Consider the following 46,238-nt stretch of genomic DNA (forward strand, 5'->3'; position numbering starts at 1 on the left):
TCGATTGTAGGGGTTATGTCCAAAGCCATCGGTGAAACAACTAAGTCGATCGGTGAGCAGTCAACAGTGGTTGGGCAGACGAACGAGGTTGCAGGTGAAATGAATAAAATTGCGGGCCTGATTACCATGGTTTAACGCGGGAAATACATGAAGATATTTAAAGAAAAACAGCATTCCTTCTTTCCGCGTCCAATATGCATAAAAGATAAAAATTATCTTAGCGTCGGGGTCATGTCTTTTTTTGACCTGAATGATCCCGATAATTTACTTACTGAGCAGGAGCTGTGGAAGACCGTGCCCGGAGAGCTTGGGCCTAAACCAATCCTTGATCAGGGTGTTCCAAAGCCGCGTGGTGAATTTTTGGTGACGGGTTCCTGTCATGCTCCCAGAGGGACGAGTCGTCCGGCTTCTCAGGTGCGAGTTCGCGTTGGCGAAATTGAGAAGACTTTAAATGTTTTCGGTGATCGATACTGGAAAAACGGAGTTATCACCAAGGCAGAGCCTTTTGTGGAGATGCCAATTGTCTGGCCCACAGCATTTGGAGGTGAGGGGTTCGCAAAAAATCCACTCGGCAAAGGTATTCATAAGCTGCCTATGCCGGACGGGTCTATGGCGGTACCGCTTCCGAATATTGAACTGCCGGATCAACAGATAGGTTCGCCGGGTCAATCTCCAGATCCCGCAGGATTTGGTCCGCTTGATCTTATGTGGCCGCAGCGATTTGATAAAAACGGCACCTATGATGAAAAGTGGAAGAACGAGCGTTGGCCGTATTTCCCCGACGACATGAATTACGAATTTTTCAACATGGCGTGTGAAGATCAATTTTTGGAAGGCTATTTCAAAGGCGGCGAGTCAGTAACCATTGAAAACATGAACAGTGATGTTCAGGTAATTGAAAGCTCGCTTCCAAAGCTTAGGATGCGCTGTTTTGTCACCCTTAATACTAAATTTAAACCGCATACATTTCCTGTGGGAGCTTTGCCGTCACATCAAGTCAGCGAGACTGATGAATTTCGCGAGGTGTCGACAAGGCTTGAAACAGTATGGTTCTTCCCCTCTATCATGCGTGGTTTGCTGATCTATCGCGGTACAACTGAAGTTATGGACGAAGATGGAGCAGATGTGCTTCGCGTGTTGATCCGTCATGAAGATCAGGCCGTTGCGCCTAAGACCATCGAGCAATATAGGGATTTACAGATTAAGCTGCTTGATCGTGGTGTGGATATTGATATGTCCAGAGCTGAAGAAACCATGAAAAAAGCTCAGACATCCATGCTCAAAGTCAAAAATATTCCGAAATTCGCAGATGATATCCGCCAAAAGGCACTTGGAAATCGGCCTAGTATGCCTGCGCCATCTCCGGAAGAGATGCTTGCTAAATCGCAGACCATGATTGCGGAGCATACAACCACGCTTGATAAACTTGAAGCAATGGCAACTAAGATGCACGCTGAAAGAGGGCATTTGGTCCCTATTAATCTTGCTGTTTTCGATAAGTTTAGAGGCCAGCTTACTACTATCGGGCAGAAGATTGAAGCTACTGCAGGTAAACTCTCCGCAGCGAAAGCAAAGCTCGAAACAGCTCGGAAAGCCGCGATTAAAGATGTCTCAGGCGGTTTGAAAAAGATTAAGCCTGAGCATTTGAAAAAGGCTGGAATAGATCCTGATAATGTTATTTCTCCGAATTTTCCATTCGATAAGAAGGTTAACCCTTGGCATGATCGTGGTTTTCCGTTTGTGGTGCAGTGCCGCAAAGATTTAGATGACGATAGAGATACTCTAAAAAAACTAACTGATCTCGGGTTCAATCGCAAAACAATCAGACGTGCATGGCTTGGCGTGAATAATAGTGAAAGTCCGGAAGTTCCTAAAGATTGGGGGCTTGATGGCGAAGATCAATTCATTGTGCCAGCAGGGATTATTGTTCCTCGCTTTGACGGTCCGGTTTTAAGTCGTATCCAAAGTCATCTTTCGTCTTTTGAAAGTGATAAAAATTTTCTTGTTCCCGGTTCCGATGAAGCCGCATTGTTTTTACCCAGTTCAACTCTTATTGATTTACCGTCCATGCCGAAAGCAGAAGGCGCGCCCGTTATCGGTGTCGCCGATGAATTGCAGGCTTTGTTTATGGAGCAGGAAGTGGGGGATTGCTGTTCGGTTATAGCTCTTGGATCTTCTAAAGATAAGCCGGGCAAAGAAGGAGCAGAAGCTCTTAAAAGTGCGCAGGTATTTCTGATAGTACAGCCTGAGAAGTGGAGCGAGGTTAGTGAGTATAAGGAAAACTGGGAAGAGTGGGCCAAGGTCTACAAGACGGCCGAACCTTTAGAACTTGAACACGGTAAAACCGTTTTTGAGTCCCGCAAGAGCGGTAGTGATATCAGGCAGTGGGTTCTGGATCATTTGCCTGCATCATATGCGGGTGAACATACAGTTGATATGGGGATGCCTGCGAAGGGCAAGCCGCCGGGAGAAGGTTTTCTTAAAGGATTTAAGCCTGTTTTTCCTGATGTGAAAGCTTTGGCGAAAGGCATTAATGCTGAAGTCAAAAAAGCTATGGAAGCAAAGTTTGCACCTATTAAAGCACAGCAGGATGCCGCGCTCGCACAGATGAAAGAGGTTGCAGCTAAGTATACAAAGTACGGTGTTGATCCTGCTAAAATTACTATGGGCGGCCCTGCCGGGCCGAAGAGTTCTCTTACAGAAATAGGACAACAAGTCGCGGATAAAATCAGAGCCAAGGCTGCGGACCTTAAGTCTAAAGGAGCGTTGACTCCTGAGGCTGCCACAAAAATGGAGACTTCGGCCGCTAAAGCAAAGTCCATGGGTATAGAGGCTGATGCAAAAAAAGCGAGTATGCTTGGCAAGTTGAAAGCCAAGAAAATTGAACTGGAAGAAGGTTTGAAAAAGCTTGAGGCCAAAGAGTTGCCTGGCGTAGCTAAAGAAAAATTCGAGAAGCAAGGTCTTGATCCAGATGCGATCAAGCCGTTAACCCGTGAAGAAGTGCAGCGTATGCATGATCAGGGTAAGAGCATAGCAGGCGCGATTTTGTCTAATGTGGATTTGTCAGGACTTGATCTGACTGGCGCAGACCTTACAGGATGTCAGCTTAAACGGACAAATTTCAAAGGAACATGTCTGGATAATGCAAAACTTGTGCAGACGATGGGTAGCGAGGCTGATTTTACAAAAGCATCTCTTAAGGGAGCTGATTTTGATCGTGCTATGCTAAGTAAATCTATTTTTAAAGAGAGTGACTTGACCGGCGCGCTGGCTAAACAAGCTCTGTTCAAAGGCAGTAACTTCGCCGGAGCGACGCTTGATGGTGCTGATTTCCATATGGCAATTCTTGAAAAAACTGATTTTACTAAAGCCAGCCTGAACGGAACCAGTCTCAATATGTGTATGGTCAGCGGAAAGGCTGATAATGCTGATTTCCGTAATGCGGATATTAAAAAATGCATATTTAAAGAAAGCAGTCTCGACGGTGCTGATTTTGGAAAGGCATCTATACATGAAAGCTTGTTTAACGGAGCAAAAGGTAAAAAAGTAAAATTTATAGGAGCCAATCTGGATAAACTCAGAACCGGCCGTAATGCAGAATTTCCTGACGCTGATTTTACAGGCGCGACTTTGAGAAATGCGGGACTCCGTGAGACTGATTTTACAGGCTCGGATTTTCGCGGTGCCGACCTTGAAAGTGCAATGATCGATAGCAGCAGACTGGTCAGAGCCAATTTTAACGGAGCCACTGCAAGAGGGGCGCGTTTTACCAAAAGTAATCTTGAAGGGGCTACGATGAGAGCCTTTGATATGATGAAAGGTGGTATGCGCAAGGCCCGTCTGGTTGATACGGATTTGCGCGGTTCTAATCTCTATGCTGTTGATTTTTATAAATCTGTGGTTGGGAATACCCGTTTTGAGGGGGCTAATTTGAAGTGCAGTCAACTGCATGGCAAGCTTGACCTTCTGGATGATGAGTCATGAGCACTTTAACCCGTGAAGAAATATTGTCGGCCATATCCGGCAACCGGACTTTGGAAAATGTTGACCTGACAGGTGCTGATTTGTCCGGTGTGGACCTCACAGGTGGGCGGTTTTATGACGCCGTGATGAGGGATGTTAATTTTTCCGGAGCGAACCTGCTTAAAACAGGTTTTAAAAATTGTGACTTCGGAGGAGCAAATTTTAACGGGACAGATCTTACCAAAGTAAACTTTCAGGGTATGAGCTTTGTCGGCGGTTCATTTAAAGACGCCAAGTTGCACATGTCATTGCTCCAGAAAACCGATTTTTCCGGTGCGGATATGCAGGGCGCGGAACTTTCGTGGTCCATGGCTCAGCATTCAAATTTTGAAGGCGCGGATATGAGGTCCATGAAGATCTTCAAAACTGTAATGTCTCATTCCAATTTAAATAAGGTTAAGCTGGCCGGAGCCAATCTTGATAGAGTTGTTTTTAATGGGTCGACTTTTAAGGGCGCAGAACTTAAGGGCGGATCATATTTTAAAATAATGCTTCGCGAAGCTGATCTTGAAGGGCAGGATATTTCTGGTCAGCTGTTTGCGCAGGTCTTACTGGATGGCGCAAACCTTAAAGGTGCGAATCTTTCCGGTGCTGATATTTCTATGTCCAATTTTATGAAAGCGGATCTTTCCGGTGCTAATCTTTCCGGAGCCACGGCCCGCAGTTGTATGTTTAACGGTGCGGTCGCCAGAGAAACTGATTTTACTAATGCAGAGCTTACTAAGGCGTATTTCGGCGGCGCGGATGTTACCATGGCAAATTTTTCAGGGGCAACCATGGTGCATGCAATTTTTGCCAAGACCGTTTGCCATGTGACTCAATTTGTGGGTGCTAAATTACAACACTCGGATTTTTCTCACGCAGATTTGACTCATGCAAATTTCACCAGCGCATCTATGTACCGCGCTAAATTACATCGGATAATTGAAAAAGATACCCGCTGGGACGGGGCTTCACTGATTATGTTGCAAGGGACAGATAAAGATCTTGAAGAAGCTGAAAACTGGCTTCCACGTAAATAAATTTCCAACGTTGGAGGATAGTATGGATAATCTCGCTAGAAAGCATGAACAGGTCGCGCCGCAGTTAGAATATGGACAGATTCTGTCTGAAGGGGATCACTTGAAAGTATCAACTTCCTTTGGCGAAGTTGAGGCAAAGTGCGCGGTGAGTTGTCTGGTAAGACCGGAAAAAGGTGATTCGGTATTGCTTTCCTTGGACGGTCTGGGCGGAGCATGGGTCCTGTCTGTGCTTACCCGCGCCGGTGATACTCCTACATCGCTTGAGCTTGAGGGAGATTCTGTCCTTCGGATTAAAGGGGGCAGTCTAAGTGTCGTTTCTGATGAGGAACTTAACTGCATAAGCGGTAAAGCCGCTTTGCACGCCGCAAAGGTGGATATTTCCGCAGACAGTGTTTCACTCACCTCGCGCTTGTTTGTAAGCAACGTGGAGAAAGTTAAACGGGTGGCCGTGACAATTGATGAAATCAGTCAGGAATTTACCCGCAGGGTTAAAAATTATTTCCGGTTTACAAAAGAACATGAGGATTGTCAGGCTGAATCCCGCAGGCAGCTTGTGGACGAAACCATGACCATCCATAGTAAGAATACTATCATTGTTTCAGAAGAGCATGTTAAAATTGACGGCGAACTCATACACATGGGTTAAGGGGTAAATATGTTTGCATTAACTCAAGGCGCAGGGATGGATTTAGGTTTTCCTGACGTCTGTCTGACTCCGGCGGGGCCTGTGCCCGTGCCCATTCCTTATCCAAATATGGCAGAGTCCGCGACGACTGCTCCGGCTGCATATAATGTGCTTGTAGATTGTATGCCGACGTTAAATCAGGTTTCGCTAGGCCTTGTCAGTGAGGGGGATGAACCCGGAGTTGAAATGGGCGTAGTTTCTCATCTTGAATCCGGTCAAACCGAATATCTTGTAGGCTGCATTACTATTATGGCGGACGGGATGCCTGTTCAGCGGTTGACCAGCGTAACGGGGCAGAATTGTCTGGCTGTAATGCCTAATGCTCCGGGTGTGTGCATCTGCCCCAGTCAGTGCACTGTGTTGACTTTGGGATAACCGGGAGGACCACGTGGCTAAAAGTGTTTTTATATCCATTCTTGAAAAGGATGAAGCAAAGGGAAAGGGATTATTTCAGACCGTAACTCGCTACGGACTTGCTGTTAACGGGCATTTCTGGTCGGAAAATCTTGAGAAGATGGAGTGGGCCGGACCTATTCCTGAAATAGGCAAGCCTGAAGTAGGCGTCTGGCTTATCAAGGGCAGTAAATCCAGTTATGAAAATCCGAACATTCGTTTTGGATTGGGGCTCCTTGCGGCGGCTGTTCAGGCTCGTCGCGGACATGGCTTCCCCATTTTGTGCCTTTGTGATGAAGGCGATCTTGATGTCGACTCCCTGCCCACTATGCTAAGGAGTGCTGAGGTTGTGGATGAAGCTCATCTGGGAGCCAAGCTTGCAGCAAAAGCCAATATGCCGATCAAGAAAATTGAGCCTGAATATCGTTTTGATTTGTATCCTTTGCCGAGTCTCGGTCTATGGCTGGAAGTAGGTCCGGCTCCCGGGCATTCGTGGACAGGAGCTTTGCTTGGTGTTTCCGGCGGAGAAATAACCGCTCACGGCGCAGGTCCGGCCGGAATGCTGCCGGATAAATGTGTTCTGAACTACCCCATGCAAGGGCTTAAACTTGAACTTGGCGGGAAGGAATATACAGGCTGGGCAATAAAGAATGAGCTTAGTGAAAATGAATCCTATTTTGTAAAAGTAGCAGGAACGCCTGAGAGTCTGCTCTTCGGTGAGTTTTCCGAAGGTGATGATGCAGAGTTGTTTTCATTGTCTCTAAAATAGTTAGCGCATAAGAAAGCCCCGACTGTCTACTGAAAGACATGCGTCGGGGCTGTTTGTTACCAGTTGAAGCCGAAGGTTATTGGAGTATTTGTTGACAGAATCTCCCGATCAGGGGTGAACGTTATCTCAAGTGAGGTTGCTCCGTCATTTCCATTGTGCGTTGTTATCTGGAGGTCTTGCGGGGCAGGAAAACCTATGGATTGGATAAACAGAGATATAGCTTTGGTAAGATCAGGGACGATATTCTGAATTTCCTCACGCTGATTTACTGATAAACGAATGAGGAATCCAGTTAGCTGAGATAAAAACATTTTGAATTTGAGCGGACCGCCATCAATGGTTACTGCTCCGGCAACAAAGGCATGATCTCTGCCTGCGGTGCCTGCCAGTGCGATAATACCTGCTTGTTTAAAGTCGGAAAGTCGCTCTGTGTTAAGCATGATTTCAAGAGGTGATGGAGATGGTCCGTCTGTAAGCGGAAGTTGTTCAAGACGTATAGAGCCGCGATCACAGAAACGGGTAGGCTGGCCATACTCGGCAACACTGCGTGAGCATAGTGCTCCAATGGTCCAAGGCGCGCTGATCCATAACGGGTTTTCTTCAGTAAAATTTGTTTTGCTGAAACCTGATTCCGGTTTGTACATAGGGCGGGCCATGATGCTGCCTATACAGGCCATAACCCATCCTGCTCCGGACCGTTCCACAAGTGTTTTCCACCGTCCGTATTCTGCGCTCTCCAGAAGGGCGGGGATGTAGCGGACTTTTTTTAATTTATCCCAGCTTTGAATGCCAAAAAAGCTTGGGCTCATGGAAATAACTGCCGGAGCAAGCATCGTTTCAGCAAAATCCATGACTCTTTCCAGCTCAGTCATAGCACGCGGTGAACTTGAAATCTCCTTATCAATTAAGATTATGTCCGGAGGAGTCTCGGCCAGTTTTGATTCAAGTTGATCGAAAACAGGGATGAAATTATTTTTGGAAAATGGAACTAAAGTTAATTTAACACTGGTTTTACAGCCGGATGTAACCTGTCCGGCAAGAAGCTGCGCTCCGCGCCAAGCTGATTCCATGATACGGAAACTCTTGTCGGTAAAAACGGTCTGTTGAATTTTGCTTAAAATGGAGTTGATTTGTTCTTCAATTCCTTGTGGTGAGGGTTGTGAGCCGGTTTGCGCTGATGAAGTATCAACCATGGATAAAATGTCATCTATGGCACTGGATTTTTGCTCATGCTTCAGCGGTGCTGACTTAGCAGGAATTGTGATCAGACCTGCTGCCATCGGGAAAAGGCTGTCCATATTTTCAGGAGATCCACCTTTTTTTAAGTAGTCTTTTGCATCTTCAAGTTCTTTTGCAAAGGTAGATATTTGAGGTAAATTTTTCGGTTTGAAATCAGCCATTTTGTGTATGGATACCGTAATCACGCCGCTTGGGCAGATAGTCTTATCGGCAGGGATATCAAGAGTCGGAGAGAGCTGGGCAACAGCATCATCAAGGGAGAATGAATCGACTTGCAAAACAGGAGGCGTTTCTGCTTCCAGCGCAGGAGAAAATTGCCCGATGGCAAGTATTGAAAAAACTGGTGGTTCTATATGCATAATTTCTCCTTGAAAATATTAAGTCGGTTTAATTCTTATAACATTAACGTATAATCATAATTATTGAAACAGAACTGTGTTTATAACATAGAATATTATTTAAGGCATCGACAACAAATATATAACTGTGTAATGTTGATATTAATCAGTCTATTCCTTATCAATTTAGCTAGATAATGCAGTCGGAGGTTCTTTTAGTGCATAGCAAATATCTGATTCCGCCAATTCTCCTTCTTCTTTTGCTAACCGCCGGTGGCTGCGGCGGAGGTAATAAACCTGTCAATCCTACTGAAGTTACAACTCCTGCTTCAAGTCCGGATCAGATTAAGTGGACTTATCAGGTCAATGCTATCTCTTTTAAACTCGGAGTGGCTAAAGATCTTAACAAGTATGATGATGCTCCGCATACCTTGCTTTTATGCTTTTATCAGCTATCAGATCTCAATAAATTTAACGAAATGACAGGGAATCCTGCCGGAATCAGTAAGCTTTTTAACTGCACCAGTTTCGGTCCCTCAGTAACACAGGTAAGACGGGAATTTGTTCAGCCCGGGACCAATGCCACGATAACCATGGATCGTGCCGAAGGTACAAAATTTGTGGGGGTCGCTGCAGGATACTACAACCTGCAAGGAGACGGGGCAACCAGAACATGGCAAATCCCCATGGATGTTACAAGTACCGGAATGCTGTGGTGGTCTGATACTTGGTATGCTCCGGCAAAGCTGGATGCGATGATAATACTTGGACCAAATGAGATTCAAAAGGTCGGAGAGTAACCTGTGTACGCGAATAAACCTCTTTTTTGGCATCAGGGACTGTTTTTACAGCCCCAGCATTTTCAACTGGCAGACTTGCACCAGCTTCATCGCTTGCGTGCTCTGCGTGAATTCGGGCAACCATATTTCTGGGGGCTGACAAAGCTTGATATCCGTGAAGGTGCACTGGAACGGCGTAATCTGGAAGTGACAGGCGTGGAAGTCCTTTTCGATGACGGTAATTTCGTTTCATTTCCAGGAAATGCAATGCTCGAACCGCGTTCCTTTGACAAAGTCTGGCAGGACGGTGAGAAACCGTTTATGGTCTATCTAGGGTTAAAAAAATGGAGCAATGAGGGAGGTAATGTAACGCTTACTGATGATGATACTACCATCAGCAATACGATGTTTGCAGTATCTCCTGATCCTGAAGAACTGCCTGATTTACTCGGGAACGGTCCTGTAGGGCAGATCAAGCCTATGCGGTACGTTTTGCGCCTTTTCTGGGAGACAGAGCTTGATGATCTTGGAGCTTATACTATAATTCCGCTCGGCAGGTTGATGCTTGATCTTGAACAGGTCCGTCTGGACGAAAGCTTTATCCCTCCGGCTTTGACTTTAGACTCTTCTGAATATCTTACCAATGTTTTCAAAGATATAAGCGATCAGGTCGCCTCACGCAGTCGCAGGCTTGAACAATATAAAAGCCCCGGCGGGCTTGGGTCCGGTGATCTGGACTTTACTTCCACTGTCTTTTTGCTGGCTTTGCGTACGCTCAACCGCTACGCGCCCATGCTTAAACACTTTGTAGAAGCTCCACATATTCATCCATGGAAAGCTTTTGGTTTGCTGCGTCAGATTATAGGGGAGCTTTCATCTTTCTCGCGTGATATTTCGTCTCTCGGTGAAGGGGCGCACGGCGAAAAACTTCTGCCTGATTATGACCATGAAAACATCGGTCCCTGTTTCGAGGCTGCGCGTGATATAATATCCCATATTCTCGACAGCCTCACAGCCGGACCTGAATTCATGAGTCAGTTCACCTTTGAAGATCCATATTTTACAGCAGAATTGCCTGATAGAGCTTTCGGCGCCGGAAATACCTTCTGGCTCTTGGTGCGTACTGATGAACCGGAAAAGGCTATGCCTGAACTGCTAAAAATTGCCAAGCTTTCTGCCACAAAGGGTATGAGTACACTGCTGTCCAGAGCTGTTAACGGCATCGGTATGACTCCGGTAGATAATCCTCCTCCGGGATTGCCGAGAACTAAGGGGGCCCTGTGTTTCCGCATAGATACGGAATCCTCTTTATGGGATGAAGTACAAAGATCCGGCAGTATTTCTTTATACTGGGATTCTGCTCCAAGAGAAATGATGGCCTATATCGCAGCAATGAGAGGGTAGATGATTATGCATCTGTCTGATTGTTTTCTAGAACTGTTTACCTTTGTCCGCTTCCTGACTGATTCGTCATATAAAATTGAAGCAGACTATGAAGTCGTGCGCAAAGATTTTTCTCTACTGCTGGATCGCGTTGAGAGTAAGGGGCGAGAAGGTAAATTCAGTGATGAGCAATTTGATAATGCCCGTTTTGCCGTTTTCGCATGGGCTGACGAAGCTATTCTCTGTTCATCATGGCCAGGAGCAAAAGACTGGCTTAAACATACGCTTCAGCGTGAATATTATGGAACATCCAGTGCAGGAGAAGAGTTTTTTGAGCGGCTTAATTTGTTGCTTGGCGAAAGAAAAACTCCACTTGATGAAAGTCTTTTTGTCGATTGCGATTGCGATAAAGATTCGGAAAAGAGTTCTCCGGTTGAAGAAAATAAAAGCTATAATTTAGAAATTTTGGAAGTTTATGCTCTATGCCTTTCGCTTGGTTATTCCGGTATTTACTTTAGTGATCATGAATCAGATCGGCTGACGAGACTGAGGGAGGACTGTGTAAAACGCATTGTGGACGGGCAAGGCGACTTCCAACTTTCCGCTTTTCCGGACTCATACGGCACAAAGAAAATGTCTAAGCACAATGGTCTTTACGGGCGTGTTTTTGAACCTCTTTCAATCGTATTTTTAATTCTTCCCCTGCTGGTCCTGGCTGGAGTGTATTTTGCCTATCTGGGCTTGCTTGAAAACAGTCTGCAACTTTGGTTGGGCTGATTATTAAGAACTGACAATGCAGATGTGGAACGCATGAAGAAATTAATTCTCTCGATACTGAAAACTATATTCCTTATATTACTGTTCGCTGCGGCTGCGTTCGGTTCCTATGCTCTTGTCAATTACAAGGGGTGGCCGTGGTGGGCCGGAGCCTGTCTGTTCGGCGGTTTTGTAGGGGCAATCGTGGCGGTTCTTTTCATCCGCAAATGGTTTCTGCGCAGACGTGAGAGAAAATTTGTTAAGCGTATTGTAGATCAGGATAATTCCGCCATTGCCGCGGCTCCTTTACATGAGCGGTCACAGCTTCAGGAATTGCAGACCAGATGGATGGCGGCTGTAGATCTTCTTAGAAATTCTGAACTGCGTAAACGCGGTAATCCACTTTACGTTCTGCCGTGGTATATGGTCTTCGGTGAATCTGATTCCGGAAAAACTACAGCGGTGGCCAGCAGCCGGCTTACAACAATTCTTACTGACGTCGGCCCTGTTCCCGGTGTTTCCGCTACAAGAAATTGCGATTGGTGGTTTTTTGAAGAAGCCATAATTCTCGATACCGCAGGTCGTTACGCTATACCCCTTGATGAATCACGTGATAAGGAAGAGTGGGAAAAATTCCTTACACTTTTGGTTAAGTATCGTAAGAAAGAGCCTCTCAACGGATTAATAATAACTCTTCCGGCTGATCAACTGCTTTCCGGTGATGAAGATTCTCTTGGCAAATACGGGCGCAGTCTCAGGCGGCGTATTAATGAGATTATGAGGGTGCTTGGAGCTAAATTTCCGGTTTATGTTTTAGTTACTAAAATCGATCTGATTTTCGGCCTTAAGGGATTAGTTGAAGTCTTGCCGGAAGAAACTCTTTCTCAGGCTATGGGACTGATCAATGAATCCATGGGGACAGACCCTGAAGAATTTGTGGAAAAAGCTGTATCCAGTCTTACAGAGCGGCTTCGCGAACTTAGGCTTTTGCTAATTGACGGTAAAAGTCATTTTGATCCCGCTTTTCTCCTTTTTGCTGCCGAACTTGATAGACTCTCTCTAAGGTTAAAAGCTTTTGCCGCTGGAACATTTGAAGATAATCCTTATCAGGAACAGCCACTGTTCCGGGGAATGTTTTTCTCAAGCGGTGAACAGAGCGGTGAACAATCCTCAGAATTCCTCAGCGGACTTGATTCGTTAAAGGGGATTGAACCGAATCTTCCTGAAACAGCAAAGGGTATTTTCCTGCACGATTTTTTTTCTAAAGTACTGCCGCGAGATCGTAATCTGTTCACTCCTATTATGGAATTTTTGAAATGGAAACTTTTTACCCGTAACCTCGGTATGGCCGGATGGTTGTTGTTATTGTTTTTTGTATGCGGGCTTTTCAGCCTTTCATATATCAGTAACAAGCAGGCTATGGATGATCTTTTTTTTGCATTTCCCACGCAACCGGCATTTTCGAATAATACAGATACGCATATTGTTGAGTTTGATGTTTTCAGGGAAAAGATTGCCAAATTGCATGAACTGAACTCCAATTGGTGGGTCCCCCGCATGGGACTTGAGGTCAGTAGCGAGGCGGAACTTAAGGTTAAGGAAGTTTACTGCAAAGATTTTAAAGAAATAATTCTCGACCCAGCTGATAAAGCTTTGGAAAAGGCTGTCGGCAGACTGAGTATGCATTCATCAGAACTTCTTACCAGTGATTATGTAAAACTTTTAGTTTGGCGCATTGAACTTCTTGAGGATCGTCTTGCCGGCGGCGGGCAAGAATCTTTTTCTGCTTTTGATCTGCCCTCCGGTAGAGCTATGACTGATATTGTCACTGGTTTTAATACTGATTTGATGAAATTTTATGGGCAGACTTACAGATCATATCTGGACTGGACTGATAAAACGGAACCTCTTGAGGAACAGAAGTTGATGCTGCAAGCTCAATTGGGACGAGTTTTCAGTTTTAAGGGAGCTGATTTCAGATGGTTGGTAGACTGGGTAAACGATAACCCGAATATGCAATCTGTTACTCTGCGCGATTTTTGGGGCGGCCCTAATCTGCAATTTGAAAATGAAGTAATCGTAGAACCTGCCTATACTCAAAACGGGCGCAAAGAACTGCAAGATTTTCTTATGGAACTACGGCAAGCCATGCCGAAGGTCGGCGACTTTGATAAACGGGAAAAAGCGTTCTGGGCTTGGTACGCCGAGCAGTATTATAAAACATGGTATGACTTTGCGGAACATTTCGGTGAAGGAGAGAGACAGCTCCTGACCAAGGATGATTATCGCACGATGTCAGCTAAAATGGCTCTTCCTGATAATCCGTATTTCAGCTTGTTAACACGCATGAAGGACGAGTTTAAACCGGTCAAAGATATTATTCCTACTCCTAAATGGGTGAATCTGGTTTTTTCTTTCAATATTGTTTTGTCACAGTATGAAGCTGGAAAAAATGCAGGTGTAGAAGCTTCATCGCAGAAGGCTCAGGATTCTTTAAGTAAGCTCATGACTGATTTGGGTGGAAGGATGGCAACGCGCATAGAAGAGCGGCTTGAGATGGCTAAAAAACTTGATGCCTATATGGGTGTATTAAAGGATGTTTCCGCTTTCGCCGGTACTCAGGAAACTGCTTTTAAAAGTGCCGCAGCTCTTTATCCCGGCACTGGCGGAACAGCGGCTTCTCCGGCAAGCGGAGCAGGTGCTGTTCAAAAGAATCCAGTTGATGTGGCAACTCAGGCTATGGCGGATCTTAAGTCTCGCCTGAGTGATATAGGACCGGGGTCTGAAGAATTCTGGCAACTTGTGAGAGGACCGCTTGATTTTATTATTTACGTGGTCACTATGGAAGCTTCCTGCGAATTGCAGCAATTATGGGAAGGTAATGTTTTAGCTGAAACAGCACATATTCCTGATGACAAATTGGGAGAGAATCTTTTTGGAAAAACGGGAATAGTAAATAAATTTACCGATGGTTCCGCAAAACCTTTCTTGACCCGCGGAGTTCATGGTTGGCAGGGTCGAAGCTGGCTTGGAATAACATTCCCGTTCAGGGATGAGTTCTTCACTTTCCTTAATTCCGGAGCATGGTCCAGTCAGGCCGTTCAACCGCAATACAAAGTGGATCTTTCCACTCTGCCGACAACAGTTAATGCCAACGCAACTCAGGAACCGTTTGCTACTATATTGACTGTGGAATGCGGCTCTGGTCAGCAGGTTTTGTCTAATTACAATTACGCCTCGGAAATGTCGTTTGTGTGGAAGCCTGACAGCTGCGGAACAACGACTTTGACTATTCAGTTCCGGGGTATCAATCTTACCCGTACTTATGAAGGTAAGCTTGGTTTTGCTAAATTCCTTAAGGAATTCCGTAGCGGCGTTAAGGTGTTTACTTCCGAAGATTTTCCGGATCAGGAAAAGGGACTTACCGGACTCGGCATAAAAGATATTACCGTAGGCTATACTTTCAGCGGAGCTGCTCCTGTTATTGAATTACTGAAGATTAAGCCTCTGAATGTCCCGGATATCATTACTGAGTGCTGGGAATGATAGACAGCAATTATATGGAGTTACGACGTGCTTAAAATATTCTACCGGAAATTTTACATCCTGCTTTTCCTGATTTGGCTGTTAGCCATTGCGGGGATATTTATTTTTTCCGTGTGGGGTGATTTTGGTACATTTGTGAATGATTTCGGCAAAATAATACGGACCGAAAAAGCTGAGATCCGTGCCGAGTTTATGGTTAAGAATGGGACCGACACAGCAGGAAATCAGACTGGAATGGTGCGCAGCACTAATGGGTCCGGTGATCATGGAATTGGAAATTATGTTCGCCGTAATGTTGTTCATGACGTCCGTGTTGTAGAAAAAGACGTTCGTGTTGTAGAAAAAGATGTGGAAGCATTTTTAGGTGATAAAAAAACTGCACCTGCTCCTTTAGCTCCTAAGAAAGTTATTAAGCCACCTGTTAAGAAAGAGATTCCGCTTAAACCGTCCGGCGAAGTGAATGTTGTTAATAAAATAACATTTATTCCTCGCGATGACAGTTTTCTTGCTAGGTTGGAAACAGCTGAAAAAGCAGGCAGGATAACCCATTTCTGGATGGCAAAGCCGACACGTTTGGTTGTGGACCTGCGCGGTGAATGGAAAAAAGATATCCGAAATGTTTATCGCTTTAAGGGTAATTTTATTAATAAAATTATTGTAGGTATACATCCTGATCGCTTGCGGCTTGTATTTTTATTTACCGAAATAGATATAGCAAAGGGAGACAGCCCCGCTATAGCCATCACTCCGGAAGGACTCGATATTATAGTTGATAATCCGGCAAAATAAAAAATAGCTTTTCTATGTATAGTGAAATCGGTTAATTGCGTTGCAGTTAGCCGATTTTTTATTATGGTTATATCAGGCTAAGAGACCGCGCCGACTTACTTTCCAAATAATTGGAGATGGAGAGCGAAACAATTATGTGCTATAGAAAAGTTGCGCAGTTAATTGAACATAGCTGATTCATAGGAGAAATAATGGCTGAATTTCTGGTTGCCGGACTCGGCGAAATACTTTGGGATGTTCTTGAGGATTCTGAAGAAATCGGCGGAGCTCCCATTAATTTTGCATACCATGCAGGCGCGCTCGGTGCAGATTCAATTGCAGTTTCAACTATCGGCAGTGATGAACGCGGCAGACGCTCTCTGGAAGAGTTGCATATGCGTGGATTAAATCTTGAAGCGGTAAGTCTTGATCCTGACCATGCCACAGGTTTTGTCGAAGCCAAAGTCGATGAGCATGGTGTCGCTCATTATATGTTTCCTGATAATATCGCTTGGGATCACCTAGCTCTTAATGATAAAGCCCTGAGTCTCGGGCCAAGGGTTCACGCTGTCTGCTACGGGACACTTGCTCAGCGTAGTGAAAAGTCTCGTAATTCCATTCACGCTTTTCTGGACGCAGCCCCCCAAGCAATGAAAGTTTATGACATGAACCTGCGTCAGCACTTTTACAGCAAAGAGATTATCAGTAAGTCGCTTGAAAAAGCTGATGTTTTAAAACTCAATGATGATGAAATTCAGATAGTGGCACCAATGTTTGATTTAAAGGGAACTGAGAATCAAATGCTAAATAGTTTGCATAAAAAGTTTAATCTTAAATGCTCCATACTCACCAGAGGGAGTAAAGGCAGTCTCATCATCGGATATGGGCAGGAAATAGAAGATTCCGGCATTGCCGTTGAAAAAATTGAAAATACCATTGGAGCAGGGGATTCATTTACAGCCTCTACGGTTCTAGGTCTACTGCTTGATCATTCACTTGAAGATATCAGTAAACATGCCAACAAACTGGCGGCGTATGTCTGCTCTTGCAAGGGAGCCATGCCTCCTATTCCCGAAGAATTTAAGCTGATTAAATAATTTCTTATATATGGAGAAGTCATGAAAAGAAGCGAAGTAAATGCACTTATTTCTAAAGCCAAAGATTTTTATCAGCATCACCATTTTAGTTTGCCTAAATGGGGTTTCTGGGGGCCGGAAAATTGGAAGGGAAAAGGTGACAGCGAAGTCGTCCGCAATCTGCTCGGATGGGATTTGACAGATTACGGTAAAGGCGATTTTGATTCCCTCGGCCTTATTTTGTTCACCATACGAAACGGCAATCTGGCTACCGGAGATGCTAAGCCGTATGCTGAAAAAATTATGATTCTTCGCGAAGGACAAGTTTGTCCTATGCATTTTCACTGGTCCAAGCGTGAAGATATTATCAACCGCGCCGGTGGTAATCTCGTAATCAAGCTTTACGGTTCAGATGAGAATGAAGCTCTCTCTGACACGCCTCTTGATGTAAGTGTTGACGGATTTGTGCGTACCATTGAAGCCGGTTCGGAAGTCATACTCACCCCGGGGGAAAGTATTTGTCTTGAGCCGGGAATGTACCACGCTTTTTACTGCGAAACGGGAACAGGGGATGTTATGGTCGGCGAAGTCAGTGCCGTGAATGATGACAATCTGGATAATCGTTTTCACGAACCTTTGCCGCGTTTTCCTCAAATTGAAGAAGATGAAGAGCCCGTCCACCTGCTTGTCACTGATTACGAAAAATACGTTTAAAACCGTAACATCTTTTTACCTGTAAAAGTAAAGTCTTACATTTTTATCTGATGTAAGACTTTACTTTTTTGTCACACTATATTGACAAAAAATATTATTTTAACAATACTGTCGGAAACGTTTGCGGTTTCGTTTGCAGGATATTTGAACTTCTAAATATCGAGGCAGTATTTAAGATATGAATGATGCTTTTCAGGATTATCCACATAGACGATTCAATCCGCTCACCGGAGAGTGGGTTCTTGTTTCCCCGCACAGGACAAAACGTCCTTGGCAGGGGCGGCAGGAGAATGCAAATGTCAGCTCTTTGCCTGCTTATGATCAAAATTGCTACTTATGCCCCGGCAATACCCGTAATCAAGGCGTAGTTAATCCTGATTACAAAGATATTTTTGTTTTCGACAACGATTTCCCCTCACTTTTAGAAGAATCAATAACTTCGTCTTGTGACTCTGATGATCTTTTTCGGGTTGAACCTGAGACTGGGGTATGCCGCGTAATTTGTTTTTCACCGCGCCATGATCTCACTTTGTCGCGGATGGATCCTGTGGATGTGCGCAAGGTTGTTGATGTTTGGTGTGATCAGTTCACAGAACTATCGACCCGTGAAGATATCGGATACGTCCAGATTTTTGAAAATCGCGGTGATATTATGGGTTGTTCCAACCCTCATCCTCACGGTCAGATTTGGGCCACACGTTCCGTTCCGATGATTCCTGCCAAAGAAGATAATAGTCAGAAAGAATATTTACGTGAAAAAGAACAGTGCATGCTTTGCCACTATGTTGAACGTGAACTTGAATCCGGCGAAAGGATTGTTTTTGAAAACGATTCCTTTGTGGCTCTAGTTCCGTTTTGGGCGGTCTGGCCGTTTGAAACTATGCTGCTGCCGAAGCACCATATGGGAGCGATTACAGATATGTCAGACTCTCAGAAAGATGATCTGGCTAAAGCTCTGGTGCAGATGGGCATCCGGTTCGATAATCTTTTTGAAACATCATTTCCATATTCTATGGGACTTCACCAGCGTCCTGTTCATGAAAATGGCGCAGATCATTGGCACTGGCATATTCATTATTACCCGCCGCTTTTAAGGTCTGCCACCGTGCGCAAATTTATGGTCGGTTATGAAATGATGGCTATGCCGCAGCGGGATATGACTGCGGAACAAAGTGCTAAACGTTTGCGTGATCTGCCGGATGTTCATTTTATGAATCCGGTAGCGGACTTAAGTGGTCCGGAAACTAATTTAAAGAGTAAGGACAAATAAGATGTTTACGCGTGAAGCTTATCAAATTTATCTGGATTCTGGAGGATTTGATCAAGATTTCTGCGCCATGCATTCCAGTTCCAGACTTGATGAATCCCGCCGCCGTTTAACTAAGCTTTTAAATTGGATGGAAGAATCTTTTCCCTCTGAGTTGTTAGGAATTGCCAGTGCTCCGGGAAGAACAGAGCTTGGCGGCAATCACACAGATCATAACCATGGAAGAGTTCTTGCCGCAGCGATTAATCTGGATTGTCTGGCTGCATTTTCTAAAGCTCACGGAGCAAATTCGCAAGTCGTCACAATCCTATCTGAAAATTTTGAAAAACCTATTATCGTTGATTTATCCGATACATCCCCTAGACCGGAAGAAGAGGGCACCAGCGAAGCCATCGTTCGCGGAGTTGCTGACGGTTTCAGGCGGGCAGGATTTAAGGCTTCCGGGTTTAACGGGTGCGTTACCAGCACTATACCTGCCGGATCAGGACTGAGTTCTTCTGCTGCATTCGAGGTTTTAATCGGAAGGATTTTTAATTATCTTTTTAACGACAAAAAAGTCAGCGCGCTCGATATTGCGAGGATAGCCAGACGCTCGGAAAATTTACATTTCGCCAAGCCCTGCGGTTTTATGGACCAGACCGCTTCTTCTTTTGAAGGCATTTTGAAAATAGATTTCAATGACCCTGAAAATCCTGTTGTTGAACAGATTACTCCAGGATTTTCTTGCGGTGAAACGCCAAGCACAGGTTTTTATGGGACAGGATATCGTCTCTGCGTTGTTAATACCGGAGGAAGTCATGCTGATCTGACCTCTGAATATGCATCCATACCTTATGAAATGCTGCAGGCGGCGAAATGTTTCGGGCGAAGCGAAGCTCGTGGCATCAGTATGTCCGAAGTTCTTGAAAGCATGGGAATGCTGCGGGAAAAAGCCGGTGACAGAGCTGCTCTAAGGCTGATGCATTTTATAGGTGAAGATGAGCGTGCAGTGCAGCAGGCTGAAGCTTTAAGCGGTGGAGATATGGTGGAATTCCTCCGGCTTGTTGCTGATTCAGGAAAATCATCGTGCCGTCTTTTGCAAAACTGCTACAACACCCACAATCCTGCCGAGCAACCGATTCCGACAGCCTTGATTCTGACCGAGTACCTTCTTGGTTCAAAGGGAGTCGGTAGAGTTCACGGCGGCGGATTTGCCGGAACCATCCAAGTTTATGCCCAAGATTCCTGTTTTGATGAGTATAAGACTGCAATGGAGAAGGTTTTCGGGGCTGGTTCGGTAATTGAACTTGTTGTCCGTCAGCCCGGACTGGACTTTTTAAATATTTCGAAAAATGGGCGGGAAGTGAGATAAAATGGGACATTTAACCCTCAAAGATCTCGCACGCAAGTTAGGACTTTCTGCTTCCACTGTGTCCAGAGCATTGCATGATCATCCAGATATCAGTGATGCCACGAAGCGTTTAGTGCTCGATTCAGCAAAGGAGCACCGCTATCATCCAAATCCCATTGCACAAAGTCTGCAAAGAAAGCGCAGCAACACAATCGGGGTCATTGTCCCTGAGATTCGGCATAATTTTTTTGCCACAGTAGTCAGCGGTATTGAGGAAGTTATGTACGAGGCCGGCTACATTATCATGGTCTGTCAGTCTAATGAATCAATCACCCGTGAAAAAGTTAATGCAAAAGCTTTAGCCGCCAATCGCGTAGCTGGACTCCTGCTCGCCATATCTCTTGAAACCGTCAACAGCGATCACCTGCAAGAAGTTATCCGGCTGGGTATTCCTCTTGTTCAGTTTGATCGCGTTGTTGAGGACCTTGATACCAGCAAAGTTGTCATTGATGACTTTAATGCCGCTTATAAAGCTACAACACACCTTATTGAAACAGGGTATAAACGCATCGGCTTTTTGAATGCTAGAGATGGGATATCCTTGAACAGTCTACGCTTTGACGGTTATTTACAGGCCCTTAAAGATAACGGAATGCAATATTATCCTGAACTTTTGGTAAAAACAGGCGGATGCCGTGAAGAAGACGGTCGCAATGGTGCCGAGCAGTATCTTAAAATGGTTAATCCGCCAGACGCAATACTTGCTATCAACGACCCCGTTGCTGTCGGAGCTTTCTGTCGTTTTCGTGAAGCGAAAATGCGTATTCCGCAAGATATAGCCCTCGTAGGTTTTTCAGGTTCTCCGGAATCTGCGCTGATTGAACCTGCTTTAACGACTATTTCTCAGCCTGCGTTTGAAATGGGAAAAATTGCAGCTAAGTTGCTCTTAAAACAGCTTGAAAGCAAAGAAGATGATTTTACACCTGAAACAATCACTCTGGATACACAGTTGCTGATACGCGGTTCCAGCAAACCGGAGGCTAATTAAATGAGTCATACGAAAAAAAGCTGGTCCGTAACACCTCAAGGGGAACAGGTTTATCTTCATACTATAAGCAATGACTCAGGTTTTCAGGCCGGCATTGCAACGTATGGAGCGACTCTGGTTGAGCTTAAGGTTCCCGTTTCTAACGGGCAGACAGTGGACGCTGTTCTGGGTTTTGATGATCTGACAGGTTATTTGAACGATCCTCATTATATAGGGGCTACAGTAGGACGGGTTGCCGGTAGAATCTCACACGGATCTTTTGAGCTGGATGGCGAAAAATATTTTCTGGATAAAAATGAAGGTGATAATCAGCTGCACGGCGGTAAATTTGGATTTAACAGCCGTATCTGGACTGAATGTCAGGCAGAAAATCCGGAACCTCATACAATCAGTCTTTGCTATGAAAGCCCTGACGGAGAGGGTGGTTACCCGGGAAATCTACAGGTAACTGTAACTTATTCTTTGATTGAGAATGGACTTCGCATTGCTTACAGAGCCGTGACTGGTAAGCCTACCCCCATAAATATGACGGCCCATCCTTACTTTAATCTTAACGGTGACGGCAAAGATACAGGTGAGCACGAGGTCAAGATTTTTTCTGATAAAACTTTGTTTTTTGATGATGAGATTCTTCCGAATGGCGAGACTCTTGATGTGTCAGGAACCGAAGCTGATTATACTGATTTTTGTCCGATAAACGGTCCGGCAACAGATTCTCAAATTGAAACAGCTCCTTTGAAACATGACCGTTTTTATATTTTGAATTTGAGTGAAATGGAAATGCCGGTAGCGGCTGTGGTCAGAAGCGATGCTTCGGGGATGGAGCTTGAAATAGCAACAACACAGTCCGGCTTACAGTTTTATTCTGCCGATTATATTGGAGCGGGAACTAAGGGGAAACTTGGATGCGAGTATGGTCCTCGCTCAGGGTTTTGTCTTGAGCCGGAAGGATATCCTGACGCTGTTAACAGACCGGAGTTTCCGTCGGTTATTTTACGTCCCGGAGAAGTCTATAACCATGTGACAGAGTATAGATTTCGTGAATTTAATAAGCGTGACTAAAACAGATTGAGGCGAGAAAGAAATATGGCAAATGTAGAAATTAAGGGCGTCATCAAGCGGTATGGTTCTGTGGAAGTCATCCACGGTGTGGATCTTTCGGTAAAAGAAAATGAGTTTATTGTTCTTGTCGGACCGTCGGGGTGCGGTAAATCGACATTGCTGCGCATGGTTGCAGGTCTTGAGACTCTCAGCGGCGGGGAAATCAGTATCGGTGAACGAGTTGTCAACAATGTTTCACCAAAGGACCGCAATGTTGCCATGGTGTTTCAGAACTATGCTCTTTATCCGCACATGACCGTTCGCGAAAATATGGGCTTTTCGCTTAAAATGCACAAAAAGAGCAAGGAAGAGATAAATTCGCGAGTTATGGACGCTGCCAGAATTCTGGAACTTGAACCTTATCTTGAACGCAAACCTTCCGAACTTTCCGGCGGACAACGCCAGCGTGTTGCCATGGGCAGAGCCATGGTGCGCAAGCCTGATGTCTTCCTCTTTGATGAACCTCTCTCAAACCTTGATGCCCAGCTCAGAACGCAAATGCGCATGGAACTGCGCAAAATGCATTTGCGCCTCCAGACTACCACCATTTACGTTACCCATGATCAGATTGAAGCCATGACTCTGGCTGATAGAATTGTAGTTTTAAAAGATGGGCATATTCAGCAGGTGGGAACTCCGGTCGAAGTCTTTGAAAGGCCGAGTAATGTTTTTGTCGCCAAATTTATAGGTAATCCGCCTATGAATATTCTTGAAGGTGTGTGCAGGGTTATTGACGGTAAAAGGTTTTTTGTCCTTGGTAAAACCAGATTTCCTATTCAGGACGGAACTGCCGAGGGGCTTAAAGATGGATCTCCGGTTCTGGCTGGACTACGCCCGGATTCTATTAAAATGGGGCAGAATATTGAGCGGCTTCCTAAAGATTGGTGGTGTCATGGGGAAGTTGTCGTTTCGGAAATTCTTGGAGCTCATTCTTTACTGGAAATTATTATCGACGGTGAAAATGAACTCATAGCGGAAGTTGAAGGGCGCGTGGTGGCTCATCCCGGTGAAATTGTTCCTATCGGTTTTGAGTTTGACCGCATGGTTCTTTTTGATCCTGAAACGAAAATTGCGCTTTACTAGAGAAATCTCCAAAAGCGACAAATTATATGCGATTCAAGTAGTATGTTGATTATTTTAACACGTTAGGAGGAATCATGAAAAAGTCCTTGGCGAAGTTGTGTCTGGCATTTGCCGCGGTGTTGCTGTTCACAGTTCCACAGGTCTCTCAGGCCAAAGAACTTAGCGGCAACCTTGAAATTTTTTCCTGGTGGGCCGGTGATGAAGGTCCTGCTTTGCAGGCTCTGATCAAAAAGTACAAAGAGCAGAATCCAAATGTTAATGTAATTGATGCAACCGTTACCGGCGGTTCCGGCGTAAATGCTAAAGCCGTTTTGAAGACTCGTATGCTCGGCAATGAACCTCCGGATAGTTTTCAGGTTCATTCCGGACAGGAACTCATCGGAACATGGGTTAAAGCTGACCGCATGGAAGACCTTACTTTTCTGTTTAAAGAACAGGGCTGGATGGATGCATTCCCTAAAGGTCTGATTAAACTTATCGGTACTGATAAGGGTATCTGGTCCGTACCTGTGACCATTCACCGTTCAAATGTACTTTGGTATGTTCCTGCTAATCTTAAAAAATGGGGAGTTGCAGCCCCAAAAACTTGGGCTGAGTTCTTAACCATAGCTCCTAAGCTTGAAAAAGAAGGTGTTGTTCCGTTAGCCCTCGCTGAAAACTGGACTGTTAACCATCTGTGGGAATCAGTTGCTCTTGCTTCTTTAGGTGCAGAGAAATGGGATGCTCTCTGGGCAGGAAAGCTTAGATTTGACAGCCCTGATGTTGTTAAGGCTTGGGAACTTTTCGGTAAAATTCTTAAGTACACCAATCATGATGCATCTTCACTTTCATGGCAGCAGGCAACGGATATGGTCATTACCGGTCGCGCTGCTTTCAATATCATGGGTGACTGGGCAGCCGGATATATGTCTACTACTAAAAAAATGGTTCCCGGAAAAGATTTCGGTTGGGAACCTTCTCCTGATACTGCCGGAGAATTCATGTTCCTTTCTGATTCCTTCGGACTGCCGAAAGGGGCACCTGATCGCGATAACGCCATTGCATGGCTCAAGATCATCGGTTCAAAAGAAGGCAGTGACGCATTTAACCCTCTCAAAGGTTCAATTTCACCGCGTATGGACTCTGATCTGAGCAAATACAATTCTTATTTGCAATCTGCCGCAGCAGACTTCAAAAAAGATGTAGTTGTCGGTTCATTGGCTCATGGTGTTGCCGCTAATGAAACATTCATGGGTGGTTTCTCACGTATTATGGAAATGTTCCTCAAGACTCACAATGCTCAGGCTGTATCAAAAGCCTGCCAGCAGCTTGCTGACAAAGCTAAGATCGGAAAATAGTTTGTTGTTTGAAAAAGAGTGAACAGCTCTTTATTAGCTTAGAGTAGATAAAAGGCGGCCGCGCCGGATTCCGGCGCGGCTCCGATAAAGGGATAAGGTGCGGGATATGAGGGAAGCATCACGGGACAGGCTGAAAGCGTTTTTGACGCTGCTGCCGTCAATCATTTTGATCGGGATATTTGTTTATGGTTTTATAGGAAATACCATTTGGATATCCATGACAGACTGGGGTGGAGACGGAGCTTTAGCTCTGAATCCTGAGCTGAATTTTGTCGGGCTGGACAACTATCTGGATCTGTTTACAGGATTTTTATCCAGCGGTTTCAGGCAGGATCTTGTCAATGCAGTCTATTATTCCGTCATGCTTCTGGCAGGGGCTATCGGTATCGGCATGTTTATAGCCATACTGCTGGACCAGAAACCTAAGGGTGAAGATGTCCTTAGAACAATTTTTCTTTATCCAATGTCTCTGTCGTTTATCGTTTCCGGTACTATTTGGAGGTGGCTCTTGGCTCCGCAAGGCGGGGTAAACGTTTTACCAACCTATCTGGGACTGCCTCCGCTTACTTTTGATTGGACATCAAGTACTAAAGCGGTGCTTGAATTCAACTGGCAGAATCTGCTGCAAATATTTTTATACATAGTTGCCTTTACGCTTATACTCGTGGGCTTGTGGGCACTTAAGAAGCGTCCGCGCCGTGCAATCAGATTCTGGCTCGGCCCCGGTGTTGCTATCGGTGCTTTTGCGTGGCTTGGCGGAAGTATGCTTCCACAGGCTCTTTTTATGGAAGAAACACACGGGTTCAATCTGGCTACACTCGGGATAATCATGGCTACAATCTGGCAATATTCAGGCTACACTATGGCACTTTATTTAGCCGGATTTCATGGTATTTCTCAGGATTTACGGGACGCGGCAATGCTTGATGGTGCCAGCAGCACTTCTTATTACCGCCATGTTGCCATTCCAATGCTGAAGCCCATAACTATCAGCGCGGTGATCATTTTATCTCACATCTCACTTAAGATGTTTGATATTATTTTCGCCATGACCGGACCGGACAACGCTCAGACCGGGCATCCTGCACTTACCATGTATATGACAACTTTCAGGGCTAACGACTTTGCCAAAGGGGCGGCTATCGCCATTGTTCTGTTCATGGTCGCAGCCATGTTCATTGTTCCTTACGTGGTCAGCCAGTACAGACAGAGGACTAGAGGATAGAAAAATGAGCACTACTTCAACTGCAACAGCAAACAGAATAACACCCGGTTCGATTTTATTGTACGGCGTACTTATTTTGCTGGCACTTTTTTTCCTTATGCCCGCATACATGGCCGTTGTTACGGCTCTTAAGCCTCCTTCTGAGATTAATTTATCAACAGCTTGGGAGTTTCCATCCCATTTTCACTGGTCCAGTTTTTCCGATGCGTTTACTCTGCTGAAATCAAATATTGTAAGTTCTGTGATTCTGACAGTTTGCGCAACAACACTTTCAACGGTGTTAGGCTCTTTAAACGGCTATGTATTTTCAAAATGGAAGTTCAAAGGCAGTGAATTAATTTTCACATTGTTCCTGTTCGGGATGTTTATTCCTTATCAGGTAATTTTGATTCCCCTTTTTCAGACACTCAGGGCTATGAATTTATACGGAGGACTCCCCGGATTGATTCTGGCTCATGTTGTTTACGGGCTGCCGATTACGTCGCTTATTTTCAGAAACTTCTATACACAAATTCCGACAGCTTTGATTGAATCTGCAAGGCTGGACGGAGCCGGGTTCTTTTCAATTTACACCCGCATTGTTTTTCCGCTTTCAATTCCTGGATTTGTTGTAACAAGCTTATGGCAGGTAACTCAGGTCTGGAATGAATTTCTTTGGGGGATATGTCTTACCCGTCATGCGGATAATCCAATTACAGTCGGACTGGCTCAACTTGCAGGCGGACAGGCCGTGAGCTGGAACCTTCCTATGGCAGGTTCTATAATGGCTGCTGCTCCTGTTCTGGCGATTTATATCTTTTTAGGCCGGTACTTTATTCGCGGACTGCTGGCAGGTTCTGTTAAGGAATAACGGCATGTGAGGCTACGCTTTGTAAGGAAGTTTAATAACAAAGCTAGTCCATTTTCCTTGTTCGGAGAACACTTCCATGGACCCTTTATGCCGGTCCGTTATGATAAAGTACGATACGGAGAGGCCAAGGCCCGTTCCTTGTCCGGCAGGCTTCGTTGTATAGAATGGCTCAAGAATACGCTTTCTGGTTTCTTCGTTCATACCTGGGCCATTGTCGGTAATCTCAATAAAAGCCATGTCTCCTGATTTGTGCAGTTTAAGCAAAAATTGAGGATTTTCGCCAACATAAATTTTTTCTGACATAGCTTCAGCTCCGTTTTTCAGGAGGTTAAGCAGTACCTGCTGAATCTCATTGCCGTCACATTGTATTTCAGGAATGACGGGATCGTAGTCCCTGATTATTTTTATTTGTTTGAAATCATAATTGTTTTTGATGTTGTAATCATTCATGACCAGTTTAAGTGAACTCTCCAGCAGATCCCGTAGGTTATGATAGGATAGTTGTTTTTCGCTTTTACGGCTGAAACTCAGCATATCCTGCACAATGTTTGCGGCACGCAGTCCGGATTGATGTATCCCTGCAATAAGTTTCATGCAGTTTCTGGCTTCAGCGTACTTTTTAATATTTTCAAAAGAAACTTCACACTCGTTCGCAATTTCGATGTTTTTTTGGGAATTTTTACTTAATCTATTTTTAAGATTTTGCGCAGAACCTAGTATTGCGGCTAGCGGGTTGTTTATTTCATGAGCCATTCCGGCGGCAAGACCGCCAACAGACATCATTTTTTCAGATTGAACCATCAATTGTTCAAGGTTGAAGCGTTCAGTTACATCGTCAATGCGGATAACGGCTCCTTCGATAACATTTGTTATCAACGGATAAATTATAATATCCTCGTAACGTGTCTTTCCGTTTACCAGATATGGAACTCGTTGTTCTTTTTTGGGTTTGCGGGATTTAAGGCTTTCCTTAACACTTTCCATTACCGATTTCATCCGCGGCTGTACGTTTATAAGAAATTTACCCTGCGCTGATTGCGGGGATACTCCTGTAGTTATTTCAGCAGTTCTATTCCACAAAATAACTTTGCCTTCATAGTCGACACCTACAAGCATTGAGGGCATCGAATCGATTATATTTGATAAATAGCTGCGTAGTTTATCCAGTTCTTTCAGAGCCTGTTTGCGCTCTGTGATATCACGAGCCATTCCAAGCACTCCTGAAAGATTTCCATCCGCGTCCAATATGGGGGTTTTAATTGTTTCAAGATCTTCAGTATGTCCGTCACTGTTGTATGTAAGGGTCTCCTCGTTGACTGACGGTATTTTAGCATTCATAGCTTTTAAATCGTGTGCTCTGAAAAAATCAGCCAAATCTTTATCTACGAAATCATAATCAGTTTTACCTACAATTTCTGCTTCACTGGCTCCATATAATCTCTCGAATCTTTGGTTGCAGAAAACATAAACTCCGTTTGTATCTTTAAACCACACAAGCTCGGGCATGGTTTCGAGCAATATTCGCAAATGAGCCATGCTGACTTGCAATGCTTTATTTATATTTTCTACTTTTTCTTTCTCTTTCAGTAAATTATCAGCATCATGTTTTCTTTCTGAAACATCTATCACCGAACCTTCATGAATGATCATACTGTCTTGTGTAGTTGTTTCTCTGGCATTCATACAAACAAATATTTCAGTATTATCTTTTCGCTTCATTCTGAATTCAAGATTAGTGATTTTGCCATATTCATCTAATGTCTCGAGTATTTTTTTACGGTCGGAATCTACTGCATGCATGTCTTTTACAACATTATTAACACTAGCAATCATATCTTTTGGAGATTCATAACCGAACATTGCAGCCAAAGCATAGTTGGCAGAAATTAGTTTTCCTTCTCTGGTTACTTGGAAAAGACCTTCTGTCGCGTTGTCAAAAATAGAGCGGTATTTTAATTCCGAGATGCTAAGTATTTTCCTCAATAGCCTGAGTTCTATTATTTTTTTAGTCAGCACAAAAATAAGAATTGATAAAGTTGCAAAAATTAGAAGTGCTAACCATACCAGCCAGTGGTATTCCTGATAGAATGAAAACGGTTTGTTGATGAGTGTGGACTCCGACGGGAGCGTTGATAGCGGTATATTGTGCTTCCTCATTGCTTTCCAATCAAAAATAAAGGAATTTGTGCCTGTTTTTACAACCGGAATATATTTAGGAGCTTCTCCGGATAAAACACGTCTTGCAATTTTGCTCATTGTAACACCTTGACGATACCCGCTGATTACTTTTCCTCCAATTACTCCATCTATCAGGTTGAATCTATATAGACAGTATACAGGGACAGGGCTGTCCTGCGTTAGCATTGAGCCTAGTTTTTCAAAAGTGAAATATCTATCTTCGCGGTCTGAAAAGTATACACCAAGCAAGACTACACTGCCTTGTTTCAACGACTGAATTTTATTCTTCAATTCATTAATAGACATGTTCGTATTATATTTGATGCTGACTTTGTTTTTAAAAGGCATAAGATTTTTAGCTATATTAGCTTGGCATGCCCGTCCGGATTTGAGGTCGTCATTAACAACAAATATTTCTTTTGTGGCTGGGAGCTGGTTAAGAATTGTCTCAACAGTGTCTTTTGAAGAAGTTATTTCTGCAACACCGGTAAAATTTGATGTGCCGGAAAGCATTTCATCAGAAAAATCATTAATACCGCAAAAGATGACTGGAATATTCGGGAAAATTATTGGTCCATTTTTGCGCATAAAATCAAAAGCATTGGTGTCGGATGTAAGTATGAGCGATATTGGTGTGTTTTGGTATTTATCTTTGTATAATTCTTCCAGTTTTAAATAGTATCCATCACTGTGATTCCTTTTTGTATCCATATATTCAATATGTAAAATAAGATTTTCAAACGGAGGAGTTAACAGGGTGTCACGAATAGCTTTATCAATGTTTGAAACCCAAGACATCCCTGCATGGTATGAATGTAATACAAGTACGTGCTTGGTTTCTGCCGCATATGCAGGAGCTGACAGCGCAGTAAGTAAAGTAAAAAATATGACTGTGCTGCACCGCAGTATCTGACTATAGTGGAATGTAAAGTTTTTAATTCGTGATGTTATTATAAAAAAATTATTCACTCATAACTCCACTGGTCGAGCGGGCCACTTTGGATTGGTGAGAATTAAATAACTATTTAACCGGAATAAAAGTAATATGTTATGTCAGTGAACAATGTGCTGATAATATTTTGTAATAATTATATTTTTTAATACAATAAATTACAAACAGTAAATCCTGCCGAGTTTTGTTATATTAACAGGATTTACTGTTTGTCGTTAATTATTTTTACAACTTAAACGGAGTTAAACTCTCAAAGCCGTCTTCGGTAATGACTATTGTCTGTTCGAACTGGGCGGAGAGGGAGCCGTCTTTTGTTACGGCTGTCCATTTATCATCCAGAATTTGTATTTCTTTACCGCCGATGTTTATCATCGGTTCAATGGTAAATGTCATTCCCGGTACGAGGGGAACATTGCCCCAGCTGGAACGGAAGTGCGGAATGTTCGGAGCTTCGTGGAAGTCGAGTCCCACACCATGTCCCAGATATTCGCGCACAACTGAGCATCCTTGTTCTTCTGCATAGGTCTGAATGGCAGAGGATATATCATTTACTAAGTTTCCTGGCTTGGCCTGTTGCAGACCCAAGCGCAGACATTCGCGCGTTACATCAACAATTTTGCGTGCTTCAGGCGAAGGTTCCCCGACAAAGAAAGTCTGGTTGCAATCAGCGTAGTAACCATCGAGTATGCTTGTAATATCTACATTGACGATGTCACCGTCTTTAAGAGTGTAGTCACCGGGAATTCCGTGACAAATAACCTCGTTTGGAGAGATACAAACGCTCTTTGGAAAGCCGTGATAGTTTAACGGAGCTGGTATTGCCCCGTTTTTAACGGTGAACTCGTGCACTATCTGATTGATTTCATCGGTTTTCACACCAGGTCTGATCATATCTTTGATTGCATCAAAGGTTTGCATAACCAGTTTACCGGCGCGGCGAATACCTTCTATTTGTTCCGGTGTTTTCAAGCGGATATTATATCGTTTGAGAAAGGTCTCAGGCAAATTAAGTTTTTCCGCATTTTCAGTACCCATACAGCACTTCTTATATTTTTTACCGCTACCGCATGGACATGGATCGTTGCGGCCTGTTTTGACGTTCATCAATAATCTCCTGATATATATTTATGGCGGAAGTTCCCGCCGGAAGTTAGAAATTTTGACAAAAAAAGCCACGATTGAAAAGCTTTATCGTAAATAATCAGATTGTTTTATTTTATAAAAAATTTAGAGCGATTCGAGAATGATTGATCAGAGTGTAAACTGCTCAACGATCAAATTTTAAGATTAAAAGACTGTTATTTTTAAATAAATAAAATTATTTGTTATAGTTAACATATATTATAATGTTTTTAAGTGTGAAGTATGAATATTTAGTATATTTTTAATTTTTGAACCTAAAGAAATGTTAAGAGTGGGCCGATTATATAGAGTATAAACCAGTGTAAGAGGAGGTTGTTATGAGAATCGGCTCAAGTGGAAGCAATATAAGTTTTTCGAGTCTGAATGTCGCCAATGCGGCTAAAGAAAAAACAGAGGAAACAGTTCAATCAAGTTCAGAAGACTCTTCAAAAACAGCTGTTGATGAAAAAAAAGTTAGTTCCCCACCAAGGTTGGAACGTCTTAATCTGCTTGCACGCAGTTTTGTTCATCAAGAACAAGAAGAAGATGAAGATAATTATAGTTTAAAAAATTTAAAAGCCAGCCAAGCGAATAGCAGTATGATGTCTAAATATAATCTGATTATAAATGGAATTGTCGACTATAGGTTGGATCGAACAGAGTCATTAATGGAAGAGGGTCTGTCGATTGGAGATGCCAAAGCAATAGCACGCATCGAAGCATCAAAATTCGGTAAACAAGCACATGAAAAAGTAGTTGATGATGTTAATGAAGAGCATCTGGAAGAAGAAGCTAAGGAAGCTAAAGAAGACACTGAAAAACGTACTGAAGAAGTAGTAGAGAAGAAACAGGAAGAAAAGAAGACAGAAGCTAAGGAAGCCGAAGCAAAGGATGCTGAACCGAAGACTGATTCTAATATTGCAGATGCGAAGGTTTCAGAAAGCAACCCTGAGACTGTGAATCCTGCTCAGGCTGTTCAAAGTGGAGTTGAAGCAGGTTCCAGTGAATCCGTAGCGGCTGGGGCTGCCGGAGTCGAAGCTGGGGCTGCCACTGCTAAAGGTTCTGCTTCTGAGAATACGGCTAGCAGGTCAACTAGTGCGGGAACTAGTAAAAAAGTTGATGTATTAGTTTAGATGAATAATTGCGGCTTGTACTTAGAGATCTATATATTATAGTAACTATAGTATTATATAAACTGAGGCTGTTATGAAAATAGGATCAAGTGGAAGCAATATAAGTTTTTCGAGCCTGAATGTCTCAAATGTGACTAAAGAGAAAACAGAAGAAACTGTTCAGTCAAATCCTGAAGATCCTTCTAAGACTGCAGTTGAAGAGAAATCAGTTAGCACTTCTCGTAGGCCTGAACGTCTTAATCTGCTTGCAGGCAGCTTTGTTCATCAGGAAGCTGACAATACAAAATATAGTACGATTAATTTAAAAAGTCTTAGGCTTGAAAATACTCTTATGACTAATTTTACTAATGTAATTAAAGGCGTGATGGCATATAGGTCCGCGGAAACCGAAAAGCTTATAGCTGCGGGTAAAGAATGGTTTGTTGCTAAAGATATGGCATTTTCAGATGTAAAAACGATTGCTACTGACGCGCCTGGTAAAATGTTAGGACAAGCAACAGGTAAGGAAGTCACAGAAGAATCAAAAGAAATAAAAGAAGACACTGAAAAACGTACTGAAGAAGTTATAGAGAAAAAACAGGAAGAAAAGAAGACAGAAGCTAAAGAAGCCGAAGCAAAGGATGCTGAACCAAAGACTGACCCTAATAATGCAGATGCGAAGGTTTCAGAAAGCAACCCTGAGACTGTGAATCCTGCTCAGGCAGTTCAAAGTGGAGTTGAAGCAGGTTCCAGTGAATCCGTAGCGGCTGGGGCTGCCGGAGTCGAAGCTGGTACTTCTGTTTCGAAAGATGCCACTCCCGCGGGCACGGCGAGCAGGTCAGGTCGTGTCGTAATTGGTGAAAAAGTAGATGTGCTGGTTTAGGTGAATAATTGCTGTCTGTATTTAGATATCTAAGTAAAAGAAGCTTATGACATATTCATATTGGGCTGTTTCTGGTTATGGTGAAAAACCGTTGAGGTGCTTTGGTTTTCTTTTATTTACATGCTTTGTAATCCCGTTTTTTCTTTCATCATTTTTTTCAGCAGAATCAATTTCGTGGCAGTATTTCTTTCCAATAGTTGATCTTGGAGGAGTGCCTGTTGACACTGGATCATGTGTGCAAGATGTACATGCGGTGCCAGTTCTTGCTAAACTCGTGAAGGTATTTCTTAAGTTTTTAATGACAATTAATGCTGCTTTGCTCGCATTTGCCGTTAGAAACAAGCTTAGAAGATAATTTTTAAAAACACCGTAGATTTAACAAACACTCTACGGTGTTTTGTTATGATTAATTACAATTAAACTATGCTCGCCATAGCCTTTCTAAATCCAATGCTGCTTCACTTCCTTTTTTTCCTTTTTTCTTTAAAGTTTTTGCGCCTAAATTTTCGACAAGAAATGTGGCCATTTCTTTCTGAGTTTCGGCAGGAAGTTCGTTTTCAGTTATGTATTTAACACATTTTTCCAGTACATTGTTGAGCTGGCTTTTGTTGGTAAGTACATACGCTTTGAAATCTTTCATAACAGCTTGAGGGTCTAGCTTTTTGATTATATCTTTAGTCTCTCTGTACAGTTCAAAATATCCATATCCACTGGATGTTTTTGCTCCGAACCCTTCTTCACAAGCAAGTTGCCAGTGTGCTGCCACCTGTTTTCGGTATTCTATATTCTTGTTTTCATCATTCTGGCAAATAAATGCGAAGGTAAAGGAGATTCCTTCTGGAACCACTGCGAATTCAACCGGAACTGGTTCTTCTATATCCGGTGAGGTTCCATACCCTTTTTCGTTTGAATTACCTTTGGTATGATGAGGCGTAATTACGTCAAGATCCAACAACAAAGAGTTTTTTTTAGTCAGCGGAACAGGGAAGGCATCCAGGAATATCACTTCTCCGTTACTGCCCTCATCCCCTCCATAAATCTCATTTATGAGTTTAAGCTGTTTCGTCTTATCCTCCTCTGGACTTTCTTTTGCCTCCATCATTGCAATCGCCTTGCAGGCTCCCTTTACAGAAGATCCTGGAATATATGGAACGCCGTAAGTATGGTGCAGTGAAAAGCCCACATGCATTGCTGCTCCGTAGCTGAGTCCCGATATAAATCTTGATCCGGTTTTGGCTTCAAGTTTAAGTGCACCGGTTTCTTCAAGATACTTAAGCCATTTTTGATTGTAAAAAATGTCATAAATATTTCTGAAATTATCATCCTGAACTGATCTGGTCAGAGCATCCAGCACAGTTCTCTTATCTCCTATATAGCCATTGTTTTCGGGCTTGCCGATTGAAAGAGAGGCGTTTCCCGGCTTTTCTAAGATAAGAGCGTGCAATCCCAGTTTATGAATTAGCAGTGATGGATGAACAGCTTGAAGATCAATTTTCATCGCTCACCTCATTTTTAGCTTTTCCAGTCTCTTTTTTGGGTATGATAGCTTTAGCCATGCGTTTCAGCCACGCTGTGTACGCCACAGCTTCAGCCGTTGCATGGCGTAAATTGTTACTGCATATTTTGTAGGCTTCCTCAGGATAATCAGTGAGTTGTTTACCCGTCTGACTTTTCTGTAGTTTTTTTTGAGTCGAAGCAAGGTATTCAACAAGTTCTTTGCCGATAAGATAGCGGTCATTTTGTTCGTTACCGCTGTTGTCTGTTTTTGACTTCTCAAGGAGAAAAATTAAAGTTTGCGAAAGCCCGTTAATTTTTATTTTTGCCGGTAATCCTTCAAGTTCTGTTCTGATGTCTGCCGCTTTCTCTTTCTTTTTTGCTTTTTCTTTCTCAGTCTCACTATAGGTGGCTTTATGCTCGTTGATAAAATCAAAAGCTCTTTTAGACAATGTGTTGTCTCTACTCTCCATGACTTTCTCCTTTTTCAATAGGAGTTATTTCCATTAACCCGTGTCCGGTGGACTCGTTGCCGCCAACTTGAAAGAGCTGAGGCTTGGTCTTCATTATCTTTGCGGAATATTGGCCGGGGATAGCCGAATTATCTTCTTTGTAAGGCGGGCTTTCAAGCAACTGTCCGAAAAATATGCTTTCTGCCGGAACAAATTCTTCATACCAGAGGTTGTCAGACTGTTTAGTTTTACTGAGCTTATTATGGGCGCGTATTTCCATGGCATTGGATGCGAACCATTCAAATGTTTCATCAGAAACAAGGGCCAGTCTGCTTTTTAAGTAATCAGGGACTCCGTATGACGGCAAATTAAGTTCTTCTGATTCAGCCTTTAGCTTGATGTCCTCAAGGTACACTTCGTTTATGGCTGCCAATGCAGATGATTTGATTGTGTTATCATCTATGTCTGTTATTTTAAATGGTTTGATTTCTTGTTTTGCCAAGGTTTCATTAAATCTGCTTAACTGAAGCGGGCAGGTGATTATAAAAAATGTTCGGGCGCTTGCTCTTACAGGAATATAAAGCACCTGTGCGTCAACGAAACCTAGTAATCCCGCACCATTTTTATCTGCTTTTTCTGAATCTGGACCGAAAGCCGCTGTTACTTCAGCATCATCCCACTTTTCATTGCAAGTATTGTTTTTACTGCGCTGGCAAATATTTCTCCAGACTCCTTTAAGAGAGGTTGCCGGGATGAACGGGAAATTGGTATACCGTTCACGGACAACGGGTCGGTCTATGCCGTCACCGGATTCAGTCGCGCCGCAATGCAGAGGTGTTACAGCTCTATATATAAGTATTTTTGAATCAGTAAACATGACTACTCCTGACTGTTTGAAATAGGGTTGCCGAGCAGGCAGAGGCCGAAACCTTGCGCTCTTAAGAAATCATTATCGCCGATAACTTGTCCGTTCAGTTTGATTATTTTTTCCAGTTGATCAGCTTTTGCCTTGAAGTGGTATACACTGCCAGCCGGAACAAAACCTCTCGCGGGCCTTTGTTGTCTTTTATGGATGTCATATCCACCGAGATAAAAAGGCTTGCCGACGGCTGCCGTCAATAATGTTGCTTTTACATTTCCGGCACTGCTCTTGATAATACACTCTTTGTTGCTGTCTGATTCGGGTCTCCAGCCTCCATCGAAATATGCCGGAGTTGCTATGTAGATACGAAATGATACATAGCCCTCTTTGTCTGGCGTGATGGTGTTAATGGATGCGTCAGGCCATCTCAGATCTGAAGTAGCCACTGAACCGCAGCGGCGTTCACCGGCTACAGCAAGAGAACCCTGCGTGTCAGTGATGATATCCTTAAGAATTTGAAGAGAAGTACTGTCATTGCTCCCCCATTTGCAGAGCAAGCGGGCATTGCGTTTGCTGTTCATTCTGACATGTTTCAGCGAAAACAGGATGGCATCTTTTCCCGCGTTGGTCTCCGGATTTATACCCACATTGGTGCGGAGTTCCGGGGTCCAGAGCTCGTCCTGCGGGTAAATATCTTTGTTCAGTTCGAGTGATATCTCTTCTTCTGAATTTAGATAACGGGTCAGCGAAGACGCACTTATCCACATTATGTTTGTGGATTTAGGCAGTTTTTTACCTTCCGGTGGAATTAAAAGGTGCTCCAGATCCAGACTTGATGTTGAGGAGTTGTTTTTTATGATCCTAAAAGTTGAAATGGTATATTCGCCGTTCTTTCCACTTTTCACATAACCGTCTAGCGGCATCGGGAACATTATTTGTCCGTCAACTACCGGTAGAGGTCCTTTTTGGAACAGATCTCCGGCAGATTCTGTGTCTCCGAACCATTTTGGCCAGCCCGGATCCATCTTATTACGTCCAAGTGCCGCAAAGTTTTGGGTTACGAAAATCCCTCCTCTCATTGCCCCGAACATTACCGACGGAGGGGGAGGAAAGATTGAATCAACTGCATGTGCTTCATTGACTCCGAAGCTGCGACCGTCTCGACAGAATATTGTATCAAGAGGTGCTATTTCTACAAACATTGCATTCTCCAGATGTTGCGAAGAGTTATCAGGGTTGACGCTATAAAGGTCGGAGCATTGTTGCGGAAATCCGTCCTGTCGTTATTTCCGATTGGAGTTATGTCTCCTCGGTTGCGGAGTGTATTCTCTGCATCAATTGCTTCGTAGAATTCATTTAGTCTTTCCTGAACCTGCTTAATTTCCTCGTCTTTGGTTGCCCTGTTAGTGGCTATTCTGCCCATGACGATTGACTTTATGAGTTCTGGATCATTGCTGTCGCCTTTCTCCATAATGGAAAGATCTCGGAGAAGGTCATGCATAGATTTTGATGATATTTTTTTGGTGTCAAAAAGATCCCGCATGCCGGGTAACTTTTTGTCGTCATCTTCGCTAACATCTTTTACGTTTCCGTCTATCCATTCATTCAGTTTCCATCCACTCGTTTCAGTTGGTAGAACTGTGGCACTGACTTCACTGCCGCCTTTGTAAACGGTAATCGCAAGGGCATCTTTCTCTTCGGCCTTGGCTTTTCCATTCAAGGTTACTTCGGCGTTATCCAGCAGGCGGTGCAGCGGATAGCTATCCGGAGCAAAAAGCAGGGCAACGCTGAGTGTTGCTTTGATTGGATGGTTGTCTTCGTCTGTGTATGTGATCCCGCCGAGTTTCTCACGATAAATACGTCTAAGCTCACAGGCTGCATTGATTGCAGTGTCAACGGGCATTACCGCGAGTACATCGTCCCCGCCTGCATAGATTATCCGGCCGCAGACATTTTCGCCTTCTATTGTGGCAAAGGCTTGTTCTGAAAAATCCTTCAGAGCATTGCTGAGTATTCTTAGCGATTGTTCATTCTTGCAGGCATCTACAAAACGGCCCATAGAGTCGCCGTCGGCGGATAATAGAGCGTAATGTCCGGGAGGTGTTCCTGCGCCTATTTCCTCAGTATAATCGGTTAAATCTCGTCTTTCTTCTGCTATAGGGTCTGACTGAGTATTTTTATTTTCTTTAATATTTTCATTAGCAAAATCTGTTTTGCGGAAACATTGTGCTTCGCAGGTCAGTAGCTTTTCAAATATATCATCTGGTAGATTACAGCCTTTCTTCATTTCAGAAAGGGCCGGAATTACATCTCTAGTAACTTCGTTGAATTCAATATCGTCGCTTTTTTTAAGGTCAGACCATTTATCAAAAAATGCTTCGAAAACATCAGCCTTAAAGTCATCGTTTTCCGATTTTTCAATAATTCTCTTACGCCACATGGCTGTAGCTACTGCACAGGTTGAGGGGAAATGGTGCGTATCTTCATCAGTGCGAGCCTTTACGCGTTTAGCAAGACCTATAGCTGAAAATCGTTCACCCTTTCGGGCAAGCTTACTGGCGTTGCGCAGTTCGCGTCCTTCGTGGTCTCGAATACATTTACGGGAAAGCTTAAGCCACCAATCTTTTGTAAACTGGTCAGGGTTTTTATCGGAAGGAGGTTGTGGTGCCAGTGCAGACAGGTTGGTTTGCAAGGTACATTTCATACCAGGTTCTTCCTGCTGATAGAACATGCGGGTTCGCTTAGCAGCATCAAACCTTTGATTAAGCTTGATAAGCGAGTTTTCAAATGAAGAACCCAGCTCAACGGCACTCCACACAGTTTCAAGGAATCCCGAAGTCTGTCTGGCTATGACTGTATTTAACAGGTCGTTGTCTATTGATAGCTTTTGAGATTTTACAGCCGCGGCAATCTGGTCATAAAAATCTTGTTTGATGTCGTCAATAATTTGTTTGGCCAGTTCTGACGGTTCGGAATCGGTTTTCAGAACCATAACATTGGGCATGTTCGCCTTTGATCTGTTGGCAGGCAGAACAGGATAAATAAGCTTGTCGCCGAGTTTACCAGCCGCTTCTTTCATGAGGTCACTGAGCATGCAGCTTCCTGAACAGAGGTCTTCCAGTTTGCGTGCGGCAGTAATGAATCCGTGGACAGGTCCGAATCCTATTTTAATGAGATAGGGCATTATTCATCACCCCCGCTGAAGCTGACTGATTTCGGGAAGTGTTTTTTTAAAACTCGATTACCTGCCTCTTCATCGATATTTTTCAGGACCATGCGTTTGTTAAATATCAGGGCAGCAGGGTAGAACGTGTCGTTGATTTTCAATGGTCGCAGGTGGATATGCGAGGTCATTCGCTCTGTTGAGATCGGTTTATCCTTGTCGTCTGTGAACTTGGTTGGTGCTTTTATGTCCTTAAACGGCAATCCCCAGAAGGCTTTTTGATCTCCCTTAAGGTCCTCGCGAATTAATTTCCAGCGTTGCGCAAACCAGTTAAGAGGTGCGTTGCTGTCATTTAGTCTAATATCATCGCTATATCTAAGTTCGAAGGGGATGGCTGGATTTTCACCGAGACCAAGTTCAGTACTGATAACTTTCCAAAGCTCAGCTAGAGGTAGTTTTTCCAGCTCTTGAAAACCCTGAAGTACGGTTTCTGCATTCTGCTGTTCTTTTATTCCAAGAAATTTCATGCACCCTCCTGCTCTGGTAGAGCGGGAGCCTATGGAACCAAAGGTTATCCAGAGAATGGAGTAAGCAACGAGTTTTTTCAAATCTTCCTTTTGCTCTGGCCGACAGCTTAGTTCTATGGTGAACTTACTTCCTTTAGAGAGACATTTTTGCCCCACACGGTTGCTTTCATTTTTGCTTTTAGTTTTTGCGGTTGATGGAGCAGCAAAAAACCAGAGATATCCCACGCAAGCCCGATATTGCGGATCCGTCCACCAATCTTCGGTTTCACTGCGGTTGACTATCAGTTTTTTTTTCCTGAATCTGACAGGAGATTGCCCCGTATCCGTTGAACCTAATAATTTAGCAACGTTCTCTTGGCTCATTCCACAGGCCTGCATCCACCAGCGGATTTGTCCACGGATTGAGGTCTCCCGCAGCTCCGCAGCATTGCTGACTGAAGTGTTTGAGCTGACACCGCCTCCGAAGCAGGGAGTGATGAATTCAGCTGATAATTCAACTTTGATTCTCGGCATGTTTATCCTTTAGTTGATAAAATGGTCATGTTTATCTAATTAAATATAGGACAAAAGTTTTATAGTTTGTTATCCCTCCGAGATTGCATACAATATCCGGTTGCGTTATACAAGGATGGTTTTAAAATAATATAAGTATTTGGAGGGGAAATTATGGCAAAGAAAACAAAGTTTTGGAAGTATTTGATTAATGAAAGTGAATTAGTAGGAATTTTATTGATTGTTTTTGTTCCAGTGTCCTTTTTACTTTCCAACTGGGATAGTTTCGAATTTAATAAAAATTTTCTAACTCAGACATGGAACATTTTTGAACCTATAGTAGGGTCTATTACTTTAGGCGTAGCTATTGTTTTGTATGTGGCAAATTTGAGAGAAGCGTGGGAGGAAGACTTACCAAAGTTGCTTACTGCGGAGTTTCGCTGTAACGATGATGGAAGCCTGATCATGAGGGCAGACAATGTTCCATTTGCTGAAGAGAGCGATATCCGAGCTTGGGGGCAGCAGCTTGGAGCTCAGATGAGTGGAGCCAACAGAGGATTAAAATATTTTAGAATTGAAACAAGTGAACGGATTAGTGAGTCCGGTGACTATAAGGAATACAAAATAGTATTTTTCCTGCGAGAAATTCCCGAAGAGGTCCGTGCGCATTATGATAATGGAGAGTTCGTCAATATCCGTGATAAGGATGGTAAGCTTGACCTTTTTATTGAGGAAAGGTGTTAATGCTAACAATGTTCGAGTGATTTCTATTTTGAATAGTGCTTTTTGTAATTGACTAAAATTCTTGATAAAATTGTTGTTTCTGATTATATTTATAAAAAAGGCTGGCGCAAGTTAGTTAATTCAATGGGTTGGAGCCCATTTTAGGCCGTTTTTGAGGTGTAAAAAAGTCGAAAAAGAGTCCAAAATAAATCGCCAGCGTATTTGCCCTTCTTAGACCGCATGGTTAAAGGGCTCCCAGAGGGTGCTGTATAAATGGGCTCCGCCAATTGAGGCATTAAGACCTGAGTAACATCCGCACTGGAGCGGTTCGCTATTGTATAAATGGGCTCCGCCAATTGCGGCATTAAGACGTGCTACTTGTATAAACTGGTACAGACGTAAAACGACCAGTATAAATGGGCTCCGCCAATTGAGGCATTAAGACTTTCATTGTTACCTTTTGAGCAAATGAGCGAGTTGGTATAAATGGGCTCCGCCAATTGAGGCATTAAGACTCTTGTGCCTTATCCATCCTTATCCATTCAAGAGCATTTTTGTATAAATGGGCTCCGCCAATTGAGGCATTTGAAACAAGCTTTGCTTAATTGCGAAGCTTGTTTTTTTTATTTTGTAAGGCTCTGCATCTATTGCGAAATGGTGTTAGAGGTCGTATAGTTTGCGTCTTCTGATAATTTTTATTTGTATAAGGAAATTTAGCATGCATATTCCGGTTCGCCAGTTTCGTTTTTCCTTTGTTTTAACCCGCTCGGTACAATGCTCTGTTTATCATGGCAGTGCAGTCCGCGGATTGATTCTGGCAGCCGTCTTTGGCGATTATGCTACGCCTAAAAGTAATGCACATAATTTACCTGTGGGCATGGTTCCTGTTGTTTGCGAGTTCGGAAGAATGAAGATGGCGGCAGGGGAGGTTTATACCTTTGGCATTAATTGCGTCGGGGATAGTGCTGATGAATTAGCAGAAAATATGGTTGAGTTGGCAGAAAGATTTACAGAAATAGGGCAACGCAGTCTTGATTCTTGGGAAGAAAATCCTCCTGTTTTTGGTGGTAATTTTCATGATCTGAAAATGACAGAATTGCCTGTTGCCTCTGCTTATAATGAGGATGGAGATTTGCAGTGCGGGATACATGAGGGGGAGGTTACAGTTCAATTTGTGTCTCCGCTGAAAATGCGTAGCCCTGATGAATTTAGTGAGCGATTTCCCCTGCAAGGAAATCGCTGTTTTGTTGTGAAGCATTTTTTCAAACAGCTTTGGAGTCATGTTAACAAAGTTTCTCCACTCAAACCATTATCAGAGATGGCAGATTTAGATGGTGTGGAGATATTGGATAAACAATTTGTGCAGATTGAGACTCCTTTGCGGGGTAATCACAGTGTTCCGGTAAATAAGCATAAGCGTAAAACAATTGAAGGCGTGCAAGGGCATGTTGCTTTCGCCAATGTACCTGAAGAATGGCGTGTTTTGCTGTGGTACGGGCAATATGTTCATGTGGGCGGCAATAAGGCTTATGGATGTGGGCGTTATGTGTTGCGAGGGGCTGAGGACCATACCTTTGCATGCCGTGGAGTTTTATAAATAGGATTTTCCGTCTGCTAGGAGGGGAGGATCATGGGGAAAAAAAATGAATTTTATAAATATTTCAAAAAAGAAAGTAGGTTGGTTGGTGTGCTGTTGCTTTTTTTTATTCCATTTTCTCTTTTGCTGTCTGACTGGGAAAATTTTGATTTGAGCAAGGAATTTCTGACTAAAAATTGGAATATATTTGAACCTATAGTGGGAATATTGACCTTGATTGTAGCTTTGGCCTTGTTTGTGGTTAATAAGCGTAAATCGTGGGAAGACAGCTTGCCAAAGGTTCTGACTGCCGAATTTGTGTATGCAAAGGATGGTAGTTTGCTTATGAAAGCTGAACGTTTTCCTGTTGCCAGTGAAGGTGATCTACGGGCGTGGGGACAGCAGCTTGGAGCACAGATTTTGTTTGGTGAGCGTTCGTTTCAATATTTTAAGCTCCGCACAAGCAGTAGTGTTAATGATGACGGACTTTCGAAGGATTACGTAGTCATTTTCTATTTGGAGGATATTCCAAGATTGCTCAAACCCGTGCATGAAGTAAATGAATGGGTATTGCTGAAGGAAGATGGAAATGGAAAGGTTTGCAGGACACGTCTTTCTTTCAATTCTTCATCTGATGAAGGGAAGCCGTTTGAGCGTTTTATAGAGGAGAGGCCGAAAGGGGAAGTCTTTAAAAATCAAAAAATATTTGTAAAAGAGGGAAATTTGATTTCCTGATCATTTGTGAAGATTTGTTCTATTTGCATGGATTTGAACTCTAAAAAAGTAAATCAAATTATTTAACATTTACTAAAAGATAGGATTGAACCACAGCCACAAAAAGGATATATCAAAAATAACAACACCCCATCTGATCACATAAAAACATCAGGAATTAAGATGGATAACTACGATAAAGATATTGAAATTATTCGTATGGAACTAAATACGATTGATGAATCCATTAAATCGAAACGTGGTACTTTAAAAATAATTATTAATACTTTTATTATAATGAACTCTGGGCTATTTTTCCTCCTTTTTAAGTACATCGGAAAAACCAGTTCATCCCACACATTAATTCTATCAATTTTTTCTTATTTAAACTTTGTTGCAATCTGGGCCCTAATATCATTAGCTTCTCGCAAACTAGCTGAACTATATTCTTTAATGTATTATCAGAATAGAATTAGACGAAAAATAATTAAAGCGATAAATAATACTAACTGGGCTAATACAAAAGAACTCGCCCTAGACTATCTACAAAATAACAAACCCGTAATCCCAAAAACATTAATTTATTTTGTTCCGTATATTTTAGCGCTCTACAACTTCTCGTTACTGATGAGTTTTAACATATTATTATACTATAAAAATGAAGATTATTGTATCTGGGGCTTGTTAGCAATAATGATGGGTATCATCGTATTTTACCCCAATGTTTGCACTAGATTTTGGATAAGAACTGTCCCAATTTGGGGAAGTATTAAATTTAGTGAGGTAGATAAAAAAATAAGATCACTACATAAAAATCGCAAAAAAAGAAAAAAGAAAACACAAGCAAAAGTTTTTAAAACAATACTTATATCATTTTTTGTAATATATGTAACACTGTGGTTGTATAAATTAATAAATAAAGATAATTTTATAAATTACACATTAAACTCTCACCTTATACAATCAGTAATGGTCTCTATCTTTGTGATTTTTGTAATTATTAGGCTAGATTATGAAATCTTAATTAACACTAACAACTCACCGCTTAAGCCACTATACAGTAAAACTGAGTCCCTTTTAAAAAAAATATACCTTAAATATTTTCAACATGTTTTATATCAAAAAGAAAATACTATATTTGCCATATACTATACATCTGTCTTTATTGCTGTAAGCATCTAGAATCGTTATATCTAAAAGGATCTACTCTTTTTACTCCAAAATCTGCCGCATGTTTTAAGTTACTGACCAATTCACAGCCGTATACATAAAAAAGCATTGGGATTTGGCAGGTTACACACAGTGTCTATTCGAATCATTATATTGTGATATGATTACAGGTAGTTATTGGGTTGAACTATAAAGCGGATACTAAAAATACTTGAGTGATTTCTATTTTGAATAGTGCCTTTTGTAATCGGCTAAAATTCTTGATAAAATTGTTGTTTTTGATTATATTTATAAAAATCGCTAGCTCAAGTTAACGAATTCAATGGGTTGGAGTCCATTTTAGGCCGTTTTTGAGGTGTAAAAAAGTCGAAAAAGAGTCCAAAATAAATCGCCAGCGTATTTGCCCTTCTTAGACCGCATGGTTAAAGGGCTCCCAGAGGGTGCTGTATAAATGGGCTCCGCCAATTGAGGCATTAAGACAAGCTCTCCCGAAAGCAAATACGCAAACAGATAAAAGTATAAATGGGCTCCGCCAATTGAGGCATTAAGACCTGTCGTCTGGATTCTCCGTCGGTGGTTTCACTTCTGGTATAAATGGGCTCCGCCAATTGAGGCATTAAGACACATATCAGCCTCTGTCAGCTTAACTAAAGCAGCGTATAAATGGGCTCCGCCAATTGAGGCATTAAGACCAAACATCCGAGAGATGCGTGTCGAATGGCTCTTGTAAGTATAAATGGGCTCCGCCAATTGAGGCATTAAGACCAAACATCCGAGAGATGCGTGTCGAATGGCTCTTGTAAGTATAAATGGGCTCCGCCAATTGAGATGGGCAATGCAATAAAAAAAGCTGTGATAGTTATCACAGCTTTTTTTATTGCAATATTTTTGTTTCAGTATCTGTTTTGACTTATCTTTTTTTGGCCATTGCAGCTCTGAACGATTGCTCTAAAATTATACGAGGTAATGGCTTGCGGAGTTGTTTTTTGAGGCTTGTTGCTAGCGGTTTTTTCAAGGATTGAAATATAATACCTTCTTTACTTAAAATATCCCACAGAATGTAGTGCTTAGAGTTTTTTTTAACTTCATAATTAAGGAGTTTTTTTGGTTTTTCTCTTAGATGCATTTGCACCTCATATTTTGTCTTTTCGTGTCGGCGTTGTAACTCGGAATTGAATTCCAGCCTAGGAAATAACATTAATCGAGCAGGATTTGATTGTTTTCCTTTTGCTTCAGGAGTAGCTGCCTGACTCCCAACTTGTTGGCCATACTGACGAATGTCAGCTTCTCCCGTAAGAGGCACATTTTCAATTCTCATTACTATCTCTTCGCCTAAAAAAAATGTGATGTTCATATATTTTTTAAATGATTGGTGCCAGTCTTTTACTGTTGTAAAAAGTGTAAATACAAGAGCAGCAAAGGAGATAAAAGCAGATGAAATAAATGATGCGCTGAACATATCCTTTTCTATCTGCTTATTTATTTTGAACATATATGCTAGCAGTGCTGCGAGTGCTAGTACTGTGAAAAATATAGGAATGCGGTATCGTTTTGTTGTGAATCTTAAATATTTTAAAGAACTGATACTGAAACCAACTATTAAATTCTTTGCGTGGTTCCAGAAATGATAAAAAAAACAATTAGAACATTTGCATTTTTCTTTATCTTCATAATTGCTAATATCGTTCATTATTTTGTCCTTTGAAAATGTACATTATTAATCAATGTATATGTACTTTAGGGGAAGAAAAAATATTGTTAACTGTCTATCTAGGATCATGATTAAAAATCTGCACAATTCCGGTTACCGGAGAGTCATACGAAAGTGACTTAGCCAAACCATGCATGTGATGTGCTATAGATAGATACATCCAGACCGGAGCACGTCCGGTTAGTACTATGTTATTTCCTTTTCCTGCCTGTTTTTCAGCTTGCTTGCAATAATCGTTTATTGCATCAAGCTTGGCTGTTTCTTCAAATATATTTCCAAGATGATCCTGCCACACTTTTCTGGACAGTGAGTTAAGCCACAAAAATATTTTCCTGACAGTTGGTTTCAAATTCAGCAGGTGACTTCCAGCCATTG

General features: G+C 42.8%; 38 protein-coding genes and 1 CRISPR repeat array (1 of these 39 only partly in view). Of the genes, 27 read left to right on the forward strand and 11 right to left on the reverse strand.

Translation table 11 applies throughout. From position 1 onward, the window contains the following. The 6 genes in view from B9N78_RS08345 to B9N78_RS08370 are tightly spaced (at most 22 nt apart) and all read left to right on the forward strand, a layout consistent with a single transcriptional unit that may run on beyond the window. Positions 1–135, forward strand: partial view of a type VI secretion system Vgr family protein gene (locus B9N78_RS08345; RefSeq protein WP_085101119.1) — the final stretch only. The gene continues 2,175 nt to the left of window position 1, outside the view; the window shows 135 of its 2,310 coding nt (coding positions 2,176–2,310); the start codon falls outside the window, past its left edge; the stop codon is at positions 133–135. A 12-nt stretch (positions 136–147) separates the two neighbouring features. Beyond that, a complete protein-coding gene (locus tag B9N78_RS08350) occupies positions 148–3,984 on the forward strand; it encodes a DUF2169 domain-containing protein (protein WP_085101121.1) in 3,837 nt (1,278 codons plus the stop codon). Continuing rightward, entirely contained in the window at positions 3,981–5,045 is a 1,065-nt protein-coding gene (locus B9N78_RS08355) for a pentapeptide repeat-containing protein (protein WP_085101124.1), read from the forward strand. Before B9N78_RS08350 ends, B9N78_RS08355 begins: the two co-directional genes overlap by 4 nt. 22 nt (positions 5,046–5,067) lie before the next feature. After that, positions 5,068–5,691, forward strand: a complete 624-nt coding sequence (locus B9N78_RS08360) for a DUF3540 domain-containing protein (RefSeq protein WP_085101127.1) — start codon at positions 5,068–5,070, stop codon at positions 5,689–5,691. A gap of 9 nt (positions 5,692–5,700) precedes the next feature. Next, positions 5,701–6,105 carry a DUF4150 domain-containing protein gene (locus B9N78_RS08365; RefSeq protein WP_085101130.1) on the forward strand — a complete coding sequence of 135 codons (405 nt, stop codon included), beginning with the start codon at positions 5,701–5,703 and terminating at the stop codon, positions 6,103–6,105. 13 nt (positions 6,106–6,118) lie between these two features. Beyond that, a complete protein-coding gene (locus tag B9N78_RS08370) occupies positions 6,119–6,892 on the forward strand; it encodes a hypothetical protein (protein ID WP_085101133.1) in 774 nt (257 codons plus the stop codon). A gap of 56 nt (positions 6,893–6,948) precedes the next feature. On the opposite strand, the gene B9N78_RS08375 is transcribed toward B9N78_RS08370, so the two are convergent. Next, the gene (locus B9N78_RS08375) at positions 6,949–8,490 is read right to left on the reverse strand and encodes a type VI secretion system contractile sheath domain-containing protein (RefSeq protein WP_085101136.1); all 1,542 of its coding nucleotides are present in this window, start codon (positions 8,488–8,490) and stop codon (positions 6,949–6,951) included. Positions 8,491–8,687: 197 nt separating this feature from the next. On the opposite strand from B9N78_RS08375, the gene B9N78_RS08380 reads away from it, so the two are divergent. The 15 genes from B9N78_RS08380 to B9N78_RS08450 all read left to right on the forward strand — a co-directional run bounded on the left by B9N78_RS08380 (position 8,688) and on the right by B9N78_RS08450 (position 26,732). Then, positions 8,688–9,269, forward strand: coding sequence for a type VI secretion lipoprotein TssJ (locus tag B9N78_RS08380; protein WP_137982508.1), 582 nt, complete (start codon positions 8,688–8,690; stop codon positions 9,267–9,269). Positions 9,270–9,272: 3 nt separating this feature from the next. Continuing rightward, positions 9,273–10,652: a type VI secretion system baseplate subunit TssK gene (gene tssK / locus B9N78_RS08385; RefSeq protein ID WP_085101142.1), complete on the forward strand. Its 1,380-nt coding sequence runs from the start codon at positions 9,273–9,275 to the stop codon at positions 10,650–10,652. Further along, the gene (locus B9N78_RS08390; protein WP_245805498.1) at positions 10,653–11,408 is read left to right on the forward strand and encodes a DotU family type IV/VI secretion system protein; all 756 of its coding nucleotides are present in this window, start codon (positions 10,653–10,655) and stop codon (positions 11,406–11,408) included. Between the two features lie 33 nt (positions 11,409–11,441). Then, entirely contained in the window at positions 11,442–14,933 is a 3,492-nt protein-coding gene (locus B9N78_RS08395) for a type VI secretion protein IcmF/TssM N-terminal domain-containing protein (protein ID WP_085101145.1), read from the forward strand. A 27-nt stretch (positions 14,934–14,960) separates the two neighbouring features. Continuing rightward, positions 14,961–15,722, forward strand: coding sequence for a hypothetical protein (locus B9N78_RS08400; RefSeq protein ID WP_085101148.1), 762 nt, complete (start codon positions 14,961–14,963; stop codon positions 15,720–15,722). Between the two features lie 191 nt (positions 15,723–15,913). Continuing rightward, positions 15,914–16,798 carry a PfkB family carbohydrate kinase gene (locus B9N78_RS08405; protein WP_085101150.1) on the forward strand — a complete coding sequence of 295 codons (885 nt, stop codon included), beginning with the start codon at positions 15,914–15,916 and terminating at the stop codon, positions 16,796–16,798. 21 nt (positions 16,799–16,819) lie between these two features. After that, positions 16,820–17,491, forward strand: coding sequence for a D-lyxose/D-mannose family sugar isomerase (locus B9N78_RS08410; RefSeq protein ID WP_085101153.1), 672 nt, complete (start codon positions 16,820–16,822; stop codon positions 17,489–17,491). Between the two features lie 178 nt (positions 17,492–17,669). Further along, positions 17,670–18,761 carry a UDP-glucose--hexose-1-phosphate uridylyltransferase gene (locus B9N78_RS08415; protein ID WP_085101156.1) on the forward strand — a complete coding sequence of 364 codons (1,092 nt, stop codon included), beginning with the start codon at positions 17,670–17,672 and terminating at the stop codon, positions 18,759–18,761. Between the two features lies 1 nt (position 18,762). Continuing rightward, positions 18,763–20,109: a galactokinase gene (locus B9N78_RS08420; protein ID WP_085101159.1), complete on the forward strand. Its 1,347-nt coding sequence runs from the start codon at positions 18,763–18,765 to the stop codon at positions 20,107–20,109. Position 20,110: 1 nt separating this feature from the next. Further along, positions 20,111–21,136, forward strand: a complete 1,026-nt coding sequence (locus B9N78_RS08425) for a LacI family DNA-binding transcriptional regulator (RefSeq protein ID WP_085101162.1) — start codon at positions 20,111–20,113, stop codon at positions 21,134–21,136. Next, positions 21,137–22,198, forward strand: a complete 1,062-nt coding sequence (locus B9N78_RS08430) for an aldose epimerase family protein (protein ID WP_085101165.1) — start codon at positions 21,137–21,139, stop codon at positions 22,196–22,198. 24 nt (positions 22,199–22,222) lie between these two features. Then, positions 22,223–23,320, forward strand: a complete 1,098-nt coding sequence (locus tag B9N78_RS08435; protein WP_085101167.1) for an ABC transporter ATP-binding protein — start codon at positions 22,223–22,225, stop codon at positions 23,318–23,320. A 74-nt stretch (positions 23,321–23,394) separates the two neighbouring features. Further along, positions 23,395–24,657: an ABC transporter substrate-binding protein gene (locus B9N78_RS08440; protein ID WP_085101170.1), complete on the forward strand. Its 1,263-nt coding sequence runs from the start codon at positions 23,395–23,397 to the stop codon at positions 24,655–24,657. 106 nt (positions 24,658–24,763) lie between these two features. Continuing rightward, a complete protein-coding gene (locus tag B9N78_RS08445) occupies positions 24,764–25,882 on the forward strand; it encodes a carbohydrate ABC transporter permease (protein WP_085101173.1) in 1,119 nt (372 codons plus the stop codon). A 4-nt stretch (positions 25,883–25,886) separates the two neighbouring features. Next, positions 25,887–26,732 (forward strand): carbohydrate ABC transporter permease, encoded by an 846-nt coding sequence (locus tag B9N78_RS08450; protein WP_085101176.1) that lies wholly within the window; start codon positions 25,887–25,889, stop codon positions 26,730–26,732. Between the two features lie 12 nt (positions 26,733–26,744). Here B9N78_RS08450 and B9N78_RS08455 read toward each other — a convergent pair whose 3' ends face one another. Both B9N78_RS08455 and map read right to left on the reverse strand, forming a co-directional pair. Beyond that, positions 26,745–29,879 (reverse strand): ABC transporter substrate binding protein, encoded by a 3,135-nt coding sequence (locus B9N78_RS08455; protein WP_245805499.1) that lies wholly within the window; start codon positions 29,877–29,879, stop codon positions 26,745–26,747. A gap of 208 nt (positions 29,880–30,087) precedes the next feature. Beyond that, on the reverse strand, positions 30,088–30,966 hold the full coding sequence (gene map / locus B9N78_RS08460; RefSeq protein WP_085101179.1) for a type I methionyl aminopeptidase: 879 nt from the start codon (positions 30,964–30,966) through the stop codon (positions 30,088–30,090). 356 nt (positions 30,967–31,322) lie between these two features. Here map and B9N78_RS08465 point away from each other — a divergent pair, with 356 nt between their 5' ends. Both B9N78_RS08465 and B9N78_RS08470 read left to right on the forward strand, forming a co-directional pair. Beyond that, positions 31,323–32,117 (forward strand): hypothetical protein, encoded by a 795-nt coding sequence (locus B9N78_RS08465; RefSeq protein ID WP_085101182.1) that lies wholly within the window; start codon positions 31,323–31,325, stop codon positions 32,115–32,117. Between the two features lie 73 nt (positions 32,118–32,190). Beyond that, positions 32,191–32,979, forward strand: coding sequence for a hypothetical protein (locus B9N78_RS08470; RefSeq protein WP_085101185.1), 789 nt, complete (start codon positions 32,191–32,193; stop codon positions 32,977–32,979). Positions 32,980–33,400: 421 nt separating this feature from the next. Here the strand turns inward: B9N78_RS08470 and cmr6 are convergent, their stop codons facing one another. The 6 genes from cmr6 to cmr1 are packed head-to-tail and all read right to left on the reverse strand — an operon-like array spanning position 33,401 to position 39,990. Next, on the reverse strand, positions 33,401–34,477 hold the full coding sequence (gene cmr6 / locus B9N78_RS08480) for a type III-B CRISPR module RAMP protein Cmr6 (RefSeq protein ID WP_085101191.1): 1,077 nt from the start codon (positions 34,475–34,477) through the stop codon (positions 33,401–33,403). After that, positions 34,467–34,946, reverse strand: coding sequence for a type III-B CRISPR module-associated protein Cmr5 (gene cmr5 / locus B9N78_RS08485; protein ID WP_085101194.1), 480 nt, complete (start codon positions 34,944–34,946; stop codon positions 34,467–34,469). Before cmr5 ends, cmr6 begins: the two co-directional genes overlap by 11 nt. Then, entirely contained in the window at positions 34,936–35,802 is an 867-nt protein-coding gene (cmr4, locus tag B9N78_RS08490; RefSeq protein ID WP_085101197.1) for a type III-B CRISPR module RAMP protein Cmr4, read from the reverse strand. The genes cmr5 and cmr4 overlap by 11 nt, the downstream gene beginning before the upstream one ends. 2 nt (positions 35,803–35,804) lie before the next feature. Further along, entirely contained in the window at positions 35,805–36,989 is a 1,185-nt protein-coding gene (locus tag B9N78_RS08495) for a type III-B CRISPR module-associated Cmr3 family protein (RefSeq protein WP_085101200.1), read from the reverse strand. Next, positions 36,980–38,971, reverse strand: a complete 1,992-nt coding sequence (gene cas10, locus B9N78_RS08500) for a type III-B CRISPR-associated protein Cas10/Cmr2 (RefSeq protein ID WP_085101203.1) — start codon at positions 38,969–38,971, stop codon at positions 36,980–36,982. Before cas10 ends, B9N78_RS08495 begins: the two co-directional genes overlap by 10 nt. After that, the gene (gene cmr1 / locus B9N78_RS08505; RefSeq protein WP_085101206.1) at positions 38,971–39,990 is read right to left on the reverse strand and encodes a type III-B CRISPR module RAMP protein Cmr1; all 1,020 of its coding nucleotides are present in this window, start codon (positions 39,988–39,990) and stop codon (positions 38,971–38,973) included. Before cmr1 ends, cas10 begins: the two co-directional genes overlap by 1 nt. 153 nt (positions 39,991–40,143) lie before the next feature. Between cmr1 and B9N78_RS08510 the strand changes: the two genes are divergently transcribed. The 4 genes from B9N78_RS08510 to B9N78_RS08525 all read left to right on the forward strand — a co-directional run bounded on the left by B9N78_RS08510 (position 40,144) and on the right by B9N78_RS08525 (position 44,164). After that, positions 40,144–40,713, forward strand: a complete 570-nt coding sequence (locus B9N78_RS08510) for a hypothetical protein (RefSeq protein ID WP_085101209.1) — start codon at positions 40,144–40,146, stop codon at positions 40,711–40,713. A gap of 697 nt (positions 40,714–41,410) precedes the next feature. Then, positions 41,411–42,289 carry a CRISPR system precrRNA processing endoribonuclease RAMP protein Cas6 gene (gene cas6 / locus B9N78_RS08515; protein ID WP_085101212.1) on the forward strand — a complete coding sequence of 293 codons (879 nt, stop codon included), beginning with the start codon at positions 41,411–41,413 and terminating at the stop codon, positions 42,287–42,289. Positions 42,290–42,322: 33 nt separating this feature from the next. Beyond that, the gene (locus B9N78_RS08520) at positions 42,323–43,003 is read left to right on the forward strand and encodes a hypothetical protein (RefSeq protein WP_085101214.1); all 681 of its coding nucleotides are present in this window, start codon (positions 42,323–42,325) and stop codon (positions 43,001–43,003) included. A gap of 162 nt (positions 43,004–43,165) precedes the next feature. Further along, complete coding sequence (locus tag B9N78_RS08525; RefSeq protein WP_085101215.1) at positions 43,166–44,164, forward strand: hypothetical protein; 999 nt, start codon at positions 43,166–43,168, stop codon at positions 44,162–44,164. Between the two features lie 433 nt (positions 44,165–44,597). After that, positions 44,598–44,917: a CRISPR direct-repeat array (repeat unit 35 nt; unit sequence GTATAAATGGGCTCCGCCAATTGAGGCATTAAGAC). 145 nt (positions 44,918–45,062) lie between these two features. On the opposite strand, the gene B9N78_RS08530 is transcribed toward B9N78_RS08525, so the two are convergent. Beyond that, complete coding sequence (locus B9N78_RS08530; RefSeq protein WP_085101218.1) at positions 45,063–45,842, reverse strand: hypothetical protein; 780 nt, start codon at positions 45,840–45,842, stop codon at positions 45,063–45,065. Between the two features lie 76 nt (positions 45,843–45,918). Next, on the reverse strand, positions 45,919–46,238 hold a 320-nt coding region (locus B9N78_RS08535), incomplete at its 5' end, for a CRISPR-associated protein Csx3 (RefSeq protein ID WP_085101221.1).

It is taken from the genome of Desulfovibrio gilichinskyi, assembly GCF_900177375.1.
GTDB classification, from domain to species: Bacteria; Desulfobacterota; Desulfovibrionia; order Desulfovibrionales; family Desulfovibrionaceae; genus Maridesulfovibrio; species Maridesulfovibrio gilichinskyi.

Excerpts from the sequence above, each read along its gene's own strand:
- cmr4 (WP_085101197.1), bottom strand. The coding sequence starts at position 35,802 with ATGTTTACTGATTCAAAAATACTTATATATAGAGCTGTAACACCTCTG.
- B9N78_RS08470 (WP_085101185.1), top strand. The coding sequence starts at position 32,191 with ATGAAAATAGGATCAAGTGGAAGCAATATAAGTTTTTCGAGCCTGAAT.
- B9N78_RS08530 (WP_085101218.1), bottom strand. The coding sequence starts at position 45,842 with ATGAACGATATTAGCAATTATGAAGATAAAGAAAAATGCAAATGTTCT.
- B9N78_RS08510 (WP_085101209.1), top strand. The coding sequence starts at position 40,144 with ATGGCAAAGAAAACAAAGTTTTGGAAGTATTTGATTAATGAAAGTGAA.
- B9N78_RS08425 (WP_085101162.1), top strand. The coding sequence starts at position 20,111 with ATGGGACATTTAACCCTCAAAGATCTCGCACGCAAGTTAGGACTTTCT.
- B9N78_RS08360 (WP_085101127.1), top strand. The coding sequence starts at position 5,068 with ATGGATAATCTCGCTAGAAAGCATGAACAGGTCGCGCCGCAGTTAGAA.
- map (WP_085101179.1), bottom strand. The coding sequence starts at position 30,966 with ATGAACGTCAAAACAGGCCGCAACGATCCATGTCCATGCGGTAGCGGT.
- B9N78_RS08395 (WP_085101145.1), top strand. The coding sequence starts at position 11,442 with ATGAAGAAATTAATTCTCTCGATACTGAAAACTATATTCCTTATATTA.
- cas6 (WP_085101212.1), top strand. The coding sequence starts at position 41,411 with ATGCATATTCCGGTTCGCCAGTTTCGTTTTTCCTTTGTTTTAACCCGC.
- B9N78_RS08445 (WP_085101173.1), top strand. The coding sequence starts at position 24,764 with ATGAGGGAAGCATCACGGGACAGGCTGAAAGCGTTTTTGACGCTGCTG.
- B9N78_RS08415 (WP_085101156.1), top strand. The coding sequence starts at position 17,670 with ATGAATGATGCTTTTCAGGATTATCCACATAGACGATTCAATCCGCTC.
- B9N78_RS08420 (WP_085101159.1), top strand. The coding sequence starts at position 18,763 with ATGTTTACGCGTGAAGCTTATCAAATTTATCTGGATTCTGGAGGATTT.
- B9N78_RS08435 (WP_085101167.1), top strand. The coding sequence starts at position 22,223 with ATGGCAAATGTAGAAATTAAGGGCGTCATCAAGCGGTATGGTTCTGTG.
- B9N78_RS08440 (WP_085101170.1), top strand. The coding sequence starts at position 23,395 with ATGAAAAAGTCCTTGGCGAAGTTGTGTCTGGCATTTGCCGCGGTGTTG.
- B9N78_RS08355 (WP_085101124.1), top strand. The coding sequence starts at position 3,981 with ATGAGCACTTTAACCCGTGAAGAAATATTGTCGGCCATATCCGGCAAC.
- B9N78_RS08390 (WP_245805498.1), top strand. The coding sequence starts at position 10,653 with ATGATTATGCATCTGTCTGATTGTTTTCTAGAACTGTTTACCTTTGTC.
- cmr1 (WP_085101206.1), bottom strand. The coding sequence starts at position 39,990 with ATGCCGAGAATCAAAGTTGAATTATCAGCTGAATTCATCACTCCCTGC.
- cas10 (WP_085101203.1), bottom strand. The coding sequence starts at position 38,971 with ATGCCCTATCTCATTAAAATAGGATTCGGACCTGTCCACGGATTCATT.
- B9N78_RS08365 (WP_085101130.1), top strand. The coding sequence starts at position 5,701 with ATGTTTGCATTAACTCAAGGCGCAGGGATGGATTTAGGTTTTCCTGAC.
- B9N78_RS08495 (WP_085101200.1), bottom strand. The coding sequence starts at position 36,989 with ATGTTTGTAGAAATAGCACCTCTTGATACAATATTCTGTCGAGACGGT.
- B9N78_RS08405 (WP_085101150.1), top strand. The coding sequence starts at position 15,914 with ATGGCTGAATTTCTGGTTGCCGGACTCGGCGAAATACTTTGGGATGTT.
- B9N78_RS08375 (WP_085101136.1), bottom strand. The coding sequence starts at position 8,490 with ATGCATATAGAACCACCAGTTTTTTCAATACTTGCCATCGGGCAATTT.
- cmr6 (WP_085101191.1), bottom strand. The coding sequence starts at position 34,477 with ATGAAAATTGATCTTCAAGCTGTTCATCCATCACTGCTAATTCATAAA.
- B9N78_RS08450 (WP_085101176.1), top strand. The coding sequence starts at position 25,887 with ATGAGCACTACTTCAACTGCAACAGCAAACAGAATAACACCCGGTTCG.
- B9N78_RS08525 (WP_085101215.1), top strand. The coding sequence starts at position 43,166 with ATGGATAACTACGATAAAGATATTGAAATTATTCGTATGGAACTAAAT.
- B9N78_RS08520 (WP_085101214.1), top strand. The coding sequence starts at position 42,323 with ATGGGGAAAAAAAATGAATTTTATAAATATTTCAAAAAAGAAAGTAGG.
- cmr5 (WP_085101194.1), bottom strand. The coding sequence starts at position 34,946 with ATGGAGAGTAGAGACAACACATTGTCTAAAAGAGCTTTTGATTTTATC.
- B9N78_RS08465 (WP_085101182.1), top strand. The coding sequence starts at position 31,323 with ATGAGAATCGGCTCAAGTGGAAGCAATATAAGTTTTTCGAGTCTGAAT.
- B9N78_RS08350 (WP_085101121.1), top strand. The coding sequence starts at position 148 with ATGAAGATATTTAAAGAAAAACAGCATTCCTTCTTTCCGCGTCCAATA.
- B9N78_RS08410 (WP_085101153.1), top strand. The coding sequence starts at position 16,820 with ATGAAAAGAAGCGAAGTAAATGCACTTATTTCTAAAGCCAAAGATTTT.
- B9N78_RS08430 (WP_085101165.1), top strand. The coding sequence starts at position 21,137 with ATGAGTCATACGAAAAAAAGCTGGTCCGTAACACCTCAAGGGGAACAG.